This is a genomic window from Nonomuraea sp. NPDC050451, assembly GCF_044458585.1.
Genome location: NZ_JBITHZ010000017.1, coordinates 114163 through 171833 on the forward strand (window position 1 = coordinate 114163; position 57671 = coordinate 171833).

The 57671-nt window shown below is 71.9% G+C and carries 45 protein-coding genes (2 of these 45 only partly in view); 24 read left to right on the forward strand and 21 right to left on the reverse strand.

Going from position 1 to position 57671, the window contains the following annotated elements; translation table 11 throughout:
• Positions 1-159: the 5' portion of a hypothetical protein gene (locus tag ACIBI9_RS39395; RefSeq protein WP_397230280.1), read on the reverse strand. 60 nt of this gene lie to the left of the window's left edge; the window shows 159 of its 219 coding nt (coding positions 1-159); the start codon lies at positions 157-159; the stop codon falls past the left edge of the window.
• On the opposite strand from ACIBI9_RS39395, the gene ACIBI9_RS39400 reads away from it, so the two are divergent.
• The gene (locus ACIBI9_RS39400; RefSeq protein WP_397230271.1) at positions 97-228 is read left to right on the forward strand and encodes a prolyl oligopeptidase family serine peptidase; all 132 of its coding nucleotides are present in this window, start codon (positions 97-99) and stop codon (positions 226-228) included. The genes ACIBI9_RS39395 and ACIBI9_RS39400 overlap by 63 nt on opposite strands.
• A gap of 12 nt (positions 229-240) precedes the next feature.
• On the opposite strand, the gene ACIBI9_RS39405 is transcribed toward ACIBI9_RS39400, so the two are convergent.
• On the reverse strand, positions 241-1275 hold the full coding sequence (locus ACIBI9_RS39405) for a LacI family DNA-binding transcriptional regulator (protein WP_397230085.1): 1035 nt from the start codon (positions 1273-1275) through the stop codon (positions 241-243).
• Between the two features lie 349 nt (positions 1276-1624).
• On the opposite strand from ACIBI9_RS39405, the gene ACIBI9_RS39410 reads away from it, so the two are divergent.
• The 7 genes from ACIBI9_RS39410 to ACIBI9_RS39440 are packed head-to-tail and all read left to right on the forward strand — an operon-like array spanning position 1625 to position 13916.
• Positions 1625-4669 (forward strand): alpha-mannosidase, encoded by a 3045-nt coding sequence (locus tag ACIBI9_RS39410; RefSeq protein WP_397230087.1) that lies wholly within the window; start codon positions 1625-1627, stop codon positions 4667-4669.
• The gene (locus ACIBI9_RS39415; protein WP_397230089.1) at positions 4666-5943 is read left to right on the forward strand and encodes an extracellular solute-binding protein; all 1278 of its coding nucleotides are present in this window, start codon (positions 4666-4668) and stop codon (positions 5941-5943) included. The genes ACIBI9_RS39410 and ACIBI9_RS39415 overlap by 4 nt, the downstream gene beginning before the upstream one ends.
• The gene (locus tag ACIBI9_RS39420; RefSeq protein ID WP_397230091.1) at positions 5940-6857 is read left to right on the forward strand and encodes a carbohydrate ABC transporter permease; all 918 of its coding nucleotides are present in this window, start codon (positions 5940-5942) and stop codon (positions 6855-6857) included. Before ACIBI9_RS39415 ends, ACIBI9_RS39420 begins: the two co-directional genes overlap by 4 nt.
• Before the next feature lie 56 nt (positions 6858-6913).
• Complete coding sequence (locus ACIBI9_RS39425; protein ID WP_397230093.1) at positions 6914-7720, forward strand: carbohydrate ABC transporter permease; 807 nt, start codon at positions 6914-6916, stop codon at positions 7718-7720.
• A gap of 1 nt (position 7721) precedes the next feature.
• Positions 7722-9023 carry a glycosyl hydrolase gene (locus ACIBI9_RS39430; RefSeq protein ID WP_397230095.1) on the forward strand — a complete coding sequence of 434 codons (1302 nt, stop codon included), beginning with the start codon at positions 7722-7724 and terminating at the stop codon, positions 9021-9023.
• Positions 9010-11247 (forward strand): glycoside hydrolase family 3 protein, encoded by a 2238-nt coding sequence (locus tag ACIBI9_RS39435; RefSeq protein WP_397230097.1) that lies wholly within the window; start codon positions 9010-9012, stop codon positions 11245-11247. Before ACIBI9_RS39430 ends, ACIBI9_RS39435 begins: the two co-directional genes overlap by 14 nt.
• Positions 11247-13916 carry a hypothetical protein gene (locus ACIBI9_RS39440; protein ID WP_397230099.1) on the forward strand — a complete coding sequence of 890 codons (2670 nt, stop codon included), beginning with the start codon at positions 11247-11249 and terminating at the stop codon, positions 13914-13916. The genes ACIBI9_RS39435 and ACIBI9_RS39440 overlap by 1 nt, the downstream gene beginning before the upstream one ends.
• Here ACIBI9_RS39440 and ACIBI9_RS39445 read toward each other — a convergent pair.
• A complete protein-coding gene (locus ACIBI9_RS39445) occupies positions 13874-14338 on the reverse strand; it encodes a hypothetical protein (protein ID WP_397230101.1) in 465 nt (154 codons plus the stop codon). The genes ACIBI9_RS39440 and ACIBI9_RS39445 overlap by 43 nt on opposite strands.
• Before the next feature lie 69 nt (positions 14339-14407).
• On the opposite strand from ACIBI9_RS39445, the gene ACIBI9_RS39450 reads away from it, so the two are divergent.
• From ACIBI9_RS39450 to ACIBI9_RS39465, 4 genes are all read left to right on the forward strand, one after another.
• Positions 14408-15235 carry a TIGR02569 family protein gene (locus ACIBI9_RS39450; protein ID WP_397230103.1) on the forward strand — a complete coding sequence of 276 codons (828 nt, stop codon included), beginning with the start codon at positions 14408-14410 and terminating at the stop codon, positions 15233-15235.
• Positions 15236-15328: 93 nt separating this feature from the next.
• Positions 15329-16600 (forward strand): MFS transporter, encoded by a 1272-nt coding sequence (locus tag ACIBI9_RS39455; protein WP_397230105.1) that lies wholly within the window; start codon positions 15329-15331, stop codon positions 16598-16600.
• A complete protein-coding gene (locus ACIBI9_RS39460) occupies positions 16597-17517 on the forward strand; it encodes a hypothetical protein (protein WP_397230107.1) in 921 nt (306 codons plus the stop codon). The genes ACIBI9_RS39455 and ACIBI9_RS39460 overlap by 4 nt, the downstream gene beginning before the upstream one ends.
• Positions 17518-17588: 71 nt before the next feature.
• Positions 17589-18344, forward strand: a complete 756-nt coding sequence (locus tag ACIBI9_RS39465; RefSeq protein ID WP_397230109.1) for a maleylpyruvate isomerase family mycothiol-dependent enzyme — start codon at positions 17589-17591, stop codon at positions 18342-18344.
• A 795-nt stretch (positions 18345-19139) separates the two neighbouring features.
• On the opposite strand, the gene ACIBI9_RS39470 is transcribed toward ACIBI9_RS39465, so the two are convergent.
• From ACIBI9_RS39470 to ACIBI9_RS39485, 4 genes are read right to left on the reverse strand one after another with little or no spacing between them, the layout of a single operon-like run.
• Entirely contained in the window at positions 19140-21176 is a 2037-nt protein-coding gene (locus tag ACIBI9_RS39470; protein WP_397230111.1) for a glycoside hydrolase family 2 protein, read from the reverse strand.
• A gap of 11 nt (positions 21177-21187) precedes the next feature.
• The gene (locus ACIBI9_RS39475; RefSeq protein WP_397230113.1) at positions 21188-22030 is read right to left on the reverse strand and encodes a carbohydrate ABC transporter permease; all 843 of its coding nucleotides are present in this window, start codon (positions 22028-22030) and stop codon (positions 21188-21190) included.
• The gene (locus tag ACIBI9_RS39480) at positions 22027-22893 is read right to left on the reverse strand and encodes a carbohydrate ABC transporter permease (RefSeq protein WP_397230115.1); all 867 of its coding nucleotides are present in this window, start codon (positions 22891-22893) and stop codon (positions 22027-22029) included. Before ACIBI9_RS39480 ends, ACIBI9_RS39475 begins: the two co-directional genes overlap by 4 nt.
• Entirely contained in the window at positions 22890-24245 is a 1356-nt protein-coding gene (locus ACIBI9_RS39485) for an extracellular solute-binding protein (protein WP_397230117.1), read from the reverse strand. Before ACIBI9_RS39485 ends, ACIBI9_RS39480 begins: the two co-directional genes overlap by 4 nt.
• Positions 24246-24413: 168 nt before the next feature.
• Here ACIBI9_RS39485 and ACIBI9_RS39490 point away from each other — a divergent pair, with 168 nt between their 5' ends.
• Positions 24414-25424, forward strand: coding sequence for a LacI family DNA-binding transcriptional regulator (locus tag ACIBI9_RS39490; RefSeq protein WP_397230119.1), 1011 nt, complete (start codon positions 24414-24416; stop codon positions 25422-25424).
• Between the two features lie 11 nt (positions 25425-25435).
• Here ACIBI9_RS39490 and ACIBI9_RS39495 read toward each other — a convergent pair whose 3' ends face one another.
• From ACIBI9_RS39495 to ACIBI9_RS39520, 6 genes are all read right to left on the reverse strand, one after another.
• Positions 25436-26257 (reverse strand): ATP-binding cassette domain-containing protein, encoded by an 822-nt coding sequence (locus ACIBI9_RS39495; protein ID WP_397230121.1) that lies wholly within the window; start codon positions 26255-26257, stop codon positions 25436-25438.
• A complete protein-coding gene (locus tag ACIBI9_RS39500) occupies positions 26254-27255 on the reverse strand; it encodes an ABC transporter ATP-binding protein (RefSeq protein ID WP_397230123.1) in 1002 nt (333 codons plus the stop codon). The genes ACIBI9_RS39495 and ACIBI9_RS39500 overlap by 4 nt, the downstream gene beginning before the upstream one ends.
• A 5-nt stretch (positions 27256-27260) precedes the next feature.
• Entirely contained in the window at positions 27261-28799 is a 1539-nt protein-coding gene (locus tag ACIBI9_RS39505; RefSeq protein WP_397230125.1) for an ABC transporter substrate-binding protein, read from the reverse strand.
• 87 nt (positions 28800-28886) lie between these two features.
• Positions 28887-29744, reverse strand: coding sequence for an ABC transporter permease (locus ACIBI9_RS39510; RefSeq protein WP_397230127.1), 858 nt, complete (start codon positions 29742-29744; stop codon positions 28887-28889).
• Complete coding sequence (locus ACIBI9_RS39515) at positions 29741-30670, reverse strand: ABC transporter permease (RefSeq protein WP_397230129.1); 930 nt, start codon at positions 30668-30670, stop codon at positions 29741-29743. Before ACIBI9_RS39515 ends, ACIBI9_RS39510 begins: the two co-directional genes overlap by 4 nt.
• 19 nt (positions 30671-30689) lie before the next feature.
• The gene (locus ACIBI9_RS39520) at positions 30690-31739 is read right to left on the reverse strand and encodes a LacI family DNA-binding transcriptional regulator (protein ID WP_397230131.1); all 1050 of its coding nucleotides are present in this window, start codon (positions 31737-31739) and stop codon (positions 30690-30692) included.
• Between the two features lie 184 nt (positions 31740-31923).
• On the opposite strand from ACIBI9_RS39520, the gene ACIBI9_RS39525 reads away from it, so the two are divergent.
• The 6 genes from ACIBI9_RS39525 (at position 31924) to ACIBI9_RS39550 (ending at position 43409) form a co-directional block, all read left to right on the forward strand.
• On the forward strand, positions 31924-32859 hold the full coding sequence (locus ACIBI9_RS39525) for a dihydrodipicolinate synthase family protein (RefSeq protein WP_397230133.1): 936 nt from the start codon (positions 31924-31926) through the stop codon (positions 32857-32859).
• A gap of 38 nt (positions 32860-32897) precedes the next feature.
• Positions 32898-34982, forward strand: a complete 2085-nt coding sequence (locus ACIBI9_RS39530; protein ID WP_397230135.1) for an exo-alpha-sialidase — start codon at positions 32898-32900, stop codon at positions 34980-34982.
• Positions 34979-36862, forward strand: a complete 1884-nt coding sequence (locus tag ACIBI9_RS39535; RefSeq protein ID WP_397230137.1) for a glycoside hydrolase family 127 protein — start codon at positions 34979-34981, stop codon at positions 36860-36862. Before ACIBI9_RS39530 ends, ACIBI9_RS39535 begins: the two co-directional genes overlap by 4 nt.
• A gap of 8 nt (positions 36863-36870) precedes the next feature.
• Positions 36871-38709, forward strand: a complete 1839-nt coding sequence (locus ACIBI9_RS39540; protein ID WP_397230139.1) for an MGH1-like glycoside hydrolase domain-containing protein — start codon at positions 36871-36873, stop codon at positions 38707-38709.
• Positions 38706-40310: an FAD-dependent oxidoreductase gene (locus ACIBI9_RS39545; protein ID WP_397230141.1), complete on the forward strand. Its 1605-nt coding sequence runs from the start codon at positions 38706-38708 to the stop codon at positions 40308-40310. The genes ACIBI9_RS39540 and ACIBI9_RS39545 overlap by 4 nt, the downstream gene beginning before the upstream one ends.
• An 81-nt stretch (positions 40311-40391) precedes the next feature.
• Positions 40392-43409: a GH92 family glycosyl hydrolase gene (locus tag ACIBI9_RS39550; RefSeq protein WP_397230143.1), complete on the forward strand. Its 3018-nt coding sequence runs from the start codon at positions 40392-40394 to the stop codon at positions 43407-43409.
• Positions 43410-43564: 155 nt separating this feature from the next.
• On the opposite strand, the gene ACIBI9_RS39555 is transcribed toward ACIBI9_RS39550, so the two are convergent.
• Complete coding sequence (locus ACIBI9_RS39555) at positions 43565-44527, reverse strand: LysR family transcriptional regulator (protein ID WP_397230145.1); 963 nt, start codon at positions 44525-44527, stop codon at positions 43565-43567.
• Between the two features lie 97 nt (positions 44528-44624).
• Between ACIBI9_RS39555 and dnaE the strand changes: the two genes are divergently transcribed.
• Both dnaE and ACIBI9_RS39565 read left to right on the forward strand, forming a co-directional pair.
• On the forward strand, positions 44625-48173 hold the full coding sequence (gene dnaE, locus ACIBI9_RS39560) for a DNA polymerase III subunit alpha (RefSeq protein WP_397230147.1): 3549 nt from the start codon (positions 44625-44627) through the stop codon (positions 48171-48173).
• Positions 48170-48490, forward strand: a complete 321-nt coding sequence (locus ACIBI9_RS39565) for a DUF6300 family protein (RefSeq protein ID WP_397230149.1) — start codon at positions 48170-48172, stop codon at positions 48488-48490. The genes dnaE and ACIBI9_RS39565 overlap by 4 nt, the downstream gene beginning before the upstream one ends.
• Positions 48491-48496: 6 nt before the next feature.
• On the opposite strand, the gene ACIBI9_RS39570 is transcribed toward ACIBI9_RS39565, so the two are convergent.
• The 4 genes from ACIBI9_RS39570 to ACIBI9_RS39585 are packed head-to-tail and all read right to left on the reverse strand — an operon-like array spanning position 48497 to position 50869.
• Entirely contained in the window at positions 48497-48892 is a 396-nt protein-coding gene (locus tag ACIBI9_RS39570; protein WP_397230151.1) for a tautomerase family protein, read from the reverse strand.
• Between the two features lie 12 nt (positions 48893-48904).
• Positions 48905-49240 (reverse strand): cupin domain-containing protein, encoded by a 336-nt coding sequence (locus ACIBI9_RS39575; RefSeq protein WP_397230153.1) that lies wholly within the window; start codon positions 49238-49240, stop codon positions 48905-48907.
• Positions 49241-49263: 23 nt separating this feature from the next.
• Complete coding sequence (locus ACIBI9_RS39580; protein WP_397230273.1) at positions 49264-49821, reverse strand: TetR/AcrR family transcriptional regulator; 558 nt, start codon at positions 49819-49821, stop codon at positions 49264-49266.
• Positions 49822-49870: 49 nt separating this feature from the next.
• On the reverse strand, positions 49871-50869 hold the full coding sequence (locus tag ACIBI9_RS39585; RefSeq protein ID WP_397230155.1) for a zinc-dependent alcohol dehydrogenase family protein: 999 nt from the start codon (positions 50867-50869) through the stop codon (positions 49871-49873).
• Between the two features lie 91 nt (positions 50870-50960).
• Between ACIBI9_RS39585 and ACIBI9_RS39590 the strand changes: the two genes are divergently transcribed.
• The gene (locus tag ACIBI9_RS39590; RefSeq protein ID WP_397230157.1) at positions 50961-51293 is read left to right on the forward strand and encodes an ArsR/SmtB family transcription factor; all 333 of its coding nucleotides are present in this window, start codon (positions 50961-50963) and stop codon (positions 51291-51293) included.
• 27 nt (positions 51294-51320) lie between these two features.
• On the opposite strand, the gene ACIBI9_RS39595 is transcribed toward ACIBI9_RS39590, so the two are convergent.
• Both ACIBI9_RS39595 and ACIBI9_RS39600 read right to left on the reverse strand, forming a co-directional pair.
• Positions 51321-52226 (reverse strand): hypothetical protein, encoded by a 906-nt coding sequence (locus ACIBI9_RS39595; protein WP_397230159.1) that lies wholly within the window; start codon positions 52224-52226, stop codon positions 51321-51323.
• A gap of 2 nt (positions 52227-52228) precedes the next feature.
• Positions 52229-54793: a DUF6493 family protein gene (locus ACIBI9_RS39600; RefSeq protein WP_397230161.1), complete on the reverse strand. Its 2565-nt coding sequence runs from the start codon at positions 54791-54793 to the stop codon at positions 52229-52231.
• Positions 54794-54994: 201 nt separating this feature from the next.
• On the opposite strand from ACIBI9_RS39600, the gene ACIBI9_RS39605 reads away from it, so the two are divergent.
• Together ACIBI9_RS39605 and ACIBI9_RS39610 are read left to right on the forward strand one after the other, a co-directional pair.
• Positions 54995-55669 (forward strand): TetR/AcrR family transcriptional regulator, encoded by a 675-nt coding sequence (locus tag ACIBI9_RS39605; RefSeq protein ID WP_397230163.1) that lies wholly within the window; start codon positions 54995-54997, stop codon positions 55667-55669.
• On the forward strand, positions 55666-56862 hold the full coding sequence (locus ACIBI9_RS39610; protein ID WP_397230165.1) for a cytochrome P450: 1197 nt from the start codon (positions 55666-55668) through the stop codon (positions 56860-56862). The genes ACIBI9_RS39605 and ACIBI9_RS39610 overlap by 4 nt, the downstream gene beginning before the upstream one ends.
• Before the next feature lie 15 nt (positions 56863-56877).
• On the opposite strand, the gene ACIBI9_RS39615 is transcribed toward ACIBI9_RS39610, so the two are convergent.
• Positions 56878-57671: the 3' portion of a ThuA domain-containing protein gene (locus ACIBI9_RS39615; RefSeq protein ID WP_397230167.1), read on the reverse strand. It continues 148 nt past the right edge of the window; the window shows 794 of its 942 coding nt (coding positions 149-942); its start codon lies beyond the right edge, outside the window — the gene reads right to left on this strand; its stop codon occupies positions 56878-56880.

Below are 57671 nucleotides of genomic sequence, written 5' to 3' on the forward strand. Positions count from 1 at the left end.
CGAGGGCGTCATGGTGTGGGGAGAGCGGGTGCCGTACGGGCGGTTACGGCTGCTCGACCTGGACACCGGCACCCTCGAGGCGGGGCTCGGCGGCAGCTGCGGCGGTTCGGGGTCGAGCACCAGTTCGTCGTCTATCCGGGGGAAGGTCACTCCATCCAAGACCGCGACCACCAGCTCGACCTGCTCAGGCGCACCCGCGCGTGGTTCGACCGATGGCTCGCCGGCTGAACCAGGCGGCGATCATGCACCCGGTGGTGGGGCGGTGCTGCCGCGGACGGCGAGCTCCGGTGTCGGAGCCTGGACCGCGCGGGGCTCCGGGCGTTCGGCCATCGTGTGGAGCAGCTCGGTCGCCGTCAGCATGCCCAGCGCGTACGTGTCGCGGGTCAGGGCGGTGATCGGGGGATGCGGCAGATGGGTGAGGATGGAGTCGTCGAAGGACACGATGGACACCTCGCCGGGGACCGGCACCGCCATCTCGGTGGCCACGCCGAGCCCCGCGGCGGCCATGACGTCGCTGTCGTAGATGATCGCCGTGCACCGCGGGCTCGCTTCCAGGAGGCGGCGGGTGGCCGAGGCGCCCTGGGTGTCGGAGTAGTCGGTGGCCACGCTGGCGATGTCGATGCCGAGTGCCTCGCGGGCGTCACCGATGGCCTGGAGGCGGCGGCGCGTGTGCTGGTAGGACGGTATGCCGCTGACGTGGCCGATGAACCGGTGGCCGAGCGCGGCGAGATATTCGAGGATGCGGGTCATCGCCGCGTGGTCGTCGACCCAGACGCTGGTCAGCGGCAGCGGCGCCCCGTGGCCGCCCAGGATGACGGCGGGGACGCGCAGGTCGGCGACGAGCCGGGGCCGGACGTCGTCGACCGTGAGGTCGAGCAGCACGAGCCCGTCGACCCGGTTCTCGGCGGCCCAGCGGCGGTAGACCGCCACCTCCGCCTCGGTGTCCTCGACGATGAGGAGCTGGGTGGCGATCCCCTCGTTGGACAGGCGCGACTGCAGGCCGGACAGGAAATGGGCGAAGAACGGCTCGACGCCCAGCGTGCGGGCCGGACGGGCGATGACAATGCCGGCCACGTCGTTGTTGGCCCCCTTGAGGGCGCGTGCGGCCCGGTGCGGGCGCCAGTTGAGCTCCTCGGCGACCTCGAGGATGCGCTTGCGCGTGGCGTCGCTGATGCCGGGGCGGGCGTTGAACGCCAGCGACACCGCCGACACCGACACCCCGGCCAGCCGCGCGATGTCGGTGCTCCTCAGCCGGGCCGGTGCCGTGCCCGCCAAGGGGGGCTCCGTCGAGGCAGGTCCCGTTGAGTCAGGCCCCGGCGAGGCGCCGGCGGAGTCCTGGGGCGGAACCTGGTCGTTCGGCGGCATCGCTCCTCCAGCAGGGATTCTACCGAGTGGGTTGTCCGGACAAGTATCTTGATCATCGCGGCGAGCCCAGTGGAGGACCGCCGTCGTTATGCAAACTTGATGAGCTCCCCGGGTGACTGCAGGACCTAAAACGTATTAGTCTGCGGTCGCCTGCAGATCATAACGCACTAAAACGTATTAGGCCGATTGTAATATCTCCGCTACGGAGAGGTACGACATGCACAACCATCTCAGCCGCACTCTAGAGAGGCTCGCCCGCGTGCGGCGGGAACGGATCCAGCCCCGGCTGCACACCCGCCTGGCAGGCGTCGAGGTCGAGGCCTGGACGGTCCCGGACGACGGCGAGCCGGTGCGCGCCCGCCATGCCCTCGGGCTCGAACCCGAGGCCGGCCGGACCGCCCCCGACTACCGCCCCTTCCCCCTGGGCGCCGCCTGGGGCGAGGCCTGGTCCACGACCTGGTTCCGGATCCGGGGCACGGTCGACCCGGGGCAGGCCGGGCCGATCGACCTGGTGCTGGACCTGGGCTGGTTCGACCACTCCGTGGGCGGTCACTGCGAGGGCCTGGTCTTCACCTCTGACGGGACGATCGTCAAGGGCCTGCACCCTCGCCAGTACGACATCCGGCTACGCGGCCACGGACGCGACCTGGTCGACGCCGACGGCTCGTTCGTGCTCTATGTCGAGGCGGCGGCCAACCCCCTGCTGCTCGGCCTGCCGCCCTTCGTCGTCACCGAGCACGGCGAGAAGGGGGCGGAGGAGCCGTTCGAGCAGTTCAGGCTGCGCCGTGCGGAGATCGCCGCGTTCTCGCCCGAGATCCACGCCCTGTGCTGCGACCTGGACGTGGCCGGCGGCCTGGCCGCCGAGCTGAGCACGGACGAGCCGCGTCACTGGCGGCTGCTGCGCGCGATCGAGGAGGCCCTGGACGTCTACGACGAGGCGGACGCCGAGGCCGGCGCCAGGCGCGCGCGGGCGATCCTCGCCCCCGTCCTGGCCACGCCCGCGCACGCCAGCGCCCACCGGATCACGGCCGTCGGGCACGCGCACATGGACACGGCGTGGCTGTGGCCGCTGCGCGAGACGGTCCGCAAGCTCGCCCGTACGGTCTCCAACGCCCTCGCCCTCCTCGACGCCGACCCCGACCTGGTGTACACGATGTCGGCGGCCCAGCACTTCAGCTGGCTCGAAGAGCACTATCCGGAGCTGTTCGCGCGGGTGCGGCGCTACGTCGAGCAGGGCCGGTTCGTACCCGTCGGGGGCATGTGGGTGGAGGCGGACGGCGTCATCCCCACCGGCGAGTCGATGGTGCGCCAGCTGACCTACGGCAAGAGATACTTCCTCAGCCGCTTCGGCCGCGAACCCCGTGAGATGTGGCTGCCCGACTCCTTCGGCTACTCGGGCGCCCTGCCGCAGCTGGCCCGCAGGGCCGGGTCCCGCTGGTTCCTGACGCAGAAGATCTCCTGGAACGACACCACGGTCTTCCCGCACCACTCCTTCTGGTGGGAGGGCATCGACGGCACCCGCGTCTTCACCCACTTCCCGCCCGCGGAGACATACGCCGCCGAGGTGACCGCCCGCGAGCTCCATCACGCGGTCGCCACGTTCAAGGACAAGGCGATCGCCTCCCATTCGCTGCTCCCCTACGGCTACGGCGACGGAGGCGGCGGTCCCACCCGGGAGATGGCCGAGCGGCTGCGCCGCTTCGCCGACCTGGAGGGGGCGCCACGCGTGATCTCCAGGACCCCGGCGGAGTTCTTCGAGGAGGCCGAGTCCGAGCTGCGGGAGGCGGGGCCGCTGGAGCCGGTCTACCGGGGCGAGCTCTACCTGGAGCTGCATCGGGGCACCCTGACCTCGCAGGCGGCCATGAAGCGGCACAACCGGCGCTGCGAGTCGCTGCTGCGGGCGGCCGAATATCTCAGCACGGCGGCGAGCGCGCTGCGCGGCGCGCCGTATCCGCGTGAAGAGCTCGACGAGATCTGGCGCACCGCGCTGCTGCACCAGTTCCACGACATCCTCCCGGGTACGTCGATCAGCTGGGTGCACCGCGAGGCCCGCGACACTTACCAGGCGCTCGAGGAGCGCCTGCACGATCTGATCAAGCGGGCCGGCGCGGCGCTGGGCGGCGAGCAGGCCGAGGGCGGGCTGCCCCCGTTCACCACGCCGGCGCGGCCGGGTGCGGCCCCGGTCGTGGTCGGCGTCGAGGTCACCGACGGCGAGGCCGGCGCCACCGTGCTGGACGACGGCCTGCTGCGGGTCGTGGTGGACGGCGGCGGCCACGTCGTCTCGCTCCGCGACCTGCGCAGCGGCCGGGAGGTCGTCCCGCCCGGCCGGCGTCTCAACGAGCTGCAGCTCTTCCGCGACGAGCCGGTGCGCTGGGACGCCTGGGACGTGGACCGCCACGTGCTGCGCCACCCCCAGGCACTCGACGACGTCACCAGCAGCAGGGTGGTCCGCAGCGGGCCCGACGCCGGCGTGGAGGTGGTCCGGCGGGCCGGCGCGTCCACGATCACGCTGACCATGTGGCTGCGGGCCGGCACCGGGCGGTTCGAGACCGAGTGCGCCGTGGACTGGCAGGAGCGCGAACGCCTGCTCAAGGTCGCCGTCCCGGTGCGGGTCCTGGCCCGGACCGCGCGCTTCGAGACCCAGTACGGCTACGTCGAACGCCCGCTGCTCGCGAACACCGCCACCGAGGAGGCGATGTTCGAGGCCGCGATGCACCGCTACGTGCACGTGGACGACGGCGACTTCGGCCTCGCGATCGTCAACGACACGATGTACGGGGCCGACGCCCGCGCCGACGGCGACTCCACCGTCGTCCGGCTCTCGCTGCTGCGGGGCGCGCGCTTCCCCGACCCCCGCGCCGACCTCGGCACGCACACCTTCCGCTGGGCGGTGCTGCCCGGCGCGGACGTGCCGGCCGCGGTCGAGGCCGCGTACGCGTTCAACGCGCCCGACCTCGCCGGGCTGCCTGCGCCGCTGGTCCAGTTGGAGCTCCTCACCGGCCACGCGCTCGTCGACTGGGTGAAGCAGGCCGACGACGGCTCCGGCGACCTGGTCGTACGCGTGTACGAGACGCGGGGAGCACGGGCGAGCGCCCGGCTGCGCTGCCACGAGGAGCTGGGCGCCGGGGCCGTCGTGTGGGAGACCGACCTGCTCGAACGGGAGATCGGCGGCGACGACGACCTGCCCCTGGCCCTGGCCGAAGGACGCCGCCCCGTGAACGAGGCCCGTCTGGAACTCGGCCCCTTCCAGGTGGCGACCCTGCGGATCGCCACTCATGCATCACTCAAGGAGGACGTCCAATGAGAACATGGACCTGCGTCGCGGCCCTCGCCCTGGGATCGCTGCTGCTGTCCGGGTGCGGTGACGGCACGACGCCGCAGGCCTCGGGCGGGGCGCTGTCGGGATCGATCAAGTTCCAGACGTGGAACCTGAAGAACGAGAAGTTCACGCCCTACTTCACCGAGCTGATCGCGGCCTTCGAGAAGGAGCACCCGGGCACCAAGATCGCCTGGGTGGACCAGCCCGCCGAGGGCTACCAGGACAAGCTGTCGGCCGACGCCGCGGCGGGGGCGCTGCCCGACGTCGTGGACATGGGCCCCGAGGCCGCCTACACGCTGGCCCAGGCGGGGGTCCTGCTCGACCTCAACAAGGCCGATCCCCAGGCCAAGGGCCAGTACCTGGACAAGGCGTGGCAGGCGATGACGTTCGGCGGGCTCGGCGGCGGGACCTACGGCTACCCGTGGTACCTGAACACCGGGCCGTCGTTCTTCAACACCGCGCTGTTCAAGAAGTGCGGTCTCGACCCGGCCAAGCTGCCCGCCACCTACGACGAGCTGTTCAACCAGGCCGAGACCATGGCCAAGAACTGCTCGGACGTGTCGATGATCGCCCGGATGCCCGTCATCGAGATGTTCGGCGAGTACGGCGTGCCCCTCATGGACGCCACGGGCAAGAAGTTCACCTACAACGACGCCAAGGGCGCGGAGTTCGTCGAGCGGTTCAGGAAGCTGTTCGCCAGCAAGGGCCTGACCCAGGAGGCGCTGAACAACCTCCAGACCAAGGAGGTCGAGGAGTTCAAGGCCGGCCGGCTGGCGTACCTGTCGGGCAGCTCCTACACCCTCAACGACCTGAAGGACACCGCGCCCGACATCTACAAGACGCTCGGGATCGGGCCGCGGATCAGCAACGCCGCCCCCAACATGTTCATCGAGTCGCTCGTCGTGAACGCCGCCGGCAAGAACCAGCCGCTGGCCACGGCCTTCGCCAAGTACGTCACCAACGCCGCCAACCAGCTCGCCTTCGCCAAGAAGGCCTCGGTGTTCCCCTCGTCGGCCGGGTCGATGGACGACGAGTACTTCACCCAGGACGACGGCGACCCCGCCACGAAGGTGCGTCTGGAGAGCGCCGCCCAGGTCAAGAAGGCGGTCGTGTGGTGGCCTCCGGCGTTCTCCGGCTCGGCCGACGCCGACACGCTGCGCGAGCAGATCGCCCAGGCGCTGCTCGGCAAGAAGACGGTGCAGCAGGCGCTGGACGAGTCGGTCAAGTACTCCAACGAGCGGCTGGCCACGCACGGATGACCCGCTCCGCCACGCACGACGAGGTCAGCGCGCCGGCGACCCATCGCTGGCGCCTGACCCCGTGGCTGTTCCTGCTGCCGGCACTGGCCGTCATCGTGGTCCTGGTCCTCGTCCCGTTCCTCAACACGCTGCGGCTGGCGTTCACGGACTCCACCCTCCTCAGGACCGGGGAGTTCACCGGGTGGGACAACTTCCGGCGGATGTTCACCGATGAGCGCTTCGGCACCGCCCTGCTCAACTCCACGCTCTACACGGTGTGCGTGGTGCCGCTCATGGTGGCGCTGCCACTCGTGCTCGCCACGCTGCTGAGCGGCGCCGGGCGGCTGATGGGGTTCTTCCGCACCACGATGTACCTGCCGGTGATCATGTCGCCGGTCATCATCGGGCTGATCTGGACGAACATGCTCGACAAGCGCGGCCTGGTGAACGAGCTGCTGGGCACGCTCAAAGCGGTCACCGCGCCGGTCCCCTTCCTCACCGACCGGTGGCTGCTGCTGTTCAGCGCGATGTTCGTCACCGTGTGGATGGGCCTGGGCTATTACATGGTCATCTACCTGGCCGCGCTGGCGAACATCGACCAGAGCCTGTACGACGCGGCGGCGATGGACGGCGCGGGCCTGGTGCGTACCTTCCTCAGCGTCACCGTCCCAGGGGTGCGCTCCACGATGGGGCTCATCGGAGTGCTGTCCTCGGTGGCGGCCTTCCGGGTGTTCGGCGAGATCTACGTCCTCACGGACGGAACCGGCGGGGTGGGCGGCGGCGATCTCACGATGACCATGCTCATCCAGCGCGAGGGCACCGGCCTGCAGGCGCGCACCGGATACGCGGGCGCGATCAGCCTGGTCATGTTCGTCATCCTCGGCGGGCTGCTGGTCGCGCAGCTCGTCCTGCAACGCAAACAGAGGTCCTCCTGATGTCCGGTCCGTCCGCGCGACGACGACGCCGCCGCCGCAGAAACGTCTCGCCAGGTATGGCCGTGCGCTACCTGATCCTCCTGCTGATGGCCGTGCTGCTGGCGGGCCCGCTGCTGTGGCAGGTCTCGCTGTCGCTCAAGGGCGCCGGCGACGCGCTCTACACGCGCCCGCCCGAGCTGCTTCCCGGCCATCCCACGCTGGGGAACTTCGCGACGGTGCTCGACCGCGTCCCGGTGCCGCACTACCTGCTCAACTCCCTGATCGTGGCCGCCATGGCCGTCACCGGCAACGTGGTGGGCGCCACCAGCGCCGGGTACGCGCTGGGCAAGCTGCGCTTCCGCGGGCGGGGGGTGGCGGCCGGCATCTGCGTCGCGGCCCTGCTCGTCCCGGCCGAGACCGTGCTGATCTCCCAGTTCCTGCTGGTCAGGTCGGCCGGGCTGGCCAACACCCTGCTGGGGGTCGTCCTGCCGACGATCGTGGCCGCCCTGAACGTCCTGCTCATGCGCAACGCGTTCCGCAACTTGCCCGCCGAGTTCGAGGAGGCGGCCATCGTCGACGGCGCCAACGCCTGGCAGCGGTTCATCCGCGTCTCCGTCCCCCAGGTCAAGGGCGTCATCACGGTCGTTGCGATCTTCGGTTTCGTCGGCTCGTGGAACGACTTCCTGTGGCCCCTCATCGTGCTGTCCGACGAGGACAACTACACCCTCACCGTCGGGCTGAACCGCCTGCGCGGCACCTTCTACGACGATCCGCGCCTCATCGCGGCCGGCACGATCATCGCCCTGGTTCCCATCGTCACGTTCTTCGCCATCTTGCAGCGCTACTTCTTCCGCGGGCTCGAAGCGGGAGGCTTGAAAGGTTGAAATGCTGAGATTCGGGGTCAACTACACGCCTTCCCAGGACTGGTTCTACTCCTGGCTGGATCCGGACTGGGCGGCCACCCGGCGGGACATGCAGGCCCTGGCCGGGCTGGGCCTGGATCACGTACGCGTGCTGCCGCTGTGGCCCGTCCTGCAGCCGAACCGCACGCTGATCCGCCTCCGCGCCCTCGACGACGTCCGCCGCGTCGTGGAGATCGCCGGCGAAGCCGGCCTCGACGCCAGCGTGGACGTCCTCCAGGGGCACCTGTCCGGCTTCGACTTCGTGCCGAGCTGGCTGACGGACTGGCACCGTCGCAGCATGTTCACCGATCCAGACGCGGTCGCCGCGCAGGCCGAGCTGGTGGAGGCGCTCGACGAGCACCTGTACGACCTGCCCAACTTCCTCGGCCTGACCCTGGGCAACGAGGTCAACCAGTTCACCTCCGCCCTGCACCCGAGCCCGATGCCGGCCACCGCCCAGCAGGTGACGGCCTGGCTGCGGGCACTGCACGGCGAAGGCCCGCGCGACCGCCGCCACTTCCGGCTCAACGCCGAGTACGACGCCGTCTGGTACGCCGACGACCACCCCTTCACCCCCGCGCACTCCACCCGGCACGGCCAGATGAGCGTGATCCACTCGTGGATCTTCAACGGCACCGCTCAGGGTTATGGGGCGATGTCACACGAAAGCCTCACCCACGCCGCGTACCTCATCGAGCTGTCGCGCGCCTTCGCCCTCGACCCGGCGCGTCCGGTGTGGCTGCAGGAGGTCGGCGCGCCGCTCAACCACCTCACCGAGGACCAGGCGCCCGGCTTCTGCGAGGGGACCGTGCGGGCGGCGGCCGACAGCGACGCCCTCTGGGGGGTCACGTGGTGGTGCTCCCACGACGTGGAACGCCGGCTGGCCGACTTCCCCGACCTGGAGCACAGCCTCGGCCTGATCGGGGCGGACGGCGCGGTCAAGCCGATCGGCCGGCGCTTCGCCGAACTGGCCGCGGAGCTGCGGCACCGGCCGCGCCCCGCCCCGCGGACCGAGGCCGTCGTCGTCCCCGTCGGCGCCGACGACGTCCCCGTGTCCCGGGCGGAGCTCTCCCCCGGCGGCGGCGTCTTCGAGACCTGGATGGGCCGGGCACGCGCCGGGGCCCGCCCCGCCCTGGTGACCTCCGCGACCGCGGGCGACCCGGCCGCGCTGCGGGCACGTGGCATCGAACGGCTCGTCCACGCCGAGCCCACGGGCCGCACCTTCTACAGCTCGGTCAGCGATGACGAGGTCCTCGACCGGATGGCCGCCCATGCCGACCGCTGAGCCGGTCGAGCGGCTGCTCGCCAAGCTGTCCCTGCGCGAGAAGGTCGGCCAGCTCAACCAGCGCCTCTACGGCTGGCAGGCCGTGCAGCGGGCCCCTCGGGGCGGATTCCGGCTCACCGGGCTCGCCCGCGCCGAGCTCGACCGGTGGGGCGGGCTCGGCGCGCTGTACGGGGTCTTCCGCGCCGACGCCTGGTCGGGCCGCACCTGGGCCGACGGGATCCGGCCGGAGGAACGCGCCGAGGTCGCCGCCCTCGTCCAGGACGAGGTGGCGCGGGCCGGCGGCCACCGCATCGGGGTGCTGCTGTCGGAGGAGGCCCCGCACGGGCACCAGGCGCTCGGCGGGACGCTGATGCCCACCAACCTCGCGGTGGCCGCTGGATGGGATCCGGACCTGCTGACCGAGGCCGCGGCCGCCGTCGCCGCCGAACTCGCCGCGAGCGGCGTGCACCTGGCCCTGGTGTCCGCGCTCGACCTGCTGCGGGACCCTCGCTGGGGCCGGGCGGAGGAGTGCTTCGGGGAGGATCCGCTGCTGGCCGCCGAGCTCACCAGGGCGCTGGTGATCGGCATGCAGGGCGCCGATCGCGGCGCGGTGGGCCGCGGCGGGGTCGCGATCGTGCTCAAGCACCTGGCCGCCCAGGGCGAGGCGGTCGGCGGGCGCAACGGGCAGTCCGCCGTCATCGGCCCGCGCGACCTGCGCGAGCTGCATCTCGCGGCCGCCCGGGCCGCGGTGGAGGCCGGGGCGCTGGGGTTCATGGCGGCCTACAACGACATCGACGGGGTGCCGTGCTGCGCCAACCGCGACCTCCTGACCGGCTTCCTGCGGGACGAATGCGGATTCGACGGGATCGTCATGGCCGACGGGCTGGCCGTGGACCGGCTGACCGCGATGACGGGTGACACGGCGGGCGCCGCCGTGGCCGCGCTGGAGGCCGGGGTGGACCTGTCGCTCTGGGACGAGTCCTTCGCCCTGCTGGAGGAGGCGGCCACGGCGGACCCGCGGGTGGCCGAGCTGGTCGACGCCGCCTGCCGCCGGGTGCTCACCCTCAAGCACCGCGCCGGCCTGCTCCCGGACAGCGCGGGTGAGGCCGTCCCGCGTGCCCAACGCGAGTCGCTCGCGCTGGCCGGTCGGACCGCCGACGGCCTGTCCCGTCGCCTGGCCCGGCAGTCGCTGGTCCTCCTCCACAACACCGTCCTGCCCCTCGAACCGCGGTCGCTGACCAAGGTCGTCCTCGCCGGCCCGAACGCCCGCGACGTCACCGCCCTGCTGGGCGACTACGTGCCGCCCCTGCCCCAGGGGTCGGCCGCCGGCCTGGACCTCGCCCTGCGGCAGGCCCTGCCGGACGCCGAGGTGGTGTGCCCGCCGGGCATCCCCACGGCGGCCGACCTGAGCGGCGCCGAACTGGTGATCCTGGCGCTCGGCGGGACGAGCCACCGCACGTACGCCGAGGAGTTCGCCGCCAACGGGGCGATCGCCGGCCAGGCGGCCACGGCGACCGCCGGGGAAGGCGTCGACCTGGCCGGCCTCGCCCTGCCCGGCGATCAGGACGACCTGGTCACCGCCGTCCGCGCGCAGGCAGGCTGCCCCGTGGTGGCCGTCGTCATCGCCGGCCGGCCGCATGTGCTCACCGGCGTCCTGGCGCACACCGACGCGCTGCTGTGGGCGGGCTACCCCGGCCCGCACGGCAGCCACGCGATCATCGACGCGCTGTTCGGTGGCTACGAGCCGGTCGGCCGCCTGCCGTTCACGGCGCCCGCCCATCCGGGCGCCGTGCCGGTCCGCCACAACGACCGGCACCCCGCCGGGGACGTCTACCAGGACGCGCCCGACCCGGTGCTCTTCCCCTTCGGCCACGGCCTGCGCTATCGGCCCGTCCACTTCGACCGCCTCACCGCCGAGGCCGCCGCCGACACGGTGCGGGTGAGCGTCGAGGTCGCCAATCCCGGCGGCGCCCCGGCCGAGGTCGTCGTGCCGCTGTTCGGACGCCGTACCGGAGGCCGGGTGCTGCCGCGCCTGCGCGAGCTGCTCGCCTTCCGCCGGGTCACCGTCCCGGCGGGCGCCCGTACCGCCGTCGTCTGGGACCTGCCCGCCGCGCGCTGCTTCGCCGAGGACGCGGCGGACCGGGCCCGTACCGACCTGTACGTCGCGGACCTGCACGAAACCATCCGCCCGGCCGTCCACTCCCCCGGACCGGCCGACCCCCTTCCCGACAGTGAGGAGTCGTGATGGCCCGATCACATCGCACCCGAAGTAGGGCGGTGACACGCGCCGGCACCGCCGTCCTGGCCGCGATGCTCGCCGTCGCGCTGACCGCCACCGGCGCCGCGGCCAGCGACACGCTGCCGTGGACCGGCGAGAGCGCGGTCGGCGCGAACCAGCCCTACCAGCACGGCTACTCCGTCACCGACCTGCTGCGCTGGAACCCCGCCGACGACACCGGCGCCGAGTTACTGCGCGCCAAGGTGCCGCTCCAGCAGCGCAACGCCGCCAACGCCGCCACGCAGCGCAACCCTGCGCTGCCCGCCGGCACCCAGCTGCTGACCCTGGCCGGCGACTACGGCAACGCCTTCTTCGAGAGCCACCCCTACACCAACGAGTTCAGCCAGTACCTCTTCAACTACTGGCAGTACGCCGACTTCTACGGCTCCTGGCACGGCATGCCCACCCAGGGAGTCCCGGTGAACTACTACGACCCGACCGCCGACTGGCGGGAGAAGTGGTTCGAGTTCGGGATGCTCAACCTGCCCAACCCGGGATACACCAACGCCGCCCACGCCAACGGGGTGCGCTCGCTGGGCTGCATCTTCTTCTCCGACAACGACCGCGGCGACCAGGCATACTCCGAGCTGCTGGTCCGCGACGCCGCCGGCGGCTTCCCCGTGGCCGCCAAGCTCATCCAGGTCGCCAAGTTCTACGGCTTCGACGGCTACTTCATCAACCAGGAGTCGCGGGTCGCCCCGGCCGACATCCCGGCGTACAAGCAATTCCTGAAGCAGCTGCGCGACGGCGGCATCTACGTGCAGTGGTACGACTCCATCGACAACTCCACCGGCGCCATCTCGTACCAGAACGAGTTCAACGCGGTCAACGGCCCGTTCGTGCGCGACCCGCGGCTCGGCGACGTGTCCGACTCCATCTTCCTCAACTACTGGTGGAACCGGACCAAGCTCACCAACTCCAAGAGCTATGCCGCCGGTCTCGGCCTGGACTCCCGCAAGAGCGTCTTCGCCGGGGTCGAGGCGGGGCAGTACCAGTTCAACCAGCCGTACAACCTGGAGGACAACCTCGACGCCGCCGGCGCGCCGATGAACGCCATCGCCACCCTCGGCGCCGACTTCGTCTCCTCCGACTACGCGAACAAGACCGACGACGCCGCGCAGCGCGACGTCTTCGACCGGGAGCGCCGCTGGTGGACCGGCTCCTCGGCCGGCTCCACCACCCCCGAGGGCACCTGGAAGGGTATCTCCAAGTACGTCGCCGAGCGCTCCGTCATCGGCGGCACCACGTTCGCCACCTCCTTCAACACCGGCCACGGCCTGTCCACCTGGACCAAGGGCCGGCTGTCCAGCCCGAAGGAGTGGGGCAACATCAACCTCCAGGACATCCCGGTGACCTGGCAGTGGTGGATCGACGCGGCCGGGACGCCGCTCAGCGCCGACTTCGACTACGGTCCCGCGTACACGCCGGCGAGCCGGTTCTCGTACCAGAAGATCGGCGCCTACAACGGCGGCAGCTCGCTCGTGCTCAGCGGCACCCTCGGCAGCGACAACACGGTACGGCTCTACAAGACGGACCTGCAGCTCGCCAAGGGCTCGACCCTCGACCTGACCTACAACAAGCCCTCGGCCAGCGACGACTCCGAGCTGCGGCTCGGCCTCGTGCTCGCCTCCGACCCCGGCAAGGTGGTCCAGCTGCCGCTGACCGGCTCGGGTCAGCGCACCACGGGCTGGACCACGCGCTCGGTGGACCTGTCGGCGTACGCCGGTCAGCGCGTCGCCGCGCTCGGCCTGGTCGTCGCCGCCGGCGCCGGCCCCATCCAGGGGTACCAGGTCAACCTCGGCGCGCTGGCCCTGCGCGACGGCAAGGATCGCACGCCCGCGGCGCCGCAGGACCTGCGCATCACCCAGCTGCTGCCCGAGACCGGCGAGCTGTTCCTGTCCTGGAAGCGCGCCGGGTACGACAAGGTGCGCCGCTACGACGTCTACCTCGACGACACCTACCTCGGCGGGATCTACGACGACGTCTACTACGTCAAGCGCTTCACGGCCACGTCGGGGACGATCAGGCTGGTGGCGGTCGGCCCGGACGGGTCCGAGAGCCCGGCCGCGACCACCTCGTTCGACCTGGCCACGGCGCCGGGCAAGGTGAAGGCGTCGGCGAAGCCGGACGGCACGCTGACCGCCTCCTGGACTCCCCCGGCGAACGGACGGCCCGTCACGCTGAAGGTCCAGAGCCTCGACACCTCCCGCCCGTACAGCAAGGAGGTCGAGCTGCCCGCGACCAGCACGGGCACGACGCTGAGCGGGGTGCCCGTCAACGGCGACGGCTACCTGCTCACCCTGCGGGCGGGACCGGGCACGGCCACCGCGGTGCGCGGGAAGTTCGCCGACACCGAGATCGCGCCCTACCCGGCGTCGGCGGTGAAGATCAGCGGGAACACGTTCACGTTCTCCCGGCCGACGCTTCCGGACTGGCACACCCTGACCATCCTTGAGGACGGCCAGGCGAAGTCGTTCGCGACGACGTACGGGTCGGGCGCCAAGCCGTACATCATCCGCGGCCGCACCACCCGGGCCGCCGAGACGGTGACCATGTCCAGCGCCGGTAGCAAGGTGGTCGCGGTGCTGGAGGACTACGCCGGCAACAAGGCCACGACGGTGCTGCGCGGCAACTGATCGCCAGGGGCGCCGCGACCTTCGCGGCGCCCCTCACCGCAGCGTGTCCCCGGTGCCGCAGCGGCTTTCGCGGCGCCCCTCACCGCAGCGCGGACAACAGGAGCGTCCGGTGCCGCCGGACGAAAGCGCGGTCGGCCGTAGCCGTCGCGCAGCTCGCGCAGCATCCGCCCGCCGGCCGCGTACGCGCCGGGCGCCCGCTGCGCGGGATGGTCGGTGGTGGTGCCGGGGATGAAGCTCAGGATGTCCCGGCCCTGCTCGTCGATGCCGAGGTGGCGGGGCGCGTGGGGATAGCCGGCGGATTCCAGGTGAGCCAGCACCCGGGCGGCGAACGCGGCGCCGGCGTCGCGGGCGCGGCGGACCGTGTCGCCGATCCGTACGACTTCCAGGGCGTTGTTCCCACCGGTGAGGGGTTCCTCGGTCATGACGACCATGGTGCCGTCAGCCGGAAATCGGGGTGCTCGGCGGGCCGGCGATCCGGCACGATGGCCGCCATGACCTTGGGAACGGTGACGGAGCCGCCGCCCGGCGTGCTGGCGGCCTTAGGGCTGACCGCGCCCGTGAGCCCGCTGGCCGGTGGCCGGGGACGGAGCTTCCGGGCCGGGGACGCGGTCGTGAAGCCCGTGGACGGCGCGGAAGAGGCCGAATGGTCCGCGCGGGTGTTCGCGGGTCTGCCCGACGCGGCCGGATTCCGGGTGCCCCGCCCGCTCCGCTCCCGCGACGGGGCCTACGTGGTCGAGGGATGGACGGCTTCGGAGTTCCTGGAGGGCCGGGAGGGGCCGGCCGGGAAGTGGGGGTCGCTGATCGCGGCCGGCAGGGCGTTCCATCGGGAGCTGCGGCACCTCCCGCGCCCGGCCCTGCTCGACCGGCGCGACGATCCCTGGGCGGTCGCTGATCGCGTCGCCTGGGACGAGGCGGCTCGGCCGCGGCCGACCGACGCCGATGAGCTGCTGTCCAGGCTGGGTGAGCTCGCGGGTCCCGTGGCGGCTCCCAGCCAGCTCATTCACGGCGATCTGACCGGGAACGTGCTGTTCCATCCCGGACGGCCACCCGTCGTGATCGACTTCTCGCCGTACTGGCGGCCGGTCGCGTACGCCGAGGCCGTCGTGGTCGCGGACGGGCTGCTCTACCACCGGGCGGAACCGGAGCTCATCGAGGCCGTCCTGCCCGGCCGCGAAGGGCTTCACCTGCTGGCACGCGCGCTCATCTTCCGGCTGGCCACGACGGCCGTCTGGGCGGGCCGGGTCCCCGCGGACGAGCTGACCCGCTTCGCGGGCGTCACCCACCTCGTGGAAGAGCGCCTCCGCGGGGCCGGAAATTGAGCGGCGTGGCGCCGACCGGGAGGGATAGGGTGACGCGCGTGATTTCCACCCGGCTCCCCGCGTACCGATCCTCCCAGGCAGGCCCCGTGGGCGATGCGCGCTGACGCGCGGCCGGCGAGCCGGTCGCTGTGGCGAGACCGTGACTTCCTGATCTTCTGGTGTGCCCAGACGCTGTCCGTGGCGGGCGACTCGTTCGCGCTCATCGCGGTGCCCCTCCTCATCCTCGACGTCACCGGCTCCGTCGCCCAGATGGGGCTGCTCACCGGCGTGTCGGGGGCGGCGTCGGTGGCGGCCGGGGTGTTCGCGGGGGTGCTCGCCGACCGGTTCGACCGGCGCCGGCTGCTCATCGCCTGCGACGTCATCCGGCTCGTGCTGTACGTGGCCATCCCGGTGGCCTGGATGTCCGGCCAGCACGTCTGGCTCCTGTACGCGGTGCTGCCGATGGCCGCCGCCGTGGGCATGGTCTTCCAGGTCACGTACGTGGCGGCGGTCCGCGGCCTGGCCGGCGAGAAGCTGGTCACCGAGGCCAACAGCATGCTGTACGCCACGGCCGCCGCGGCGGGCATCCTCGGCCCCACCCTGGCCGGGGTGGTGAGCGGCCACCTGGGCCCGACCGCCGCGATCGCCATCAACGCCGCCAGCTTCGGACTGTCCGCGCTCGGCGTCCTGCTGACCCGCGCCTCCCGGTACACCGTCGAGGCCGTCGAGCCGGTGGAGCCCGCGCCCGGCCGGCGGCCGTGGCGGGAGCTGCTGGCCGGGGCGGAGTTCCTGCTCCGGCACCCGGTGCTGCGCACCCTGACCATCCTGCTGTCGTTCTTCATCTTCATGACGCTCGGGCTGACGGACATCGTCATCTACCGGCTCAAGCACGACCTCGGCCAGCCGGACTCCGTGGTGGGCGTCGTGCTGGGGGTCGGGGCGGTCGGCACGATGGCCGGTTCGGCGCTGGTCGCCCGGATGCGGCGAATGCTCGGGTTCGGGCCGTTGTGGATCGGGGCGCAGATCGTGTCGGGGCTCGCCATCCTCAGCCTGGGCCTCGCCGGCTCCGTGTGGGGCGTGGCCGCGATCATGGCCCTCTACCTGGCATGCGTGAGCCTGGCCGGCATCAACTCCATGTCGCTGCGGCAGCAGGTGACACCCGCTCACCTGCTGGGCCGGGTGACGTCGGCGTTCTGGACCATCCACTTCTCGCTCGGGCCGGTGGGCGCGGCCGCCCTCGGCTGGGGTGCCGCGCACTACGGCGCGACGACGGTGTTCGTCGTCGCGGGGGCGTCCTGCCTGCTGCTGGCCCTGATCGCGCTGGCCACACCCGTACGGCAGCGCCACCCCGAGAGGACCGGGGACGGCCTAAGATCACGCCCATGACGAAGGACGACACCGCCGGCATCGCGGAATGGCTGTGGCGCGAGGTGGATCCCGGCGACTGGTCCGGTGCGGCGCTGCGGCCGGCGGCCGAGGGGCGCGGCCGGCTGGTCACGGTGGAGGAGCACGAGCGGCGGTACGCGGGCGACCGGGCACATCGCGGCCTGACCGTCCCCCTCTCCCTGGAGGGCGAACCGTCCGCCGCCTTCCGGCGGCACGCCGAGGCGGTGGAGGCCGCGATCGGCCCGGCCGACAGCGTCGGCAGCCACGGCCCGACCGGCCCCTGGTACGAGCCGTCGCCGGACTGGGGAGCCCCTTTCCTGCGCTGGCGGCGACCCGGCGCCGAATCGCTGGAGTTACGTGCGACCGCGACCGGCGCGGAGCTCTCCCTGCAGCCGACGGAGCCCTATGAGGAGTGGCGGCGGGCCACCTTCGAGTGGAGCGAGCCGGCGCAATTGCCGGGTGGATTCGTCATCGAATATCTGACCCCTGCCAATGAGGGGCTCAGCACGCCGGGCGGATGGCGGGTGCCCCGGTGGGCGGCGCTGCCGCCCCGGCTGGGGGCGTTCCTGCGCACGCTGCCCGCCGAGACGAGCGCGATCGGCAGGAACGTGCGCGTCACTCTTTTCGCGGGCAACCGCTCCGTCCTCGCCATCCGCTCCGCCGAGCGGCTCACCGTCGAGGGCTGGTTCAGGCACTTCTCGCCGGGCGAGGAACAGGGCTGGTCGCAGCGGGTCGAGCGGACCGTGCGCTCGTGGACGCTCGACGCGGGCGGCCCCGGCGAGGTGGACGGCGACCGGCTGGCGCGGCACCTCGTCGACGTTCTCAAGACGGAGAAGGTGTCCTCCCCGGCGAAGCTGGGCAAGCACGTGCACAGCCCGGAGGACGCCCACACGGTGCTGCTCGGTCTCGGCTTCTGATCCGACACCTCGTCGTGACCCCGCCGGAAAGCGATTGCTGAGGCCGGCTGATCGCCCCTAGGGTGGCGGGCATGTCCCAGTTGAGCTACGACCGGATGCGGGCCGAGATCGCCGGGCAAACCGAGCTGCTGCGATCGCTGATCAAGAACGCGGACATGAAGACGCCCGTGCCCACCTGTCCTGGATGGTCGATGGGTCAGTTGCTGCGGCACGTCGGCGAGGTCCATCGCTGGATGGGGACGGTCGTGGCGTCGCGGTCCGTGGAGCCGGTCTCCGACGAGCGGATCAACGACCTCGACGCGTACACGGACGAGGTGGCGGGCGAGCTCGATCCCTGGCTCGGTGAGGGCGCGGAGCAGCTGGTGGAGGTGTTGCGCGGGGCCGAGGGGCCCGTGTGGACGCCGCAGGGGCTGGACACTCCGGCGTTCTGGGCGCGGCGGGCGCTGTTCGAGACCGTGCTGCACCGGGCCGATGCCGCGCTCGCCCTGGAGGCCGGCTTCGAGCTTGACGACGAGGTCGCCGTCGAGGGGCTGGAGGAGTGGCTGGGGTTCAGCTGCGTGCCGGAGGCGTACGAGGGGCACGGGCTGCTCGGCCCGGGGCGGGCGCTGAGCTTCAACGGCGAGTGGCTGGTCGACCTCGGCGGGGACGCGCCCGTCTGGAGGCGCGGGCAGGGGGACGCCTCCGTGACGGTTCGCGGGCCGGTGAGCGAGCTGCTCCTGTTCGTCTACCGGCGTCCCGCGCCGAGGGTCGAGGTCGCCGGGGATTCGGCGCTGCTCGAACGGTGGCTGGAGCGGTCCGGGTTCTGGCTGGAGGAGGAGGACGGCTGAGTCCGGCCCCATGGCGAGCAGCAGGCCCGGCCTGGACGAGCGCCTGGCCGGCCTCGGGATCACGGGCCTCGAACCGCTGGGGCGGGGCCTGGAGTTCTCCGTCTTCCGCGGCCGGCCGGGCGACGGCGGGGCTCCGGTCGCCGTCCGCGTCGGCGAGCGTCGCTTCGACTCCAACGCCAACGACCCCCGGGTCGACACCCGCGCCCTGCTGCGCCAGGAGTACCGGCTCGCCCGCCTGCTGAGCGACCACGGGCTGCCCGTACCCGAGCCCGTCGCCCTCGTCCTCGCCGAGACCCCGGACGAGCCGGACATCCTGATCAGCCGCTACGTGGAGGACGACGGATCGGAGCTCGACTGCTTCCGCCTCGGCGAGCTCCTGGCGCGCCTCCACGCGCTCCCGCTCCCCGGACCGAGACCCGTCGCCGCCGGACACCTGCCGCCGCCCCGGCTCGTGGTCGGCAGGATCCTGCGCCGCTGGCGGGAGATCGCCCGCCTCAGGGACGACTGGCCGCCGCCGCCCTCCCCCGGACGGCTGCTCCCGATCGCCGCGCCGCTCGGCCGTGCCGCCCTGCTCCACCTGGACGTCCGCCGGGCCAACGTCCGCTGCCACAAGGGCGGGGTACGCGCCCTCCTCGACTGGTCGACCGCCGCCCGACGCCGGGCCGCTGGCGCTGCTGTGCCGGCTCGACGCGGCGGTCATGCTCGCCCTCGTCTTCCTCTCCGAGTCACCCGATCCCGCCCGCGCGGACGCCGCCGTACGACGGGTCCTCGAGCTGGCCGGGTCGTGAGGTCCGGTCAGGCGGCCGGGTCGTCCCCGATGACCGGGGCGGTATGGGTGTCCACGTCCACGGCCGAGCGGGCGACGATCTCGCCGTCGCTGACCAGGGCGATGTGCAGCCGGCCGCTCGTCCAGCCGGCCGGCAGCGCGGCGCCGACCTCGGCGGGGCCGCTGAGCAGGAACGGCTTGGCCTCGATCCAGGGGCCCGCCGCGCCGAAGGCGTCAGGGGCGGGGCCGAAGACCGGGGTCCAGGCGGTGTGCAGGTGGCCGTTGACCGGCTCGCTGCCGTGGTGCGAGACGCGGACGGGCACGGTGACCTCGCGCGACTCGCTCAGCAGGTCGCGGCCGGGCGCCACGGGGACGACGTCCAGCACGAGCGTGGTGGTGGCGTTCACGTCGGCGGGGTTCACGCCGGCCAGGTCCTTGGCGCGGCGTTCGAAGTCCAGCAGGCCCGCGGACTCGTGCTCGATGTCGTACATCTCGGTGTAGACATAGCCGGCCAGGCGGTCGTGGCGGCGCAGCTCCTGGGTCTGCCAGCGCAGGTGCCAGGCCCGCTCGACGCAGGTGAAGCCGCCACCGTACTCGCTGTTGAGGTTGGGCAGCCCGCGCAGCGGCTGCGACGGGGATCCGGCCAGCTTCTTGCGCACGACGTAGTCGGGGCCGAGCCGGACGGGGAAGTCGTCCTGCTCGCCGTCCATCAGCGCGGCCACCGTCCTGCCCCAGGAGGCGGCGGACTCGTCGTAGTAGTGCCAGTCGAGCAGGTCCGTCTTCACGTGGGTCCACCCGGAGTTGTCCACGGCCGGCCTGCTCGGGTCGAGGGCCTTGAGCAGCTCGTACGCCCGCGCCGTCGCCTGCTGCTTGGCCGGGTCGCCCGGGATGTCCCAGTCCAGGCCCCATTCCTCGTTGTACAGGCCCCAGATGACGATCGCGGGCGAGTCGCCGTCGCGCTCCACCATCGGCGCGATCTGCTCCTCGAACGCGGTCACCGACTCCGCCGAGAAGCGGCCGGTCGAGGCGGGCTCGGCCCACACCAGCATGCCGAGCACGTCGGCGTGGTGGACGAAGCGGGGATCCTCCAGCTTGAGGTGCTTGCGTACCAGGTTGTAGCCCGCCGCGGCGGCCAGCTCGATGTCGCGGCGGAGCGCGGCGTCGTCGGGGGCGGTGATGCCGGTCCGGGGCCAGTAGCCCTGGTCGAGCACGCCGCGCACGAACAGGCGGCGGCCGTTGAGATACAGGTCCTCGCCGATCACCTCGACGCGGCGCAGCCCGGTGTAGGCGGCGACCTCGTCGGTGCCGTCGGCCGAGGTCAGGCGGGCGTCCACGTGGTAGAGGTGCGGGTCGTCCGGGGACCAGAGCCGGGGCCCGGCGACGGGGAGCACCGCCCGTGCCACGCCCTCCACGGCCGGGACCTCCACCGTCGTGTCCGTCCCGCGCAGGGTCAGGTGCAGCACCGACTCCGACGGCCCCGCCACCCGGGCCTCCACCTCGATGGCGTCCAGCCCTGCCGAGGGGCGCAGCTTCAGCCCGGCCACGTACGTGGCGGGCCGGGCCTCCAGCCAGACGCTCTGCCAGATCCCGGACGACGGGGTGAAGCAGACGCCGTCGTAGTCGTCGCGCGGGATGCTGCGTTGCTTGCCGTGCGCGAGCTCCCGCTTGTCCAGCGGCGCGCAGACCCGTACCACGACCTCCTGCGGGCCCTCGCCGCGCAGGGCGTCGGTGATGTCGGCCTCGAACGGCGTGTAGCCGCCCCGGTGCTTGACCACCTCGACGTCGTTGACCCAGACCGTGGCCTCGTGGTGCACGGCCCCGAAGTGCAGCACGACCCGCTGACCCGCCCACCCGGCGGGGACGGTGACCAGGCGGCGGTACCAGGCCACGGGCAGCCAGTGGGCCTCGATGCCCGACGCGGGGGTCTCCCAGGCGAAGGGCACGGTGATGGTCCGGTTCCAGCCGGGCTCGGTGTCGGCCCGGAAGTCCCACTCGCCGTTCAGGCTCGACCAGGAGTGCGACCGGTCGAAGTGGGGGCGGGGGTATTCCATGATGCTCTCTTCCATAAAGGTGAGGGTCAGCCCTTGACGCTGCCCGCGAGGATGCCGTTGATGAAGTGGCGCTGCAGCAGTACGAAGATCACCAGCAGCGGCAGCATGGCGATGCTGCCGGCGGCGAGCAGCTCGCCCCACACGGTGGCGAAGTCGGCGCCGATCCGGTTGCCGGTGACGTTCTGCGCGAGGGTGGACAGGACCACCTGGAGGGTCTGGTGCGAGGTGTCGTTGACGGCGACGACCGGCCAGACGAAGTCGTTGTAGACGTTCATGGTGGTCAGGACCGCGAGCGCGGCCAGCCCGGGACGGATCACGGGCAGCACGACCTTGGCGAAGATGCCGAACTCCCCCGCGCCGTCCACCCGGCCCGCGTCGATGAGCTCGTCCGGGATGGCGGCGATGGTCTGGCGCATCCAGAAGATGCTGAACGCGTCAATGCTGCCCGGCAGGATGAGCGCCTGGTACGTGTTCACCCAGCCGAGCGCGCTCATCTCCAGCAGCAGCGGGATGATCAGCACCAGCGTCGGCAGCATCAGCGTCAGCAGCACGACGCCGAACAGCAGGTTCTTGCCGGGGAAGTCGTACTTGGCGAAGGCGTATCCGGCCAGCGGGCAGAAGAACATCGTCATGGCGCCCCTGACCACCAGCACCAGCGCCGTGTTCGCGAACCCGGTGCCGATCGGCACGTCGGCGAACATGGCCCGGTAGTTGTCGAGCGTCAGCGCGCCGATCGACAGGGGGTCGGCGATGATGTCGGCCGCCGGCTTGAGCGAGGAGCTGACCGCCCACCAGATCGGATACACGAACACGATCGCGAGCAGCGCCAGGACCGCGTACTGCAGGGGCCCGGGGCGGGTCTGGTTCATGACACCTCGTCTTTCGGCCGCAGCAGCCTGACCGACACCAGCGACAGGCCGAAGACCAGCAGGACCAGCAGGAACGAGTTCGCGGCGCCGGTGCCCAGGTCGGAGGCGGTGATGTGGTCGTACAGGTACAGGCCCGCGGTGGTGGTGGAGCCGTACGGGCCGCCCTCGGTGACCACGAACGGCTCGGCGAACATCTGGAAGACGGCCAGGGTCTGCACGACCACCAGGAACGCCATGCTCCGCCGCACCAGGGGGACGGTGATCGACCAGAACTGGCGCCACCGGGAGGCGCCGTCCAGGGCGGCGGCCTCGTACACGCCTCCGGGGACGGCCTGGAGCCCGGCGAGCAGGATGATGATCGCGAACCCGGTGGTCTTCCACAGGAACAGCAGCGCCAGCGTCGGCTTGGACCACGCCGTGGACGTCAGCCAGCCCACGTCGGGCAGGCCCACGAGGTTGAGCAGGTGGTTGACCAGGCCGTAGTCCTGGTCGAACACCACGATCCAGACCTGCGCCATGGCGACCAGCGGGGTGACGAACGGCGCGATGAACGCCACCCGGAACAGCCCGCGCAGCCGCAGCCTGGCGTTGGCCAGCAGCACCGCGCCACCCAGCCCGGCCACGACCTGGACCGGCACGATCAGCAGCCACATGACGGCGCTGTTGCCGAGCGAGGCCCAGAAGTCCGGGCTGGTCAGCAGGTAGAGGTAGTTGTCCGCGCCGACCCAGTGGGCCGCGCCCGCGCCCCGCCAGCGCATGAAGCTGAGCTGGAGCGCGTAGATCAGCGGGTAGATCCCGAACGCGGCGAAGACGATGAAGAACGGGGCGATGAACAGGTACGGCGACAGCCGCGTGGACCTCATGAGCGGTCGATCAGGTTGCGCTGGATCTTCTCGGCCGACTCCGTGATCACCTGGTCGGGCGACATCTTGCCCTCGATCAGGCGCTGCACGTTGTTGCCGAGGTAGTCCACCGACTGTGCCCACCACCAGGGGATGGGCGCGGCGGCCGGGATGGTGCCCGCGGCCTCGACGGCGACCTTCCACAGGTCCTGGCCGCCGAGTGCCTCGATGGGCTTGAACAGCGGCTTGGCCGGGTCGAGCGCGGGGGTGAAGCTGGGGATCGAGGTGGACAGGCCGCCCGGGTAGACGGCGTTGGGGCCGTACACGGCGGTGTAGCCGGGCTCCTTGAAGCACAGGAACTCGTACAGCAGCCAGGCCAGCTCCGGGTTCTTGGCCTTGGCGGGGATGACGAAGCTGCTGCCGCCCATGGCGCCGCTGCGCGCGCCGCCCGGCGTCCAGGCCGGCAGCGGCGCGGCCCGCCACTTGCCCTTGGTGGCCTTGAGCAGCTGCTGCGGCGCGAACGACCACCAGATCGCCCACGGCACGAACACCTGCTGCCCGCTGTCGAGCGTGTTGACGTCGGCGGGCTCCAGGTAGGGGGCGTGGGTGACCAGGCCGTCCTTGACCGCGCTGTCGATCCAGCCGAAGATCCGCCGGTATTCGGCGGAGTCCAGCCGCAGCTTGCCCTGGGCGTCGGTGAGGCTGGTGCCCTGCTGGTTGGCCAGCATCTCCAGCCAGAGCTGGCTGAGGAACGGGGTCTTCTCCAGGTGGATGGGCCTGGTCCTGGGGTCCTTCTCCTTGACCGTCCTGGCTGCAGCGAGCAGGTCGTCGTACGTGGCCAGGCCCGCCGGATCCACTCCGGCGCTCTCCAGCACGTCCTCGCGGTACCAGAGCAGGCCGGGGTCCAGGTCCCACGGGACGCCGTAGATCTTGCCGTCCACGGTGTTCACGGACAGCTTGTACGGCGAGGTCCGGTCCCGGTACGGCGCGATGAGGTCGGTCAGGTCGTACAGGTGCTCGGCCTGCCCGCCGATCTTGGCGTCGTCCCAGAAGCTGCCGTCGGGCACGTCGGTGCCGCTGATGAGGGTGTTGGCCAGCTTCGCGTCGATGTCCACGGCCTGGTGGTCCACCTTGACGTCGGGGTACGCCTCGCGGAACTTGCCGATGGCCGCGTCGAACACCTTGAACAGGTCGCCCGACCGGTTCCAGACGGTGATCTCGCCCTTGACCGACGACGCCGACGCGGCGGGCGCGGCCAGCTTGCTCGGCTGCGCGCTCGGGCCGCCCGGCGCGCACGCCGCCAGCGAACCGGCGGCGGCGATGCCCAGGGCGCCCTTGAGGAAACCGCGCCGGTCTATGAGGGGTGTGGACATTCTCTGACTCCTCGGCCTGGGCTCACATGAGGGCTCTGCAACGATGCAGACATAATGCATACTTGTCTGCAACGATGCAAGAGCGGGTTTAGGATCTACTGTGACAAGGCGATCTCATGCCGACTTCTGAGACCGCCGCGCGGAAGCCTTCGGGAGTATAGGAGACGCATGGCCGGCCCAACGCTTCGCGACGTCGCCAAACGGGCGAACGTATCGATTCGCACCGTGTCCAACGTGGTCAACGGTTACGCGCCGGTGTCAGACGAGCTGCGTGCCCGGGTGCAGGCCGTGCTGGACGAGCTCGACTACCGTCCCAATCTCATCGCGCGCAATCTCAAGCAGGGACGAACCGGGATGATCGCCCTGGTGGTGCCCGAGCTGGACGTGCCGTACTTCGCCGAGCTGGCCCGTGAGGTGATCACGGCGGCCCGCGCCCGCGGCTACGTGGTGATGGTCGACCAGACCGACGGCGACGGCGACCGGGAGCGCGAGCTGCTCGGGCGGGACTCGCGGGCCACGATGTTCGACGGGCTGCTGCTCAGCCCGCTGACGATCTCCGCCGAGGAGCTGCGCGGGCGCGCCAACCGGATCCCGATCGTGCTGCTCGGCGAGCACATCTACAACGGCAGCTTCCACCACGTGGCCATCGACAACGTCGCCGCCGCCCGGGAGGCCACCGCCCACCTGCTGGACCTGGGCCGCCGCCGGGTGGCCGCCATCGGCGACCAGCCGTACGCGACCGGCGAGACCGCCCAGCTCCGCACCGCCGGCTACCGCCAGGCGCACGCCCACGCGGGGCTGGACATCGACGAGAACCTCGTCGTCTCCACCCCGCACTTCCACCGGCGGCTGGGCGCCGAGGCCATGGAGCACCTGCTCGCCCTGCCCAAGCCGCCCGACGCGGTGTTCTGCTACAACGACCTGCTCGCCCTGGGCGCGATCAGGGCACTGACCAGGGCCGGCCGCCGCGTCCCCGACGACGTGGCCGTGGTCGGCGTGGACGACATCGAGGAGGGCCAGTACAGCACGCCCAGCCTGACCACGATCGCCCCGGACAAGGGGGAGATCGCGCGCAGGGCGGTGAACACGTTGATGGACACGATCAACGGCTCGGCCGCCGCGCCCGCCGAGATCATCGTGCCGCACCGGCTGATCATCAGGGAGAGCACCACGGGCTGACCCCGGGCGCCCTACTCGCGGGAATCCGTGCCGGACAGTTCGAGGGCGGCATCGAGCAGGCTGCGGGTGTACTCGTGCCGGGGCGCCCCCAGCACGTCCGTCGCCTGCCCCTCCTCCACCACCACGCCGCCGCGCATGACGGCGATCCGGTCGGCGATCTGGTGCACCACGCCGAGGTCGTGGGAGATGAAGAGCATCGCCAGATGGTGGCGCTCGCGCAGGTCAAGCAGCAGCCGCAGGATCTGCGCCTGGACCGACACGTCCAAGGCGGACACCGCCTCGTCGCACACCAGCAGCCGGGGCCGGACCGCGAGCGCGCGGGCGATGCTGACCCGCTGGCACTGTCCGCCGGACAGCTCGTCCGCCCGTTGCCCGGCGACGCTCGCGTCGAGCCCGACGTCGTCGAGCAGGCGGTGCAGCGCGGCGGTGCGGTCGCCGGGCGGGGCCGAGCTCGGATGGGTGCGCCACGCCTCGTCGATGATCGCGGCGACGGTCATACGCGGGCTGAGCGACGACCGCGGGTCCTGGAACACCATCTGCGCGGCACGTTGCTGCGCCGTGGTGCGCCGCCCGACCGGCCCAAGGGGCACGCCATCGAGAAGGACGGCGCCGGAGTCGGGCCGGACGAGGCCGACGATCGCGCGGGCCACCGTGGTCTTGCCCGACCCCGACTCCCCGACCACCCCCACGATCTCGTCAGTGGCCACCGTGAGGCTCACGCCGTCCACCGCGACGAACTCCCCGGACCGGCGGGCGGAACGCGACCGGAACCACGGGGTACGCCGGCCGAAGCTGACCCGCAGGTCACGCACCTCGAGCAGATCGACGCTCATCGCTGCAGCAGCTCCTCGGCGAAGTGGCACGCGGCCCACCGGCCGGGCGCGACGGGTCTGGGCTCCGGCTCCTCGGTGCGGCACCGCTCGCGTGCCAGCGGGCACCGAGGGTGGAAGGCGCACCCCGGCGGGCGGTTCGCCGGGGTGGCCGGTGTGCCCGGCAAGGGGTGGGCCAGCGCGGTACGGGTCCGCACCGCGGGCACGCTGTCGACCAGTGCGCGGGTGTACGGGTGGGCCGGGCCGGCCAGCACCGCCGCGGTGGGGCCGCGCTCGGCGACCCGGCCGGCGTACATGACGACGACCTGGTGCGCGACATGCGCCACGACCCGCAGGTCGTGGCTGACGAGGAGCATCGCCAGTCCCTCGTCCTGCTGGATGGAGCGCAGCAGGCGCAGGATGCGCGCCTGGACGGTCACGTCCAGGGCTGTGGTGGGTTCGTCGGCGAGCAGCAGCGCCGGGCTGCCCGCCAGGGCGAGGGCGATCATGGCCCGTTGCCGCATCCCGCCGGAGAACTCGTGCGGGTAGCCGCGCATCCTTCTGGCCGGCTCGGGGATCCCCGCCCGTTCGAGCAGTTCGAGCACCCGCCGGCGCACCTCGTCGCAGGGGCGGCCGGCGCGGCGGAGTATCTCGCCCACCTGGCGGGCGATCGTCTGGGTCGGGTTGAGCGCGGCCAGCGGGTCCTGAAAGATCATCGCGATCTCGTGACCACGCAGCCGGCGCCGGCGGGCGGGGCTCGCCTTCAGGAGATCCTCGCCCCGCCAGCGCAGCTCTCCGCCGGTCGCCGCGCCCTCCGGGAGCAGGCCGATGACGGCGTTCGCCGTCATCGTCTTGCCGCTGCCCGACTCGCCGATGAGCCCGACCGTCGTCGCCGGCGGGATGTCGAACGTCACCCGGTCGACGACGCGGACGAGGCCGCCGGCGCCGGGCAGGTCGACGACCAGCCCGGCCACCTCGAGCAGCCCGTCCACTTCGACCGGTGCCTCAACCGGGGTCCGCATCCGGCTCATGAGCTGCTGACCCGCACGCCGGCGAAGTCCGGCAGCCCGTTCGGGTCCGGTGTGACGCCGGTGACGCGGTGGTTCCAGGCATAGGCGTACTTGACCGCCATCGGGAACATGCCGACCGCGTCCCGCCAGATGATCTTGCTGGCTTCGCCGTACAGCTTGACCCGCTCCTCGGTGTCCGAGCTCGCCCCGGCGGCGGCGAGCAGCTTGTCGAGCTCGGGGTTGCAGTAGCCGTTGCGCTTGGCCGCGCAGGGGTACAGCCGGCCGAGCGTGTTCGCCGCGTCGAAGGTGGGGTTCGAGAGCTGCTGGAAGTTGACGTCCCAGTTCAGGGCGAGCAGGTCCTTGGTGAACACCGCCTGCTCCTTCTCCAGCAGGTCCACCTGGACGCCGATCTTCTGCAGGTCGGAGACGATCGCCTGGTTGAACGGCCGGAACTCGGCGTTGGCGAACTGCAGCCGCAGTTTGGTGGAGAAGTCGAAACCGGCGTCGGTCAGCGCGGCCTTCGCCGCGGCCGGGTCGTAGCGGACCGGCTCCTGGGGGACGTAGCCGAGGGTGACGGGCGAGACCGGGGCGTCGGCCAAGGTGCCCGTCTGCGGATAGAGCCGCTTGATGATGGTCGCGAAGTCGACCGCCTGCCACAGCGCCCGCCGCACCTTGGCGTCCTTCAACGCCGGCGCGGAGGAGTTGAACCACATGGTGAACACGGCGGTGCTCGGCACCGTCTCGACCTTGAGGTCGGAGTCGCGTTGCAGCTCCGCGAGCTGGTCGTCGGGGATGCCCCAGGCGAGGTCCACCTCGCCGGTCCGCAGCGCGGTCAGCCGGGCCGCGAGCTCGGGCATCTTGCGAATGGTCACCCGCTTGACCTGGGGCGCGCCACCGTGGTGGTCAGGGTTCGGCACCAGCACGAGCGTCCCGGACGGGTCGAACTTCTCCACCTTGAACGGCCCCGATCCGACCGGGTTCTGGAAGAACGCCGGATTCTCGCCGGTCAGGCTGCCGGGCAGCACGTAGAAGACCGCGAGCTTGTACGGGACCGCCGCATCCGGTTTCGGCGCCGTCAGCACCACCTCCGTGGGCGAGGAGGCGGTCATCGTGTAGCCGGTGAAGTTGGCCGCGTTCGTGCTCTTGAGATCCATCATCCGCTTGAACGAGGCGACCACGTCGTCGGCGGTGACGGGCTTGCCGTCGCTGAACTTCACGCCCTGGCGCAGGGTGAACGTCCACTGCGAGGCCGAGCCGTCGGGCTTCCATGCGGTGGCGAGGTCGCCCTCCAGGGTGCCGTCCGGGCGCGGCCGCACCAGCCGGCTGAAGATCGCCTTGGATGCCAGCTGGGTGCCGGTGGCGCTGCCGCCCGTGGGGCTGGCCGGGTCGAGGCTCTCGATCGCGTAGGTGCCCGCGACGGTGATCTCGCCGCCACCGGCGCCACCGCCCGTGCCGCCGCCGGTGGCGGCGCTGCAGCCGCTGAGCACGAGGGCCGCGGCGGATATGAGGGCCAGTGCCGCGAGCCGCGGCCTACCTGAGGCAAGAGGTCTGGTCATGGACGTCTTCCCGCCTTCCGGGGATGGTTCTTCGGGGGGTGCTCGTGATGGAAGGGGATGTGTGCCGGCCGGACGACGGTCGCCGCCTCACCTGAGGTGTCCGCGTCCGTATCGGGCGGTGAGCTGGTCGCCGAGGATCCCGATGTTGATGATCAGCAGCGACAGTGCGACGCCGGGCAGAGCCGAGATCCACCAGGCGGTTTCGAGATACTGCTTTCCGTTGGCGATGGTCTGGCCCCAGGACACCGCCGAGTTGGGCAGGCCGATGCCGAGGAAGCTGAGCCCGGCCTCGGCCAGCACGACGAGAGCGAACTCCAGCGTCGCCAGGGCGACCACCGGGCCGACCGTGAGCGGCAGGATGTGCCGCACCAGGATGGACGCCGGCCGTACGCCGAGCACGCGGGCCGCGTCGATCCAGGCCCGCTCCCGCATCGACAGGGCGACGCCGCGGGTGACCCGCGCGAACGAGATCCAGGCCGTCGCCGAGAGCGCGATCACCACCACCAGGACGCTGCGCTCGAAGGCGCCCGCGATCACGATGGTCAGCAGGATCGCCGGGAAGGCCAGCAGGATGTCGATGCCGCGGGCGAGCACCGTGTCCAGCCGGCCGCGGAAGTAGCCGGCGACGATGCCGACGCTCACGCCGATCAGGCAGCAGACGACGACCGTCGAGACACCGATGATCATCGAGGTGCGGGCACCGTAGACGACCTGGGCGAGGACGTCACGGCCGAGGGCGTCGGTGCCGAGCCAGGCGACGCCGCCCGACGCGAGCCGCGATCCCGGGCCGAGCAGCCGGTCGTCGAGAGAGACGCGCACGGGGTTGTAGTCGATGACCAGCGGCCCCACCCCGGCGACCACGAGGTACAGGGCGAGCACGGCGTACGGGATCCGGCCGAGCCACCGGCCACGCACCACAGGCCGGCCAATGGCGACGGCGGTCATGCCGCACCGTCCAGCTTGATGCGCGGGTCGAGCTGGGAGTACAGCAGGTCGGCGACGAGGTTGAACAGCATCACGATGCCCGCGATCAGAAAGGTGGCCGCCTGCACGACCGCGTAGTCACGGTTGGAGACCGCGTCCACCACGAGCGTACCGAGCCCGGGCCAGGCGAAGACGTTCTCGACCACGACCGCGCCGCCCATCAGGCCGCCCATGTGCAGCCCGACGATGGTCACCACGGGGATGAGGGAGTTGCGCAGCGCGTGGCCGAGCAGCACCTGCTGCTCGGTGAGCCCTTTTGACCGGGCCGTCTGGATGTACGGCTCGCGCATCGTCTCCGCGACGCTGGTCCTGGTCAGGCGGGCCACGATGGCGGTGAACGGCAGCGCCAGCGTGAACGCCGGCAGGACCAGGTGCGCGGGCGAGCCCGCCCCCGCGCTGGGCAGCAGGCGGAAGGCCAGCGCGAAGACGAGGATCAGCATGATGCCCACCCAGAAGGTGGGGAAGGACTGCAGGGCGATGGTGCCGGCGGTGACCAGCCGATCGACGGCCCCGCCCGGACGCGCGCCGGCCAGCAGTCCGAGCACGAGGCCGAGGGAGACGGCGATGACGGTGGAGGCGAGCATCAGGTCGGCGGTCGCGGGCAGGCGCTCGAACACCTCCGACATCGCCGGCCGGTCGAACCGGTAGGAGTCGCCGAACTGTAACCGGGCCACCTCGCCGAGGTAGCCGAGATACTGGCTGAACACCGGCCGGTCGAGCCCGAGCTTCCCGGTGAGCTGGTCCACCTGCTCCCGGCTCGCGCCCGGGCCCAGCAGGATCGTCGCCGGATCACCCGGGGCGACCCGGACGATGAGGAAGATGAGTGAGGCGGCGCCCCACATCACCAGCACGCCCACGAGCAGTCGTTTGGCGATGACCCGGATCATGTGGGCTTTCCTGGTTCGGTCACTGCTGTCTCCTTGGTGGGGCCACGGTCGCGCCCGGCGTGAGGGGGCACTCGACGTTCTCTCTGGGGGCCTCCGGCTCGGGTGTCTCCAGCAGTCGCACCAGCAGGTGGGTGGCCTGCCGGCCCATCTGCTCCCGCGGGACCACCAGGCCGGTCCAGGGCGTGTCGGTGCGGCGCGCGCCGGTGGAGTCGCCCAGCACGACGATGCTCAGGTCGTCCGGGACGGACATCCCGTGCCGTTGCGCGCACGCCAGGAGCTCCTCGGCCAGGAGGACCTGCTCCGCCACCACGGCGGTGATGCCGACGTGCCGGATCTCCGCCAGGAGGCCCGCCACGTCGTCGGCGGATTCCAGCGTCCACACCGGGCCGGTGAGCCGCCTGGCTTCACCGGCGGGCATCGCCCGCCGGAATCCCTTCTCCCGGTCCCGGCTGGGCTGGGCGTCGCCGTCGCCGATCCGGGCGTACGCGACGCGCCTGTGCCCGAGCTCGAAGAGCCGTTCGGTGAGCTGCTGGGTCGCCGTGGCGTAGTCGGCCGCCACATAGGAGACCGGCGCTCCCGACACCTCCCGGTGTCCCACGTAGACGAAGGAGAAGCCGGTGTCGCGCAGCCGCTGGATCTCTTCGACGTCCGGGTCACGCCCGAGCAGCAGCGCGCCGTCCGCGAGCGACAGCCGGGTCGACCCGTCGCGGAAGACCTGCCGCTCGCCACCGAGGCTGGTGAACAGCAGGAGGTCGTATCCGAGCTCCGCCGCCGCCTGCTCCATGCCGAGCAGGAACGGGAAGTAGAAGTCGACGCTGGTCGTCGGGAAGACCGGCTCGAAGGTGAACACGCCGATGATCTTGTTCTGGCCGCCGGCGAGAGACCTCGCCGAGGCATTGGCGACGTACCCCCACTCGCGTATCGCCGCCAGCACCCGCTCCCGGGTCGCCGGGCTGATCCGGACGTCGGAGTCCCGCTCGTTCAGCACGAGCGAGACGGTGGCCTGGCTCACCCCCGCGAGGCGCGCGATGTCGGCCTGGGTCGGCCGCCGCACCGGTCCACGACTCATCTGGGCCTCCTGCTAATGCGCCTGACCCAACGAACGCAAAGTTTGACCCTCGCTTCTGTGAGACGTCAATGGACCTGGGCGAAAAAGAACGCGGGAAACCCGAGCGAATTACTAATACCCATTAGCATCTGGCGTCCTGTGCGGATCGCGGATACCGTCCGGAGCGTTTGCCGAGGGAGGTGCCATGGATACCGACCATCCGGTCGCCGGGATGATCATCCCGCTCGTCACCACGCTCGACCGCTTCGGGCGGCCCGACCCGCCGGCCGTCCGGCCGCTGCTGGCCCACCTCGCGGCCGCCGGCGTCACCACGCTGATGCTGGCCGGCACCAACGGCGAGGGCCCGCTGCTGCCCGCCGACGACGTCCGGGGGTACGCGACGGAGGTGTCCGCCATGTGGCGTGACCTGGCGGGGGCGTCCGCCCGGATCATGGTCGCCGCCGCCGGCACGGGCACCCGGGAGACCTTGCGGCGCATGGACCGCCTCGCCGGCCTCGACCTGGACGCCGTGGTCGTGCTCGCGCCGTCCTATTTCCGGCACACCGAGAGCGAGCTGCACGCGCACTTCCGCGACGTCGCCCGCCACGGCCGTCCCGTGGTCGTCTACAACAGCCCCGGCTACACCGGTAACCCCGTCCCCGTGTCCGTGATGCGCCGCCTGCTCGACGAGCCGGCGATCCTCGGGTTGAAGGACAGCTCGGGAGACGCCGCCCTGTTCGCCCAGTTCTGCGCCCTGACCGGGGAACGCCCCGATTTCCAGGTGGCCCAGGGTGCCGAACGGCAGCTCGCCGACGGGCTGCGCGCGGGGGCCGCCGGGCTGGTGCCGGGGGTGGGCATGCTCGCGCCCGCCCTCTGCGTCGACCTGCTCAAGGCCGGCCGCAACGGGGACCACGCCACCGCGGCGGCACTGCAGCACGACGTCGACCGGCTGGCCGCGCTCTTCGGAGTCCGGCCCGCGGCCAGTGGCGTGGTCGTGATCAAGACCGCGCTACACCTGCTCGGGCTCTGCCCGCCGCACGCCGCGGCGCCGTTCCTGCCCCTCACCGAAACCGAGCTCACCGAGCTGCGCGCCGCGCTGGCCCGGCTGCATGACCTCGTAGGACCACTCGACCCGCAATAGACCTGAGCACCCCCCAAGCTCCTGCCGAGGAGAGTCGCATGACCATGCCCATCAGCCGGCGGGCCTTCGCCCTCGGGCTCGCCGCGGGCGCCGCCGCGGCCGCCCTGCCCTCCCCCGCCGCGGCCGCGCCGACCGCGGCCCAGCCGTTCTTCGCGGAGGCCACCTTGTGGGACTCCGCCGTGGATCCGCTGGCCAGCTATCACGTGTACGGCCTGGCCGTCCTGCCCGACGACACGATCCTGGCCTGCACGGAAGGCCGGCACAAGGTATGCGACGCCGGACCGCACGACCTGCTCGTCCGCCGCAGCACCGACGGGGGGAAGACCTGGAGCCCATCGCAGACGGTCGCGGCGTCCGTCGACGGCGAGTCGTGGTCCAACCCCACCTTCGTGGTGGACCGGGTGACCGGCGAGGTGTTCCTCTTCCACGGGCTCTGCGTGCAGTTACCCGAGAACACCAGCTGCTCGGCCGACTCCAGCACGGTGTACGTCATCTCGAGCAAGGACGGCGGCGTCACCTGGAGCGAGCGGCGCAGCCTGGCCGGGCTCTTCGACCACTTCCCGTACAACTGGGCCATGCACGGCCCGGGGCCCGGTCACGGCATCCAGCTCGACTCGGGCCGGCTGCTCCTCACCGTGTCCCACCGCACCATCATCACCGGCGTCCCGACCGCCGATCGCCACTACGGCGCCTCCACCGTCTACAGCGACGACCACGGCGCCACGTGGCAGTCCGGCGGCGAGGTGCCGATGGGCGACGGCTACCCCGTCGTGGGCGAGGCCAGGCTGGTGCAGCGGGCGGACGGCACGGTGGTGATGAACAGCCGGCCCGGTTCGGGCAACGACTGGCCACGGGACATCGCGGTAAGCAAGGACGGCGGTGTCACCTGGTCTCCGCCCAGGATGGACTTCAGCCCCGCGCTCTTCAACGGCGTCGACACCGGCCTCATCCGCTACACCGGCGGACCGGGCAGCCGGGACGTCAACCGCGTGCTGTTCAGCCGGCCCGACTCGCCGATGCGCTGGAACATGACCGTCGCGGTGAGCTACGACGAGGGCCACTCCTTCAGGTACAGCCGCTCGGTCAACCCGGGCCGGGGATATTACTCGGACCTGGCGTCCCTGTCCGACGGCACGATCATTCTCCTCTACGGCTGCGACGGCGACCTCGACGGCAGTCCGCGGCGCGTGGCCGCCGCCCGGTTCAACCTGGAGTGGCTGACGCAGGGCCGGGACAGCCTGGCCACCGTTCCGAAGCTGACCGAGAGGACGCACGACCTGGGCCGCCCGGCGGTGCGGGCCCGGCGGTCGGGCGGAACGGTGACCGTGGTGGAGGAGGCCACGGCGCGCGGCGGCGCTCGCGCCGTCTTCACCCCCGGCGCGATCGGGGACCACATCGAGTACCCCTTCATCGTCGCCCCCGGCGGGCGGCACGAGCTGTGGCTGCGCTACTTCCGGTCCGTCGACGGGGGCCTCGTGACGGTGACCGTGGACGGGAAGGCGCCGCGCAACTCCACGCTGGATATGACGTCGTTCCGCGGCGACGGCTACGACGTCGTTCTCCTGGGCCGGATGGCGTTGCGGCCCGGCCCGCACACGATCCGCTTCACGCTGGCCGGCGCCGGCCGGGGTGGCGGCACGGCCGTCTCGCTCGACCAACTGAGCCTCGTCCGGGCCTCCGCCGCGCCGGACGTCCGCGAGGAGGTCACCGTCGACAACGGCGGGCTCGGTTTCGAGACCACCGGCACCTGGCCGAGCAGCAGGGGCGTCAGCGGGTACTACGGATTCAACTACCTGACACACGCGCGCGGCACCGGCGCCAACACCGCGCGGTGGCGACCGGCGCTTCCGGGCGACGATCGGTACGAAGTGCTGGTCTCCTACGCGGCCGACCCCAACCGCGCGACCAACGCCCCGTACGTCGTCCACCACGTCGAAGGCACGACTGCGGTGGCCGTCAACCAGCAGGCGCGCGGCGTGCCCGACCCTCGCATGGGCGAATGGACGTCTTTGGGCACCTTCTCTTTCCGGGCCGGCCTCGAGGGATATGTCGAGCTCAGTGACGCGGCCAACGGCGTGGTCATCGCCGACGCCGTCCGGTTCCGCCGGCAGGCGCCCGCATGACGGCCGTACCGAGCCCCGCCGCAGCGGTGGCGCTGCGCCCGCTGCCGCTCCCGGGCAGCCGCGTGACCGGCGGGTTCTGGGCCCGGCGGCTGGACGCCAACCGGGCCGCGATCCCGCTCGGGCACGAACGGCTGGTCGAAGCGGGCAACATCGGCAACCTCCGGATCGCCGCCGGTGAGGCCGCCGGTGAGGCCCAGGGTGCGAGCTTCCGAGACTCCGACGTCTACAAATGGTTGGAGGCGGTCGCCTGGGAATACGGGCGCAGCCCCGACGACGCGCTGCTGGACCACCTGCGTACGCTCGGCCGTACGATCGCGAAGGCGCAGCGCGAGGACGGATACCTCAACTCCGCCATCCAGGCCCGCGGCGAGGAGCCGTACGCACGGCTGTGGATGAGCCACGAGCACTACTGCGCCGGCCACCTGATGCAGGCGGCAGTGGCCGCGGCCCGGGCGACCGGCGAGACGGAGCTGCTGCACGTCGCCACCCGGCTGGCCGACCATCTCGCCGGCACGTTCGGACCCGGCCTGCGCGAGGAGCTGGACGGTCACCCCGTGGTGGAGATGGCGCTCGTCGAGCTGTATCGGCAGACGGGCGTGCGACGGTACCTGGACCTGGCTCACCACTTCGTCGAAGCCCGCGGGCACGGTCGTGCCGGCAAACCTGGCTTCGACCCCTCTCACTACGGCGATCCCGCCCACTATTCCGACCGGCTGCCCGTACGCGAGGCGGAGACGGTGGAGGGGCACGCCGTGCGCGCCGTCTACTTCGCGGCGGGCGCCACCGACGTCGCCATCGAGACCGGCGACGCCGAGCTGCTGGCCGCGGTTCGCCGGCAGTACGACGCGATGCGCCGCCGGAAGCAGCACGTCACCGGCGCCGTCGGCGCACGCTGGGACGGCGAGGCGTTCGGCGAGGCGTACGAGCTGCCGCCCGACCGGGCGTATGCGGAGACCTGCGCCGGGATCGGGGCGATGCAGTGGGCGTGGCGGCTGCTGCTGGCCACCGGCGAATCCGCCTACGCCGACCAGATCGAGCTGCTGCTGTACAACGCCCTCCTGCCGGCGGTGTCGCTGACGGAGGCGGACTACTTCTATGTCAACACGCTGCACCGGCGGACCGGCGCGCGCGGCGACGTGCAGCGGTCACCGGCGTACGGCCGCCGCCCATGGTTCAACTGCGCCTGCTGCCCGCCCAATGTGATGCGTACGCTGGCCGCCCTCCCCACGTACCTGGCGACCGGCACGGAAGACGGCCTCCAGGTGCACCTGTACGCCCGAAGCGCGCTGGCCTCGGGCGGACTCGCCGTGGAGGTGGACACCGATTACCCGTGGGACGGCCCGGTCACCGTGACCGTCCGCGAGGCGCCGCCGCGCGAGATGGAGCTGGCGCTGCGCGTGCCGAACTGGGCCGAAGGCTCCACCGTGGACGACAAGCCGGTGGAGTCCGGCGGCTACGCCCGCATCCGCCGGGTGTTCCGGCCCGGCGATCGGGTGGTGCTGCGGATGCCCATGCCCGCCCGGTTCCTGGTGGCCGACGATCGGATGGACGCCACGCGGGGGTGTGTCGCCGTCACCCGTGGGCCGCTGGTCTACGCGATCGAGCAGCCCGACCAGCCGTCGGGCGTCGTCCTGGAGGACCTCCGCATCGACACCGCCACGCCGCCGCGGCCCGAACACCGGCCGGACCTCCTCGACGGCGTGACCGTGCTCCAGGCCGGCGGCGCGCTCGTGCGAGGCGCCGCCGAATCCCCTTACCGGCCCCACGGGCAGCCGGCCCCAGCGGCGCAGCCCATGGACCTCACGCTGATCCCGTACTACGCCTGGGCCAACCGCGGCCCGCACGCCATGCGGGTGTGGATCCCCCAGCTGACGACATGAAGGAACACATGACGCCTTACGCCCACATCCAGGACTCGCTCGCCCGGGGCTGGAACACCTGGGACACGCGCAGCGTGCTCACCCACGTCCTCCTTCCCGACGCCCTGGGCCTGTCCCTCGGCATGAAGGAGTACTACCGGGGCACGTCGCTGCGCGCCGCCCAGATCGGCCGCCGCACCGAGGGCGCGGAAACGGTCACCCTGGGCCGCCACGCCTACGACGGCGGCTACACCGAGACGACCGTGACGTGGGCGGGCATCACGATCCGGGTGCAGACCGCGCACGCGGGCGACGATCTGGTCGTGCTGGTGACACCCACCGCCAACCAGCGCAGGAGCGCGCTGCTGACCGCCGGCGTCGCCTATCTGTGGAACCGGCCCGGCTCCGTCACCCGCGAGGGCGACCGGATCACCGCCGAAGGGCCCGGCGGGACCGTCCAGGTCTTCTGCACGGCCCCGCACGTCGACGACCCCTACACCGACATCGACGGGCCCTACCTGGCGATGGAGCTGACCGGCGCCGTCGGGATCAGCACCGGCCGCGCCCGCGACCTGCCGGAGATCGCGGAGATCGTCGCCTGCGCCTCGGCCGCGCTCGGGACTGCCGGCACCGATCTCCTGGCGCAGCACCGCGAGATCGTCAGGGACGCCATCTCCTGGAACACGATCTACGAACCCGCACGGTCCCGCGTGGTAACAACCGTCAGCCGGCTCTGGAACGTCGGCAAGCGCGGCGGCTACGCCCTGTTCTGCTGGGACGCGTTCTTCAACGCGCTGCTGGCGGCCGTGTCGAGCAAGGAGCTCGCCTACGTCAACACCGTCGAGATGCTGCGGGCCCTGACGCCGGAGGGCTTCGTCCCCAACGTCGAGCAGGGCACCGGCCGCAAGACCTACGACGGGTCCCAGCCGCCGGTGGGGTCGCTGGTGGCCCGCGAGCTCTATCGCAGGTTCGGCGAGCGGTGGTTCCTGGAGGAGTGCTTCGAGCCGCTGATGTCCTGGAACCGCTGGTGGTGGCGGGTGCGCCGGGACGGTGACCTGCTGTGCGCCGGCTCGACGTACTTCGACCCCGAGTTCCCCTCGCCGCAGGACATCCCGCGCATCCACCAGCACTTCGGCGCCACCTGCGAGACCGGCTGGGACAACCACCCCGTCTTCGAGGACGTGCCCTTCGACCAGGCCAAGAGCCTGCTCGCCGCCCACGACGTGGGCCTGAACAGCCTGTACGCGGCCGACTGCGAGGCGCTCGCCGACATCGCCGACCTCCTCGGCGACCGGGAGGCCGCGGCGGAGCTGCGCGAGCGGCACGAGGCCGTCGTGGCGGCGATGGAATCCCTGTGGGACGAGCCGAGCGGCATCTACCGCAGCAGGCGCACCGACACCGGGCTCCCGACCGGGCGCCTGTCCACGATGAGCTTCTACCCCCTGCTGGCCGGCGTGGGCGCGGGGGAACGTACCCGGCGCATGGTGTCCGGGCGTCTGATGACCGACGACGGTTTCGGCGGCGAATGGCTGCTGCCCACCTCCCCCCGCAGCGAGCCGGTTGACGTCGGCGAAGGCAGTTACTGGGCGGGGCGGGCGTGGCCGCCGGTGAACTTCCTCGTCTACCTGGGACTGCTACGCGCTGGGGAGCGGTCCGCGGCCGCGTGGCTCGCCGAAGGCAGCTCCCGGCTCGTGCTGAAGGAATGGAACGAGCACCGCCACGTGCACGAGAACTACTCCAGCGTCCACGGCGGCGCGTGTGACAAGCCGAACAGCGAGCCGTTCCAGACCTGGGGCGCGCTGCTGAGCCTCATCGTCCTCATGGAACGCGGCGAGGTCGACTTCTTCGAGAAAGGTGATGTGATTTGAGCGGCGCCGAGGCCGACGTCCTGGTGGCCGGGGGCGGGATGGGCGGGGTCGCCGCGGCGCTGGCGGCGCTGCGGCGCGGCCGGACCGTCGTGCTCACCGAGGAGACCGACTGGCTGGGCGGGCAGCTCACCAGCCAGGGCGTGCCGCCGGACGAGCATCCGTGGATCGAGCAGTTCGGCGCGACCCGCTCCTACCGCAGGCTGCGCACGGCCATCCGCGACCACTATCGCACCTGGTACCCGCTGAGCCGGGAATCCTGGGAGGCTCCCGACCTCAACCCCGGGCGCGGCACTGTCAGCAGGCTCTGCTGCGAGCCCCGGGTGGCCGCCGCGGTGCTGGCCGACATGGTCGGCCCCTACCTCGCCGCCGGGCGGCTGACGATCCGCTACCTGCACCGGCCGGTGGCCGCCGACGTGGACGGCGACCGGGTGACCGGGGTGACCTTCGCGGGCCCGGACGGCGAGCCGTTCCACGTGCGCGCGGCGTATGTGCTCGACGCCACCGAGCTGGGTGACCTGCTGCCCCTGGCGGGGATCGAGCATGTCACCGGCTTCGAGTCGGCCGCGGAGACCGGCGAGCCCAGCGCCCCCGCGAAGGCCCAGCCGGCCAACATGCAGGCGTTCTCCTGGGTCTTCGCCATCGAGCACCGCGACGGCGAGGACCACACCGTCGACCGGCCCAAGGACTACGCCTTCTGGCGCGACTACCGGCCGCCGTTCTGGCCGGATCGGCTGCTCAGCCTCGTCGCGCCCGACCCGCGCACGCTGGAGCCGAAGCCGCGCGCGTTCGTGCCGCACGCCTCGTCGGGGCCGGTCGTCTCCGACCAGAGCCGCGACCCGGGCGACACGGATCTGTGGGTGTTCCGGCGTATCCTGTGCCGCGAGGTGTTCGAGCCCGGCTTCGCGGTCAGCGACGTGGTCGTCGTCAACTGGCCGCAGATCGACTACCTCCCCGGACCGCTGATCGGCGTCACCGAGGGCGAGCGGGCCCGGCATCTCCAGGGCGCCAGGGACCAGGCGCTCAGCATGCTCTACTGGCTGCAGACCGAGGTGCCCCGGCCCGACGGCGGCACCGGCTGGCCGGGGCTGCGGCTGCGCCCCGACGTCATGGGCACCGCCGACGGCCTGGCCAAGAGCCCCTATATCCGCGAGTCGCGGCGCATCCGCGCCCGCCGCACGATCGTGGAGCACGACCTGTCGCTGGCGGTGCGCGGCGAGCACGGCGCGGTCGCCTACCACGACACCGTAGGCGTCGGGATGTACCGCATCGACCTGCACCCTTCCACCGGCGGCGACAACTACATCGACGTGGCCAGCTGCCCGTTCCAGATCCCCCTGGGCGCGCTGCTGCCTCTTCGTGCGCGCAACGTGCTGGCCGCCGGGAAGAACCTCGGCACCACCCACATCACCAACGGCTGCTACCGCCTGCACCCGGTGGAGTGGAACGTCGGCGAGGCGGCCGGCGCGCTGGCGGCGCACTGCCTGGACAACCGGCTCGAACCTGGGCAGCTCCACGAGGATCCCGCCGCGCTCGAACGGTTCCAGGCCGAGCTGGTCGCCGACGGATTCGAGCTGGCCTGGCCCCAGGTGCGGGGGTACTGACTCCTCGGGATTATTTGTCCGGACTTTTCGTCTTACGTAGGTGTTCATGGCTCAGTTAGTGTGAACCGGTGTGATCATGACGTGTTAACTCCCCGCTCGTGGCTCGCCGCCGCGATCATCGGCACGGTGCTCAGCACGGCCGTCGCCGTCCCGGCAGCGGCAGCCCACTCCCCCGCCAAGGTCACCGACCCCGCCAAGATCACCGACCCGGTACGCCACGTCGATCCGCTGATCGGATCGGCCAACGGCGGCAACACCTACCCCGGCGCCGTCCTGCCGTTCGGGATGATCTCGTGGAGCCCGACCAACACGGCGGGCGACCAGACCAACGCCGCGGGCGCCAACGGCTACTCCTACAACACGCCCCGCGTGCGGGGCTTCGCGCTCACGCACGTCAACGGCGCGGGCTGCCATCCGGGCGCCGCCGGGGACGTCCCGATCATGCCGTTCGCCGGCCAGGTCACCTCGTCGCCGACCGCGGACACGACCGACGCGATCTACGCCAGCACGTTCAGCCACGACAAGGAGAGCGCGCGGCCCGGCCGGTACACGGTCACACTCGACTCCGGCGTCAAGACCGACCTCGCGGTCACGACCCGCGCGGGCGTGGGCGAGTTCACCTTCCCGGAGGGCTCGCCGGCCAGCCTGCTGTTCCGGGTGTCCAACTCGCTCAACGGCAGCGAGGACGCCGAGATCACCATCGACCCCGCCACCCGTACGGTCACCGGCTCGGTGCTGACCGGCGCGTTCTGCGGCCGCCGGGCCAACGGCGGCGTCAACAACCGCAAGAGCTACTACCGGCTGCACTTCGCCGCCTCGTTCGACCGCGCCTTCGCCGCCACCGGCACCTGGGTCAACGGCGACCTGCGGCCCGGCACGACGACGGCGAGCGGCGGCGAGGGCTACGCCACGGGCGCCGACCGCGCGGGCCGCGGCTCCGGCGGGTACGTCACCTTCGACGGCGCCGACGTCCGCATGAAGGTCGGCATCTCCTACACCAGCCTGGCGGCGGCCAGGCAGAACCTGGCCGAGGAGATCTCCGGGCGGGACGACGTCGCGTCCGTGGCCGCCCGGGCCACCCGCGCCTGGAACGAGCGGCTGCGCTCGGTCGAGGTGGCCGGCGGCTCGGCGGACCGGCTGACCACGTTCTACACGGCGATGTACCACTCCTACCTGCAGCCCAACGTGACCAGCGACGTCGCGGGCACCTATCTCGGCAGCGACCAGACGGTGCACCGGCTGGCCCGGGGGCAGGGCGTCCAGTACGGCAACTTCTCCGGCTGGGACCAGTACCGCGCGCACACCCAGCTCCTGGCCCTGCTCGAACCGCGGGTCGCCGGCGACTACGCCCAGTCCCTGTACAACCTGGCGCGGCAGAACGGCGGCGTCTGGGACCGCTGGGTGCACGTCAACGGTCCCACCCACGTGATGACCGGCGACCCGTCGGCCCCCGCCCTCGCCGGCTTCTACGCGCTCGGCGTGCGCAACTTCGACGTGCGCGGGGCCTTCGACTCCCTGCTGGCGCAGGCGACCGTGCCGCACCCGTCCGGCCTGTCCGACAAGGGATGCCCGGGGCAGTGCGAGGGCCAGCGCCCGAACCTGGCCGAGTACCTGCGGCTCGGCTACGCGCCCCAGGACACCTGCCACTGCTGGGGCGGCGCGGCGGAGACGTTGGAGGACGCGACCGCCGACTTCGCGCTCGCGGACTGGGCGGGCCGGCTCGGCCGGGACGCCGAGCGCGACCTGCTGATGCCGCGGGCGAGCTGGTGGCGTAACACGTTCAACCCGTCGGCCGGCCCGGAGGGCGGCTACCAGCAGGCGCGCAAGGCCGACGGCAGCTGGCTGTGGCCGTTCTCGGCGACCTCCGACGCCGGTTTCGCGCAGGGCACCAGCGCCACCTACACCTGGATGGTCCAGCACGACGTCTCCGGGCTGGCCGCCGCCATGGGCGGCCGGCAGCAGGCGGCCAAGCGGCTCGACACGTTCTTCCACCGCGCCGACGGCTCGTGGGCGACCGGCGGAGACGGCTTCCGCTACGACCCGACGAACGAGCCCGGCATCCACGTCCCGTGGCTCTACAACGCGCTCGGCCGGCCGTGGAAGACCCAGGAGACCGTGCGCGCGATGGCGTCCCTCGTGTACCGGACCGGCCCCGGCGGCCTGCCCGGCAACGACGACCTCGGCACCATGTCCGCCTGGTACGTCTTCGCCGCGCTCGGCATGTACCCCCAGACGCCGAGCCGGGCCGAGATGCTGCTGTCCAGCCCCATGTTCCCGAAGGCGTGGATCAAGCGCGGCAACGGCCGCACGATCACCGTGAGCGCCCCGCAGGCCGCCCCCGACGCCGTCTACGTCCAGGACGTGCGGGTCAACGGCCGGGCGTACACCCGCTCCTGGCTGCCCGAGTCCCTGCTGAACCAGGGCGGCGACATCGTGGTCACCGTCGGCGCCACCCCTGACACCTCGTGGGCGACCGCACCTGGCGACCTCCCCGTCGACCGCGTCCCCGCCGCCGACGCCCCGATCCCGAACCTGCCCGCCGCGTGCGAGCCGTCCGGCTCCTCCTGCGCCCAGAGACTCCAGTACGACGTGGACGGCGTGGCCACCACGGACGCCAAGGCCCAGGGCAACCTGGACGGCAAGGGCTGGAGCTTCCCCGCCGAGCAACTGCCCGAGCCGGGCATGCGCACGGTGTCGGGCGGCGCCTACCTGATCCCGGAGACCAGGGGCACGGCGGGCAACTTCCACAGCCTGCGCGGCCAGCGCACCTACCTCACGCCGGGCCGCTACCAGGCCCTCGACCTGCTGGTCACGGCCGTGAACGGCGACCAGCAGACCGAGCTGACGATCACCTACGCGGACGGCACGACCTCTGCGGCCCCGCTGAAGGTGACCGACTGGGCGAGCGCGTCACCGCACTTCGGCGAGGAGGCGGCGATCACGGCCGGCACCCGCTACAACGTCAACGGCACCGCCGACGGGCGCAAGGTGAGCATCTGGCGGGTGCCGGTGCCGGTGGACGCGGCCCGCGAGGCGGTCTCGTTCACCAGCCCGGCGATGCCCAACGTCAAGATCTTCGCCCTCACGACCCGCACCTGACCGCCCGCCGTGCCCACCCGCTCACACGCGCCGGCATTTCCACCCGGCACGGCGGGCGGGCACGGCGGGCGGGCACCGCTGTGGGTCACGGGCGGGCGGGCAGCACCACGACCGCAGTGGCGGTCGCGCGGGAACCGGGCCGACGGGACACCCCCTCAGAGGCTCGCGGGCGTGGTGAAGGCGGCGCGGTCGGGGTCCGGGAGCCATTGGCGGCGCGGATCGAACGGCTGGTACTTGTCCCTGACATACCGGACGAGCCGGGCCAGCACCGGGTGATGGCTGTGCCGATGGAAGATCAGTGAGCACGGGTACACGGGGGCGGGGGCGACGACCGGGATCTGGAGGGTGCGCGGGTTCCAGGGCATCCGGAGCCGCCCCCCTACGAACCCGATGCGTTCACCGCGGGCGATCTGCTCCGTGAAGTACTCCCAGCCGAAGTCCGGCCCCGCGGTGTCGAGCGGGATGTCGAACGCGGCGCTCAGGAGGCCGTAGAACTCGGCCCACTCACTGCCCGGGACGTTGCCGGGCATCCACACGGTCGAGCCGGACAGGCGTTCGGCCTCCACCTCCCGCAGGCCGGCGAGCGGATGGTCGCGGCCGACCAGCAGATGCACGGGGTCGAGGTAGGCCGGCACGTGCCGGAGGTCCTCCTCCAGCGTCCCGCTGACGCGGGCGAAGGCGGCGTCGATGGACCCGCGGGCGAGCGCGCCGCGTGCCGATCTGAGCCCGTTCGAGGTGATGACCTCGACGTCCACGTCCTCGGCGGTCTCGTGGAACTCCCGGATCAGGTCGCTGGAGTGCATCCGGGTGTCCATGACGTCGACCCGGAGCGAGCGGCGCCGGCCGCGCAGCACCTCGCGTGCCTGGTCGGCGATGCCGACGAGGGCGCGGGCGTGATGCAGGAACGCCTTGCCGTCCTCGGTGAGGTCGGCCCCCGTGCGGGTGCGGGAGAACAGCCGTACGCCGAGGTCGGACTCCAGCTTGGCGATCCGCTTGGAGACGGCCTGCTGGCTGATGCCCAGCCTGGCGGCGGCCTCGCTGAAGTAGCGGTCCTCGGTGATGGCCACGAAGGCGCGGACGGCGGCGAGATCCAGGTCGGGCGCCGCCTCTTCAACCACTGTTGGTTGTGGTTCTTCGGTGTGTCGATTGTTGGACAACCGGTCCTGCTCTCGGGTCGAATGCTCGGGTTCGCGGGTGAGCCTACAACCAGGAGGCGTGGTCTCGGTGGGATCTTTCGTGCATCTCCACGTGCATACGGAGTACAGCATGCTTGACGGCGCGGCCAAGGTCGGGCTGTTGATGGATGAGGTCTCCCGGCAGGGGATGCCCGCGGTGGCGATGAGCGACCACGGCAACGTACACGGGGCGTACGAGTTCTACCAGGCGGCGCGCAAGGCGGGGATCAGACCGATCATCGGCATCGAGAGCTATGTCGCGCCGCTCTCGCGGCGCCACCGGCAGCCGGTGTACTACAGCGACAACCTGGCGCTGCGCCGCTCCAACGACGAGACCGGCGAGGGCGGCGACGTCTCCGGGCGCGGCCTGTACACGCACATGACGATGTGGGCGACCGATGCGCAGGGCCTGCGGAATCTGTTCCGGCTGCAGTCGCGGGCCTGGCTTGAAGGCCATGTCCAGAAATATCCGCGTATGGATGATGAATTGCTCGCCGAGTACGGCCGGGGCATCGTCGCCACGACCGGCTGCCCGTCCGGCGAGGTGCAGACCAGGCTGCGGCTCGGCCAGTACGCCGAGGCCGTCGAGGCCGCGGCCCGCTACCGCGACATCTTCGGCAGGGACAACTATTTCCTGGAGCTGATGGATCACGGCCTGGCCATCGAGCGCCGGGTCCGCGAGGAGCTGCGCAAGCTCGGCAAGGAGCTCGGCCTGCCGCCCCTGGCCACCAACGACTCGCACTACGTGACCGAGAACCAGGCCCCGGCACACGACGCGCTGCTGTGCGTCGGCACCGGCAAGCGGCTGGCCGACGCCGACCGGTTCCGGTTCAGCGGCAGCGGCTACTACGTCAAGTCCGCCGCCGAGATGCGCGCGCTGTGGGACGCCGAGGTGCCGGGGGCCTGCGACAACACGCTGCTGATCGCCGAGCGGGTCGGCGACTACGGCGAGGTGTTCGCCCACCGGGACCTGACGCCGCGCTTCCCCGTACCCGAGGGTGAGAGCGAGGCCAGCTGGCTGCGCAAGGAGACCCTCGAAGGCGCCCGCCACCGCTACGGGCTGCCGTCGCAGGAGGTGCTCGACCGCATCGACTACGAGCTGTCGGTCATCGAGGCCATGGGCTTCCCCGGCTACTTCCTGGTGGTGGCCGACATCTGCCGGTACGCCCGGGAGCGCGGCATCGGCCTGGGCCCCGGCCGCGGCTCGGCCACCGGGTCGATCGTCGCGTACTGCACGGGGATCACCCAGCTCGACCCGATCGAGCACAAGCTGATCTTCGAACGCTTCCTCAACCCCGAGCGCATCTCCATGCCGGACGTCGACCTCGACTTCGACGACCGGCGGCGCGACGAGATGATCGACTACGTCACCCGCAAGTACGGCGACGACCGCGTCTGCCAGATCGTCACCTTCGGCACCATCAAGGCCAAGGCCGCCGTCAAGGACTCCTGCCGCGTGCTGGGCCTGCCGTACGCCCTGGGCGACCGCATCACCAAGGCGTTCCCCGCGGCGGTCGGCGGCAAGGAGATCCCGCTGGCCGCCATCCACGACAAGGGCCACCCCCGGCACGGCGAGGCGGCCGAGCTGCGCCAGATGTACGAGCAGGACGCCGACGTCAAACGGGTGCTCGACACCGCGGCCGGCATCGAGGGCCTCACCCGCGGCACCGGCATCCACGCCGCCGGCGTGATCCTGTCCAGCGAGCCCCTGATCGACGTGATCCCGCTGGTCAAGCCCAAGGCCGACGGCCCGGTCGTGACCGGCTTCCCCTTCACCCAGGCCGAGGACATGGGCCTGCTGAAGATGGACTTCCTCGGCCTGCGCAACCTCACCGTGATCGGCGACGCGATCGCCAACGTCCGGGCCAACAAGGGCGTCGACATCGACATCCTCGACATCCCGCTCGACGACGCCACCACGTACCGGCTGCTGGCGCGCGGCGACACGCTCGGGGTCTTCCAGCTGGACGGCGGCGGCATGCGGGTGCTGCTGAAACTCATGCAGCCCACCACGTTCACCGACATCGCCGCGGTGAACGCGCTCTACCGGCCCGGGCCGATGGAGATGAACGCCCACACCAACTACGCCCTGCGCAAGACCGGCAAGCAGCCGGTCGAGCCGATCCACCCCGAACTGGAGGAGGCCCTGGAGCCCATCCTGGGCGACACCTACCACCTGGTCGTCTTCCAGGAGCAGGTCATGGCCATCGCCCAGCAGCTGGCCGGCTACTCCCTCGGCGCCGCCGACATGCTGCGCCGGGCCATGGGCAAGAAGAAGAAAGAGGTCCTGGACGCCGAATGGGACCGTTTCTCCGCCGGCATGAGCGGGCGCGGCTTCTCCGCCGAGGCGATCAAGGCGGTCTGGGACGTCCTCGTCCCCTTCAGCGGCTACGGCTTCAACAAGTCCCACACCGCCGGCTACGGCCTGGTCTCCTACTGGACCGCCTACCTCAAGGCCAACCATCCCCAGGAGTACCTCGCCGCGCTGCTCACCTCCGTCGGCGACGACAAGGACAAGATGGCCGTCTACCTGTCGGACTGCCGCCGCCTGGGCATCAAGGTGCTGCCCCCGGACGTCAACGCCAGCCGGCTGGACTTCGCCGCCGTCGGGTCCGACATCCGCTTCGGCCTGGGCGCCGTACGCAACGTCGGAGCCGGCGTCGTGGACGCCATCGTCGCCGCCCGGGAGGCCCAGGGCCCCTACACCGACTTCAACGACTTCCTCGGCAAGGTCCCGACGGCCGTCTGCAACAAGCGCGTCATCGAGTCGCTGGCCAAGGCCGGCGCGTTCGACAGCCTGGGGCATCACCGCAAGGCCCTGGTCGCGATCCACGAACAGGCCGTCGACGCGATCATCGACGTCAAGCGGAACGAGGCCCGCGGCCAGGACTCGCTGTTCGGGGAGCCGAGCCAGAGCGACGCCTTCTCCATCGCGATCCCCGAGGGCGAGTGGGACGGCGTCACCCTGCTGGCCTTCGAGCGCGAGATGCTCGGCCTGTACGTCTCCAGCCACCCGCTCGACGGCGCCGAACGCGTCCTGGACGCCAACCGCGACACCACCATCGCCGACCTGCTGGCCTCCGGGCGGCAGGATGGGGCGACCCGGATCAGCGGCATCATCTCCGGCCTGCAACGCAAGGTCACCAAGCAGGGCAGCCCGTGGGCGATCGTCACCCTGGAGGACCACGACGCCGCCGTCGAGGTGCTCGTCTTCCCCAAGACCTACACCCTGTACGGCGAAGCGCTGGCCCAGGACCGCGTGATCTCCGTGCGAGGCCGGATCAACGTCCGCGACGAGACGATGAGCGTGTACGGCGAGGAGATCACCCTCCTCGACGTCTCCCGGGCGGACACCGAGCCGCCCGTGGTGATCTCGATCCAGGAGACACAGCTGAGCCTGCGGCTCGTCCAGGAGTTCAAGCACATCCTGACCACCCATCCCGGCCGCGCGCCCGTACACGTGCGCCTGCACCGCCCCGGCGCCAGGAGCGTGCTGCTGAACCTCCAGCCGTTCCGGGTCACCGCCGAGCCGGCGCTCTACGGCGACGTCAAGGCCCTGCTCGGCGCGGACGCGATCGGCGGAGCATGATCGGCGACTGGGCCTGCCCCCGCTGCCGCACCGACAGCGTCCTCGCGGTGCTGCGCCTGCCGCACACCTGGACGAACGCGGCGGGGAACGAGGTCCGGGGCGTCAGCGAGGTCCTCCTGTGCGCCCGCTGCGACGCCGGCGATCCGGCCGCCGGGCCGATCGTCACGTACTTCACCGTGCACGGATCCGTGCGGCCGGAGCACGCGGCTCAGCTGGCGCGGGGGCTGCGCCACTGGACCGATCGGGCGCGACCCCCGCGACCGGACGAGAACGCGGTGGCGGCCGAGACCGAAGCCTGGTACCGCGGCGAGCTGTGAGCGGCCTTACCGGGCGGCTTCGGCGTACTGCGCCACGCCCTCGCCGAACGACCAGTCGAGCGGCGAGTTCTCGCTGACCGTGACGAACACGTTCCGCGGCTCGGTGCCCGCGTACTCCTCGGCGAGCTCGGCGATCCTGCGGTAGAGGGCCTGCTTCTGGTCGGCGGTGCGTCCCGCGCGCATGGTGACGGCCACGAACACGAGGTCGTCGTCCCGGTGGATGCCGAGGTAGCCGTCGTCGTAGCGGAACGTGCCCCGCGTGCCGTCGTGGCTGGTGAGCACCTGGAACAGGTCGTCGTGCGGGATGCCGATGGCCTCGACCAGGGCGTCGTGCACGGCCCGGCCCAGGGCCTCCAGCCGCTGCGGGTCCGCACGCAGGGCGTCAATACGAACAAAGGGCATGGGTTCCTTCTTTCACAGCGATTCGATCAGTGGCTGGTCACCGGTGAGCAGGTAAGAGGCGACGAACGTGGCCGGCTCGGTGCCGGAGAGGTTGTCGAAGCGGTGGACGGTCGCGCCCGCGGGCTCGAAGAAGGCGCTCCCGGCGCGGAGCTCTTCGGCGGGATGCCCGTCGAGCTCGTACATGATCCGGCCGCCGGTGACGTAACCGGCGACGCCGCCGGGGTGGGTGTGCGGGCCGCTCGCCGCCCCCGGCGGCAGGGTGACCCGGTGCGTCTCCACCCGGTCGATCCGCCCGGACCGGCCGGTCAGGTCGCCGGTCAGCAGGTGCTCGCGGCTGATGGCGCTCATGGGGGGTGCTCCCTTCGTACGCTTCACTTGACATGTCCGGCGAGCAGGCCGAGCGCGCCGTCCACGGCCTGCGCGTACACCTCCGCGTCGGCGGCGGCGCGGGCCAGCACGTATCCGCCCTGCAGCACCGCGACCAGCGCGGTGGCGGTGGCCGCCGGGTCGGGCCCGGCGGCGAGCTCGCCGCTCTCCCGCGCTTCCGCGAGGACGGCGGCGAGCCGGGTCCGCAGCCACGAGAACGTCTCCGCGACCGGGCGGCGCAGCTCGGGATCGGCCATCACGTCGGGGTCCTGGGTCAGGCGGCCGACCGGGCAGCCCCGGAGGGCGTCGCGCTCCCGGCGCAGGTAGGTCGTGATCCGCTGGATCGGGGTGCCGGGGCCGGACAGCTCCGCCTCCGCGCGTCCGCGCATCTCCTCCGCGCTCCGGGCGATCGCGGCCAGCGCCAGGTCGGGCTTGCCGCGGAAGTGGTGGTACATGCTGCCCTGGCCCGCCCCGGACCGCTGCTGGATCGCCTTCGGCGAGGTGCCCACGTATCCGCGCTCCCACAGCAGCTCACGGGTGCTCTCGATCAACCGTTCCCTCATGTCCACATCGCCATCGTACATACTAGTAGGTACAGCGGCAACGGGCTCCTCAGTGGGCCACGGTGACGACGATCTTGCCGAACTGGGTGTTGGACTCCATGTGCCGGTGCGCCCGCACGATCTCCTCCAGCGGGAACAGGCGATCCACCACCGCGCGGAAGGCCCCGGAACGCAGCCCCGAGGCCACGAACGCCGCGGCGCGGCGCATCCGCCGGGGATCCCTGGTGATCTCGTGCACCGTGTACGTGCGCAGGTTCAGCGCCGGCATGCCCAGCTCGAACCCCGGATAGGGCGTCGGCTGCCCGCTCTGCGCACCCCACAGGAACAGCGTCCCGTCCGCCGCCACGGCTCTGGCCAGCTCCGTCACGCCCGGCCCGGCGACGGCGTCGAAGACGTACTCGGCGCCCCGGCCGCCGGTCAGCGCCAGGATGCGGCCCGCCACGTCCTCCTCGTCCGAGACGATCACCTCGGCCGCACCCTCCTCGATCAGCCGCCGCTTCTTGGCGTCGGTGCGGGTGACGGCGATCGGCGTGGCGCCCAGGCGGTTGGCCGTGTGGATCGCGGCCAGGCCGACGCTGCTGGAGGCCGCGTTCACCACCGCCACGTCGCCCGCCCGCATCCCGCCGACTTCCACCATCGCGCCGTAGGCCGTCAGGTAGGGCATCCACACCGCCGCGCCGGACACCGCGTCCACCCCGTCGGGGCGCGGCACGAGCGAGCTCGCCGGCGCGATAGCCCGCTCGGCGTACATGCCGTAGTCGTTGTAGGAGAAGTTCGGCACGACGCTGACGGCCTGCCCCTCCTCGAACCCGGTCACCCCCGGGCCGATCGCCTCGATCACACCCGCGGCCTCGGAGCCGAGCCCGGCCGGGAACTGCTTGACCGGCTCGATGTACCGGCCGCTCCGGAACAGCGCCTCCGCCCTGTTGACCCCGATCGCGTCCACCCGGATCCGCACCTCGCCCGGCCCCGGCTCACCCGTCTCCAGGTCCTCCAGCCGCATCACCTCGGGCCCGCCGACCTCGTGGAACCGCACAGTCCTCGTCACGACACCGTCCCTCTCTCGCTGTGAACGCGGCTCACTGTAGAGAGAAAGTACGATCGTCGTCAAACTTCGATGTCTGTCGTACTATTGACCCATGGGACGTACACCGCCGCACCCAGAGGTGTCGCAGTTCGGCCTCCAGCAGGTGCTGGAGGCCCTCGTGGATCCGGTACGCCGGAGCATCGTCACGCAGCTCGACGCCGCCGGCGAGGACATCAAGTGCGGCGACTTCGACATACCGGTCAGCAAGTCCACCGCCACCCACCACTTCAACGTGCTGCGGGAGGCGGGCCTGATCCGGCAGTACTACGTCGGGACCGCCCGGATGAACACCCTCCGCCGGGCCGAGATGGACGAGGCCTTCCCCGGACTCCTCGACGCCCTCACCACCTCCCAGGCCCGCGCGGCTCAGCCTCTCGCCGGATAGACCCACCGCCTCGCCCGGCTGCCGGTTTCAGCAGCCGATGAGCTCCGGCGCCTGGGCGATGGGACCGAGCACGGCGCGCAGGGCGGTGCGCAGTTCGGCGATCGTCTCGGGCGGCAGCTTGAGGCGGGCCTCGAAGGTGGTCTCGGTGCCCAGGGCGTCGGCGGCCTCGGGGGCCAGCTCGAACCGGAGCGCCGCCCCGTCCAGGGTGATGGAGCGCACGCCCTCGCCGGTGCCGCGGATGCCGTGCCGCGCCACCCAGTAGGCCTCCTCGTAGCCCGCCACGTAGAGCTGCCCGGCCTCGGCGTCGTCGGCCGACTCCATCAAGAAGACCACGCGCTGGCCGTGGCCCTCGCCTTGACTGAAGTCGCGGCAGGTCATGGTTGCGGCCGGGACGTAGGTGACGTCCCCGTGGATCGGCGGCGGAGGCGGCGGGCGGCGGCCGGAGCGGTCGTCGGCCCACCAGTCGTGGTGTTCGCCGTACGTCGTGGCCATGCCGATCGGCGCGGCGGTCGGAAGCGCGGTCAGCAGCCAGCCGGGCGACTCCGTGCGGGGGAACGTGGTCAGCTCCGCCAGCGCCGCCAGTGCGGGCACCTCATCGAACGGCGGCGCGGAGCAGTCGACGCGGCCGGTGTAGCCCCGGCTGCCGGGCGAGAACGCCAGCTCGCAGGTGAACCACGTGCCGGAATCGGCCTTGTAGGAGAGCTCGCGCAGGCGCTGGAACGGCTCGTCCATCCCCTCGGCGGCGATCTCGCGGCCGTCGCGGGTGAGCGTGGTCTCCGCGTACGGGCCGACCTGGGCGCGGCGGACGGCCAGCCGCGTCCAGCCCGGCTCGGCGGCGGCGCGGGCGAGCTCGCCGATCTCCAACCGCAGGGCGTGGCCCTCGTCGTGCCGGTTACGCCAGTGTCCGGTCTTCCGGGATCGTCTGGCCGCCATGGTCATCCTTCCTGGCCGTTGTCGCCGGTGAGCAGGTCGTGCAGCCGGCGGGTCTCGCGCAGCAGGCCGCTGTCGCCCCTGCGGGCGGCCATGGCGCGTACCTCGGGGATCTCGCCGCGCGCCCCGGACCACTCGGCCGCCGCGGCGGCGAGGCCGACGAAGGCGGCCAGGCTGTTGCGGGGGCGCTCGCCGGGCGCGGGCAGCAGGGTGGGCAGGGCGGCGGCGGCGATCCGCCACACGTACGCGTGGGCGCCGCGCCGAGCCGCGGCCTCCAGCGCGGCGATCAGGTCGATCATCCGGACCTCGCCGCTCGCCACGAGGCGCCCGGCCTGGCGGCCGACCTCCTCCGCGGGCAGCTCGTCCCAGGCGGCGGTCTCCAGCAGGACGTCGACCGACTCGGGCATCCGCGGGTCGCCCAGGACCCGGGCCAGGACGACCGCGAACGCCGTCCCGACCGGCCCTTCCGCGCGGGCGAGCGCGCGGGCCTGCTCCGGCCCGACGGTGTCCTCGCCCCAGAAGCGCCTGAGCACGCACGGCATGAGGTACGCGGCGGCGACCTCGCGGTGGGAGGGCAACGTCGAGGGCCACCACGCCCGGTGCTCGGCGTCGCCCCGGTGCTCGGGGACGCCGAGCATCAGGTCGACCAGCGGCAGCCCGGTGGGTACGGCGGTGGCCGACGGCACCAGGCGGATGTCGTGCTCGTGGCCGCGATCGTGCCACTCGTGGCCTTCGCCTTCGTCGTCGCACTTCCACTCGAGCTCGATACCGACCTCCGGGCAGGTCCACGCGGCGACGATCCGGCCCGCGCCGGACGTCAGGCGCGCGGCCCGCCGCATGGCCTCGGGATCGGGAGTGCGCGGCAGGCGCAGCAGCGCCTGCTGGAGGTCGGCGGCCAGCGGCTTGGCCCCGGCCGCCTCGATCAGCTCCAGCCGCCGCACGAGCTCGGCCGCCGCCACGTGCCCGGTGCTGTGCGTGGGCGTGGCCAGGAGCAGCGGTGGCAGGGTGTCCTCCTCGACGGCCCGCAGGATCTCGGCCGCGCGATGCAGCAGCAGCCGGAGCGGGGCGGCCAGCCGGGTCTTCGGCATGTAGCGCAGCCAGGCGCGCTGGGTGGCCGCGGTCCCGGTCAGGGAACGCACGGCGCCCTCGAGCCACTGGTCGACCCGCTCCCAGGTCTCCTGGCGGTACGTCCAGTCGGGCCCGCCGATCAGCCGGGGGCGCAGCTCCGCCGCCACGCCCGCCCGGTCGCGGCCGACGAGCGTGACGAACCCGGCGAGCCGCCGTTCCCACGTCTGCCAGGAGCGGGCCCCCTCCGTCAGCAGCTCCTCGACGGACTCGATCGGGGGCGGGAAGGGGCGGGCGCGTTCGGGCGCCGCGGGCAGCGGCGGCGGCACGAACGCGGGCTCGGCCTCGGCGACGCTGCCGCCCGCGAACGCGGTGGCGGCCCGCAGGCCGAGGTGGGGCGGGAGCAGCTCGATGGCCTCGCGTACGGTGGCACGCCCTTCCTCGGTCATGCGGCCGGCGTGGGCGACGGCCAGCTCGACGGCCTTCTCCTGAAGCTCGGCGGAGTCGGCGGCGAACGCGCCGGCCAGCGGCCCGGCGACCAGGCCGGCGAGCTCGGGCGCACGCCGCACGGAACGGTCGAGCCACGACATCCCCGCGCGCACCAGCTTGCGCTCTGGACGGAACAGCAGCGACTCCCACGCCTCGGCCAGGTCGTCGGCGGCGAGATCGCCGCAGACGCGCAGGCGCTTCACGGCCAGCTCGGCGACCGGGCCCGGGGAGGCGGGCAGCAGGCGCAGGTAGTCGCGGGCACGGGCGGCCGCCTCGGCGGGCGAGGGATCCAGCGCCTCGTGCAGGCGTACGAAGAACCGCAGGTCGATGGCCGTACCGCCGAGCAGGAAGCGGCGCACGCAGCCGCCGATCAGCGCCTCGCGCTTGACCCGGCCCGACTCGGCCGCCCGCAGCAGCGCCCGCAGCCAGCCCTTCTGCGACGCCTTCTCCCACTGGAGCACCCGGCCCACGCCCTGCGCCTCGAACAGGCGCGGCAGCAGGTGGTCGAGCAGCGGGTCGTCGGCCAGGGACGACATCGGCTCGCGACTCACCCAGCCGGCCACCAGCGGTTCGTGCGGCGGCGGCTCGATGCCGGTCTCCCGGAGCAGGGCCAGGGCGAGCTCCATGCCGCGGTCGTCGGGCACGCGCATGCGCAGCACCAGCCGCTCGGCCAGATCGGCGCGCCAGGCGTCGGGCCGGTCGGCGAGCACCGCGAGAACGAGGGCGACGTCGGTGTCGGGGCCGGCCCACTGCGGCGCGAAGTCGCGCCGGTAGAGCCAGGACGCCACGGCCGCCGCCCCGCCGAAGGTGGCCGCGCCCGCCACCCGCAAGGCGCTCGCGTGGTCGACCACGCCGTCGTCCCACCGGTCGAACCGGGCGCGCAGCTCCTTCAGCAGCTCCGGTAATCGGGCCGCGACCTCCTTGCGCCCCTGCTCGTCCAGCGCCTTGACCTGCTCGGCGAGCCGGTCGGCCTGGCGTGCCACGATCAGCTTCTCGATCTCTCCCCAGTGATCCACAGCGGGGACATTAACCAGCCCCGCCGACACTTTCGACCACCTGATTAAATCAGTCGCTTGACTTACGTTTCCGCGCCTGGTTGGCTGACGGTGAAGGGGTCGACTAGGGGAGGTCACGGTGGGTCAAGGATGCGGTGAGAGCCGCGCCTTCGAGCCGCGACGGCCGTGCGGTGTCGCATTCGGGCCGGCGCGGTGGCGACCATGAGGGTGCGGGCCGAGCGGGCCTGCGCGACCCGCGAGCAGATCCTGACGGCGGCCGAGCGACTGTTCGCCGAGCACGGGGTGTTCGCCGTTTCCAACCGGCAGGTCAGCGAGGCCGCCGGGCAGGGCAACAACGCCGCCGTCGGCTACCACTTCGGCACGAAGACCGACCTGGTACGCGCGATCGTGCGCAAGCACACCGAGCGGATCGAGCGCATCCGCCGCCGCATGCTGGCCGAGACGGCCGGGTCCGGCGAGGTACGCGACTGGGTGTCGTGCCTGGTGCGCCCGGTCAGCGAACATCTGGCCGAGATGGGCAACCCCACCTGGTTCGCCCGGTTCGGCGCGCAGGTGATGACCGACCCCGTCCTGCGCGACATCATGATCGACGAGGCGCTGACCTCCCCCACGCTCGTCGAGATCCTCGGCGGGCTGAAGCGGTGCCTGCCCGAGCTGCCGCCCGACGTACGGGCCGAGCGCGGCGACATGACGAGCCACCTCATGGTGCACGTGTGCGCCGAGCGCGAACGCGCGCTGGCCGAGGGCACGCCCACGCCCCGTGCCCGCTGGCACGACGCGGCGACCGGGCTGATCGACGCGACCGTCGGGCTGTGGACGGCACCTGTCACACCGCCCGGCGGCCGGACCACCTCACGCGAAGGAAGCCGGCGATGACCGAGATGCACGAGTTTCCCATGGCCAGAGCGACGGGCTGCCCGTTCGACCCGCCGCCGCCCCTGCGCACCCTGCAGGAGGAGGGGCCGCTGGCCAAGGTCAGGATATGGGACGGCAGCACCCCGTGGCTGGTGACCACGTACGCCGAGCAGCGGGCGCTGCTGGCCGACCCCAGGGTCAGCGCCGACATCACCCGCCCCGGCTACCCGATCCAGGCGCCCCGCGTCGGCGCCGGCGGCACGATCAGCTTCATCATGATGGACGACCCCGAGCACGCCCGGCTGCGGCGGATGGTGCAGGCCCAGTTCACCGTCAGGCGGACGGAGTCCATGCGCCCGGCCGTGCAGAAGATCGTGGACGACCTGATCGACGACCTGCTGGCCGGCCCGAAGCCGGTGGACCTGGTGGAGGCGTTCGCCCTGCCGGTGCCCTCGCTGGTGATCTGCCAGTTGCTCGGCGTGCCGTACGCCGACCACGACTTCTTCCAGGAGAACAGCAAGACCGTCATCAGGCGCAGCACGGCGCCGGAGGAGCGGGCCGCCGCCGGTGCGAGGCTGTTCGAGTATCTGTACTCCCTGATGGGCGGCAAGCTCGCCGACCCGGCGGACGATCTGCTCTCGAAGCTGGCCGAGCGGGTCAAGGCCGGCGAGCTGACCCGGCAGGAGGCCGCCCGGATGGGCGTCCTGCTGCTGATCGCCGGCCACGAGACCACCGCCAACATGATCGCCCTCGGCACGCTCGCCCTCCTGCGGCACCCGGGCCAGCTCGCCCTCCTGCGCCACAACGACGACCCGCGGCTGGTCGCCGGCGCGGTGGAGGAGCTGCTGCGCTACCTCAACATCACCCACAGCGGGCGCCGCCGGGTGGCGAAGGAGGACATCGAGGTCGGCGACCAGGTCATCCGCGCGGGTGAGGGGATGATCATGGCCAACGACATCGCCAACCGCGACCCCGCGATCTTCCCCGACCCCGACGAGCTGGACATCCGCCGCGACGCCCGCCGCCACGTGGCCTTCGGCTTCGGCGTCCACCAGTGCCTGGGCCAGCCGCTGGCACGGATGGAGCTGCAGGTGGCCTACAGCACGCTCTACCGGCGCATCCCGTCCCTGCGCCTGGCGGCGGAGCTGGACGAGATCCCCTTCAAGCACGACGGCCAGGTCTACGGCGTCTACGAGCTCCCCGTCACCTGGTGAGCCGCCGGCACCCGCTCAGCGGCAGAAGGGCGCCATGCCCATGACGGACTTCACGCCGCCGAGCAGGTGCTGGACGAAGTACTGGTCACCGTCCAGCGGCTCGTCGGTCCACGCCTTGACGTCGTGGCCGAGGGTGGTGAGCCAGGCCCTGCCGCCGTCGTAGTACTGGCACCAGCTGACCGGGTGGTCGCCGCCGTGGCCGGGGTGGCCGAGGTTGCCGCGCACGCCGCGGGCCAGCGTGCTCTCGTCCACCCTGGCCAGTACGCGCACGCGCGTGGGGAACGGGACGAGGTTGTACCACTCGTCGGTGAAGGCCCAGCGCTGCGGCAGCCCCTGGGTGGAGGCGTCGCGCCGGTCGGCGGTGACGACGGTGCCCGGCTGGTTGGCGGCGTGGTCGTAGAAGTTGGCGTTGCCGAGCAGCCCTTCGTACCAGGGCCAGTTGTACTCGGTGCCGAAGGCGTTGTGCACGCCGACGAACCCGCCCCCGGCCCGGATGTACTGCCGCAGCGCGGTCTGCGCGGCGTCGTCGAGGGTGTCCCGGGTGGTGCTGAGGAACATCACCGCGTTGTACGGCAGCAGCCGCCCCGCCGAGGACAGCTGGGCGACGTCCTCGGTGTAGTCGACGGCGAAGCCGTTGTCCTGGCCCAGCTTGAGCACGGCCTTGATCGCGACGTTGTCGTCGTTGAGCGGCGGGTTGAGCCCGGGGCCGAGCGGGGTGCCGAGATGGGCGTGGCGGGGGCCGGCGGTGCGGCTGTAGACGAGCAGCCGGTAGCCCTTGGCGGGGTCGAAGTTGCCCCAGTCGTGGTAGC

Bases quoted from the DNA above. Each gene is read 5' to 3' on its own strand.
- ACIBI9_RS39415 (WP_397230089.1), top strand. From the start codon at position 4,666: ATGAGAACATGGACCTGCGTCGCGGCCCTCGCCCTGGGATCGCTGCTG.
- ACIBI9_RS39420 (WP_397230091.1), top strand. From the start codon at position 5,940: ATGACCCGCTCCGCCACGCACGACGAGGTCAGCGCGCCGGCGACCCAT.
- ACIBI9_RS39425 (WP_397230093.1), top strand. From the start codon at position 6,914: ATGGCCGTGCGCTACCTGATCCTCCTGCTGATGGCCGTGCTGCTGGCG.
- ACIBI9_RS39430 (WP_397230095.1), top strand. From the start codon at position 7,722: ATGCTGAGATTCGGGGTCAACTACACGCCTTCCCAGGACTGGTTCTAC.
- ACIBI9_RS39435 (WP_397230097.1), top strand. From the start codon at position 9,010: ATGCCGACCGCTGAGCCGGTCGAGCGGCTGCTCGCCAAGCTGTCCCTG.
- ACIBI9_RS39440 (WP_397230099.1), top strand. From the start codon at position 11,247: ATGGCCCGATCACATCGCACCCGAAGTAGGGCGGTGACACGCGCCGGC.
- ACIBI9_RS39445 (WP_397230101.1), bottom strand. From the start codon at position 14,338: ATGACCGAGGAACCCCTCACCGGTGGGAACAACGCCCTGGAAGTCGTA.
- ACIBI9_RS39450 (WP_397230103.1), top strand. From the start codon at position 14,408: ATGACCTTGGGAACGGTGACGGAGCCGCCGCCCGGCGTGCTGGCGGCC.
- ACIBI9_RS39455 (WP_397230105.1), top strand. From the start codon at position 15,329: ATGCGCGCTGACGCGCGGCCGGCGAGCCGGTCGCTGTGGCGAGACCGT.
- ACIBI9_RS39460 (WP_397230107.1), top strand. From the start codon at position 16,597: ATGACGAAGGACGACACCGCCGGCATCGCGGAATGGCTGTGGCGCGAG.
- ACIBI9_RS39465 (WP_397230109.1), top strand. From the start codon at position 17,589: ATGTCCCAGTTGAGCTACGACCGGATGCGGGCCGAGATCGCCGGGCAA.
- ACIBI9_RS39470 (WP_397230111.1), bottom strand. From the start codon at position 21,176: ATGGAAGAGAGCATCATGGAATACCCCCGCCCCCACTTCGACCGGTCG.
- ACIBI9_RS39475 (WP_397230113.1), bottom strand. From the start codon at position 22,030: ATGAACCAGACCCGCCCCGGGCCCCTGCAGTACGCGGTCCTGGCGCTG.
- ACIBI9_RS39480 (WP_397230115.1), bottom strand. From the start codon at position 22,893: ATGAGGTCCACGCGGCTGTCGCCGTACCTGTTCATCGCCCCGTTCTTC.
- ACIBI9_RS39485 (WP_397230117.1), bottom strand. From the start codon at position 24,245: ATGTCCACACCCCTCATAGACCGGCGCGGTTTCCTCAAGGGCGCCCTG.
- ACIBI9_RS39490 (WP_397230119.1), top strand. From the start codon at position 24,414: ATGGCCGGCCCAACGCTTCGCGACGTCGCCAAACGGGCGAACGTATCG.
- ACIBI9_RS39495 (WP_397230121.1), bottom strand. From the start codon at position 26,257: ATGAGCGTCGATCTGCTCGAGGTGCGTGACCTGCGGGTCAGCTTCGGC.
- ACIBI9_RS39500 (WP_397230123.1), bottom strand. From the start codon at position 27,255: ATGCGGACCCCGGTTGAGGCACCGGTCGAAGTGGACGGGCTGCTCGAG.
- ACIBI9_RS39505 (WP_397230125.1), bottom strand. From the start codon at position 28,799: ATGACCAGACCTCTTGCCTCAGGTAGGCCGCGGCTCGCGGCACTGGCC.
- ACIBI9_RS39510 (WP_397230127.1), bottom strand. From the start codon at position 29,744: ATGACCGCCGTCGCCATTGGCCGGCCTGTGGTGCGTGGCCGGTGGCTC.
- ACIBI9_RS39515 (WP_397230129.1), bottom strand. From the start codon at position 30,670: ATGATCCGGGTCATCGCCAAACGACTGCTCGTGGGCGTGCTGGTGATG.
- ACIBI9_RS39520 (WP_397230131.1), bottom strand. From the start codon at position 31,739: ATGAGTCGTGGACCGGTGCGGCGGCCGACCCAGGCCGACATCGCGCGC.
- ACIBI9_RS39525 (WP_397230133.1), top strand. From the start codon at position 31,924: ATGGATACCGACCATCCGGTCGCCGGGATGATCATCCCGCTCGTCACC.
- ACIBI9_RS39530 (WP_397230135.1), top strand. From the start codon at position 32,898: ATGACCATGCCCATCAGCCGGCGGGCCTTCGCCCTCGGGCTCGCCGCG.
- ACIBI9_RS39535 (WP_397230137.1), top strand. From the start codon at position 34,979: ATGACGGCCGTACCGAGCCCCGCCGCAGCGGTGGCGCTGCGCCCGCTG.
- ACIBI9_RS39540 (WP_397230139.1), top strand. From the start codon at position 36,871: ATGACGCCTTACGCCCACATCCAGGACTCGCTCGCCCGGGGCTGGAAC.
- ACIBI9_RS39565 (WP_397230149.1), top strand. From the start codon at position 48,170: ATGATCGGCGACTGGGCCTGCCCCCGCTGCCGCACCGACAGCGTCCTC.
- ACIBI9_RS39570 (WP_397230151.1), bottom strand. From the start codon at position 48,892: ATGCCCTTTGTTCGTATTGACGCCCTGCGTGCGGACCCGCAGCGGCTG.
- ACIBI9_RS39575 (WP_397230153.1), bottom strand. From the start codon at position 49,240: ATGAGCGCCATCAGCCGCGAGCACCTGCTGACCGGCGACCTGACCGGC.
- ACIBI9_RS39580 (WP_397230273.1), bottom strand. From the start codon at position 49,821: ATGAGGGAACGGTTGATCGAGAGCACCCGTGAGCTGCTGTGGGAGCGC.
- ACIBI9_RS39590 (WP_397230157.1), top strand. From the start codon at position 50,961: ATGGGACGTACACCGCCGCACCCAGAGGTGTCGCAGTTCGGCCTCCAG.
- ACIBI9_RS39595 (WP_397230159.1), bottom strand. From the start codon at position 52,226: ATGGCGGCCAGACGATCCCGGAAGACCGGACACTGGCGTAACCGGCAC.
- ACIBI9_RS39605 (WP_397230163.1), top strand. From the start codon at position 54,995: ATGAGGGTGCGGGCCGAGCGGGCCTGCGCGACCCGCGAGCAGATCCTG.
- ACIBI9_RS39610 (WP_397230165.1), top strand. From the start codon at position 55,666: ATGACCGAGATGCACGAGTTTCCCATGGCCAGAGCGACGGGCTGCCCG.